Consider the following 56,433-nt stretch of genomic DNA (forward strand, 5'->3'; position numbering starts at 1 on the left):
CCACGCCTGGCACACCGACCGCACGCCCGTGCTGACCATCGCCGGGTGGTTCGCCCGCACCGCGCTGGCCGCGGGCAAGATGGGTGAGGACCTCGTTCTCGCCACCCAGTCCGGCCTATCCGAGGTCCGCCTCGGCGGTGCCGGGGCCTCATCCACCATGCCGCAGAAACAGAACCCGGTTGCGCCCTCCGCCATGGTTGCGCTGGCCCGCCACGTGCAGGGCCTGTCCGCCACTCTGGACGGCGCGGCCCTGCACCGGCAGCAGCGCGACGGCGCCACGTGGTTCACCGAATGGCTGACCCTGCCGCAGCTGGTGCTGGCAGCGTCCGCCGCGTTGACACTTATGCAAGACTTGTCAGAGACACTCTCTCCCGACACGAGCGCCATGCAGACGACGCTCGACGCCACCGGCGGCCTCCTGATCGCCGAGGCACTCTCCTTCGCCCTGACCGACCGGATGCCCCGGCCACAGGCGCAGGCCGCCGTCAAGGACCTCATCAAATCGGCCCAAACCTCCGGCACGCCGCTGACCGACGCGGCCCGTGCGGAATGGCCCGACCTGCCGGCGGACCTCTTCGACGCGACCCGCCAGCTCGGGACCGCCCCGGACGAGGCCCGCGCCTTCGCCGCTGCCGTGACAAAGGCGATCTGACCCTTGCGCCTGCCCGTCCTCTTCCTCCTCATCACCGTGGCCATCGACGCCATGGGCATCGGCCTGATCCTCCCGGTCATGCCGGACCTGATCGAGGAAGTCTCCGGCCGCGGCCTCTCCGGCGCGGCGCTCTGGGGCGGGGTCCTGGGCACGGTCTTCGCGGCGATGCAGTTCCTGTTTGCGCCGCTTCTGGGCGCGCTGTCTGACACCTACGGGCGCAAACCCATCCTGCTGGGCACGCTGGCGCTGATGGTCGTGGACTACGCGGTGATGGGCATGACCCACAGCCTCGTGGTGCTGCTGATCGCCCGGATCATCGGCGGCTTCGCCTCCGCCACGCATTCCACCGCCTTCGCCGCCATGGCCGACCTCTCCCCGCCGGAGAAACGCTCCGCCGCCTTCGGGCTGATCGGCGCGGCCTTCGGACTGGGCTTCGTCCTCGGCCCCACCATCGGCGGCCTTCTGGGAGAGTTCGGGACCCGCGCGCCCTTCTGGGCCGCCGCCGTGCTGGCCGCGCTTAACACGATCCTCGGCCTGCTCGCCTTCCCCGAGACCATCAAGCCCGAGAACCGCCGCCGCTTCCGCCTGCGTGAAGCCAACCCGTTCAGCGCCTTCCTCATCATGACGCGCGTGCCGGGCATCCGCCGCGGGCTGGCGATCATGTTCCTCTACCACGTGGCCTTCGCGGTCTATCCTTCCGTCTGGGCGTTCTTCGGCCATGCGCAGTTCGGCTGGTCCAGCGCGATCATCGGCACCACCCTCGGCGCCTTCGGCCTGTCCTTCGCCTTCGTGCAGGCGGGGGTGATCCGGCTCCTGCTCAGGCGGTTCGGAGAATCGGGGACGGTGGTCTTCGGCCTCCTGTGCGCCGCCATCGCCTACGCGCTGATCCCCTTCCTCGACAACACCCGCACGGTGCTGGCGCTGATCCCGCTCGCGGCACTCGGCGGCACCTTCGGCCCGGCGATGCAGGGCATGATGAGCCAGAGCCTCGGCGACGACCGGCAGGGGGCGCTGCAGGGCCTGCTGACCTCAACCGCCGCGCTGGCCGCCGCCGTCTCGCCGATCATGATGACCTCCGTCTTCGCCGCCTTCACGGCGCCGGAACGGGCCGATCCCTTCCCCGGTGCGCCGTTCCTCGTGTCGCTCGGGCTGATCGTCGTGGCGCTGACGCTGTTCCTCACCCGCGCGCCCAGACACGCGGTCGCCTGAAAACCCCGGCCTCATTCGCCCTTCTGCCGCCCCCATGTCGTTTTCCGGCTTGAACCCCGGGACGAGGCGGTGAACCCTCCGGGAAAACAGGGAGACTGGGATGACACGCATCCGCGCGGCGGTCTGCACCGCCTTCAACGCGCCTCTGACGATCGAGGACCTCGATCTGCGCGCCCCCGGAACCGGCGAGATCGAGGTCACGCTGGAGGCGGTCGCCATCTGCCATTCCGACATCTCCTACGCCGACGGCGCATGGGGCGGCGACCTTCCGGCCGTCTACGGCCACGAGGCCTCCGGCCGCATCACCGCGCTCGGCGATGGCGTGAAGGGCCTCTCCGAAGGCGACCGGGTCGTGGTCACGTTGATCCGTTCCTGCGGGGCCTGCGTGAACTGCAACTCGGGCAAGCCGACGATCTGCGAAAACCAGGGCGGACGCCCCTCGCCCCTGTCCCGCCCCGACGGCACCCCGGTCGTGCAGGCGATGAACTGCGGCGCCTTCGCCGAGCGCGTCGTCGTGGATCAGAGCCAGGTCGTGCCGCTCCCCGAAACCCTGCCCGCCGAGGGCGTCTGCCTCCTGGCCTGCGGCGTCATCACCGGCATCGGCGCGGTGGTCAACGCCGGCCGCCTGCGCGCCGGAGAGGACGTGGTGGTGATCGGCGCCGGCGGCGTCGGCCTGAACGCCATCCAGGGCGCCCGCATCGCCGGCGCCCGCCGCATCGTCGCCGTCGACATGTCGGAGGCCAAGCTGGAGATCGCCCGCGAATTCGGCGCCACCGATGCCGTGCTGGGCACGTCGAAGGCCCCGTGGAAAGCCGCGTTGAAGGCCCTCGGAAAGGGCGCCGACGTGGTCGCCGTGACCGTCGGCGCCATCCCGGCCTACGAACAGGCGATGCGCTACCTCGGCTGGGGCGGACGCTTGGTCATGGTCGGCATGCCCCATACCGGCGCCATGGCTCAGTACGAACCCGTCGTCCCCGCCTACACCGGCCAGCAGATGATCGGCTCCAAGATGGGCGACGTGGTGATCCGCCGCGACATCCCCTGGATGGCCGACCTCTACCGCCAGGGCCGCCTCAAGCTCGACGAACTGGTCTCCGGGCGCTGGTCCCTCGACCAGATCAACGAGGCCATCGCCGACACCAAGACCGGCGGCGCCCGCCGCAACGTCATCCTCTTCGACACCTGACCCCACACAGGTCACGCCGCCCCGCCCCTTCATCTTGGCAGAAATACCTCGGAGGGGGTCCGGGGGAGGCAGCGCCTCTCCCGGCCGGTCGGGTCGCGGAACGCGGCCCGAAACCATGCAGGAGCACAGCCCATGATCCTCAAGGACCTCGACATCATCGTCACCGCCCCGCCGCACCCCGGCTGGGGGGGCCGCTACTGGATCCTCGTCAAGCTCACCACCGGCGACGGCATCACCGGATGGGGCGAATGCTACGCCGCCTCGGTGGGTCCCAAGGCCATGACCGCGGTGATCGAGGATGTCTTCAAGCGCTACGTCGAGGGCGAGTCCGCCGAGAACATCGAACGCATGTTCCGCCGCGCCTATTCCTCGGGCTTCACCCAGCGCCCCGACCTCACCGTCATGGGCGCCTTCTCGGGGCTCGAGATCGCCTGCTGGGACATCCTCGGCAAGGCGCGCGGGCGCCCGGTCTGGGCGCTGATGGGCGGGCTGATGAACGAACGCATCCGCGCCTACACCTACCTCTACCCGCTGGCGCAGCATAACCTCGCCGACTTCTGGACCGCGCCCGACCAGGCCGCCGAGGCCGCCGCCGACTGCGTCGCGCGCGGGTTTACCGCGGTGAAGTTCGACCCCGCCGGCCCCTACACCATGCGCGGCGGTCACCAGCCCGCGATGTCCGACATCACCCGTTCCGTGGCCTTCTGCAGCCACGTGCGCGAGGCGGTGGGCGACCGGGCGGACCTGCTCTTCGGCACGCACGGGCAGTTCACCACGGCGGGCGCCATCCGGCTCGGGCAGGCGATCGAGCCTTACAATCCCCTGTGGTACGAGGAACCGATCCCGCCCGACAACCTGCTCGAGTTCGCCCAGGTCGCAAGCCAGGTCCGCATCCCCATCGCCACCGGCGAGCGCATGACCACCCGGTCGGAATTCGCCACCCTCCTGCGCACCGGCGGGGCAAAGATCCTGCAACCGGCGCTTGGCCGCGTCGGCGGTCTCTGGGAGGCGCGCAAGCTGGCCGCGCTGGCGGAGTCGTTCAATGCCGAGATGGCCCCCCACCTCTATGCCGGTCCGGTCGAATGGGCCGCCAACATCCAGCTCGCCGCCTGCATCCCCAACCTGCTGATCGCCGAAACCATCGAGACCGATTTCCACCACCGGCTGATCAAGGGATCGATCCGGGAGGAAAACGGCTTTGTCGCAGCGCCCACCGCCCCCGGGCTCGGCATCGAGGTGGACGAGGACCTTGCCCGCGCCCATCCCTACACCGGCAACGATCTGCATCTCCAGATGCAGGATGAGCCCTGCAACTATGCGGAAGGCAACCGATTCCAGGGTGGCGCGCCCGCCCATGACGAGTAATCTCGCATTTTCCGAATCACCCGGCTATACAGTCCCGAGACCGGACCCAGGACCTGACCATGGACCAGAAAGCCCCCCCGGCGCCGCCGGAAGAAATGGAAGCCAACGCCCGCAACGCCTCTGCGTTCCTCAAGACGCTGGCGCATGAAGGCCGCCTGATGATCCTCTGCCATCTGGGCGGGGGCGAGAAATCCGTCGGCGAGCTGGAAGAACTCCTGGGCATCCGTCAGGCCGCGGTCAGCCAGATGCTCGCCCGCCTGCGCGAAGAGGGGCTGGTGGTCACCCGGCGCGAGGGCAAGACGATCTACTACAGCCTCGCGAACGAGAACACCTCGCGCGTGATCGCTCTGCTCTACGAGATGTTCTGCGCAGCGCCCGATGCCGACTGCTGAGACGGCGGGCTTCACCGGACCCGACCTCTGCCGCCTGACGGCGCGCGACGTGGTGGCCCTGCTGAAATCGGGTCAGGTCTCCACCGCCGAACTGATCGACGCCAGCCTGAACCGCATCGCGCAGACCTCTCCCGCGATCAACGCCATGGTCACCACCTGCGGCGACCGCGCCCGTGACGCACAGCCTGACCGCGACAGCCTGCTGGCGGGCCTGCCCGTCGGCATCAAGGACCTGACCGATGTCGCGGGCGTGCGCACCACCTACGGCACCCCGGCGCTCGCCGACAACGTGCCAAAGGCCTCCGATCCGATGGTCCTGCGCATGGAGGCGCGCGGCGCGGTGGTGATCGGCAAGACCAACACCCCGGAAATGGGCGCAGGCGCCAACACCTTCAACGCCGTCTTCGGCGCCACCCGCAACCCGTGGGACACGCGCATGAACCCCGGCGGATCGTCGGGCGGGGCTGCGGCGGGCCTTGCCACCGGCGAAGTCTGGCTGAGCCAGGGCTCCGACCTCGGCGGCTCGCTCCGCACCCCGGCCAGCTATTGCGGTGTCGTGGGGCTGAGGCCATCGCCGGGACTGGTCGCCTCGGCTGCCGGGGCGGACGCTTTCGACGCCTTCGGTGTCGACGGTCCCATGGCCCGGAACGTGGCGGACGTGGCGCTCTTCCTCGACGCGATGACGGGCTTCGACCCGGTTTCCCCCCTTTCGCATCCGCCCTCGACGGACAGCTACCTGGGCGCCTGCCTCGCAGCGCCGGGCCATGTCCGTATCGCCTTCTCGCCGGACCTCGGCGGGCTCGCCCCCGTCACGTCCGACATGGCGCAGATCCTCGCCCGGGCCGTCGCGCGGGTTCAGGCCCCCGATGTCGCGGTGGAGGAGCATCAGCCGGACACCCGCGGTCTCGACCACGCCTTCCGCACCTTCCGCGCGCTCGGCATGTGGACGTCGCATCAGGTCCGGCCAAAGCGCATCTCGCAGCACTTCAAACCGACGCTGGCCGAGAACATCCGCACCGGCGGCACGTTGACCGTCGACGACATCGCCAGGGCAAACGTGACCCGGTCGCGGCTTTACGCGCAGATGCGCGGGCTGTTCGGCAGGTTCGACGTGCTGGCCTGTCCCGTCACCGGGCTGGCCCCGCTGCCGTCAGAGGTCGAGTATCCCACCGAAGTCGCCGGTCAGCCCTGCCGCGATTACCTCGACTGGCTCAGCTTCGCCTTCCTCGCGTCCACATGCGGCCTGCCCGCGCTGTCGCTGCCGGTGGGGTCGACCTCCGGCGGCCTGCCGGTCGGGCTGCAACTGATCGGCCCGCCGCGCGGCGAGGCGCGGCTGCTTCAGGTTGCCCGCCGCCTGGAAGAGGCGCTGGCCCTGCCGCTGGCGCCCATCGACCCCATCGTGCGCCACGACGACACCCAAGCGGCGTGACAGACCCTTGCTGGGTCCGTCATCTGCACGCAGAGGAACCGCAGGAAGCGGCGCGCCTCACTCCGCCGCCACGTCCTCCTCGACCCATTCCCACGGACGGGTGAAGCCGCCCAGCACCGCGCCGACCTCGGCCTCGGTGTTGCCGTTCGGCGCCACCTGCGCCACCAGCCCGCGCGACTTGTCGTCGACGACCTTCTCGACCCGCGCAGCAACACCGGCCTTTTCCAGCGCGCCGTTGTAGACGCGCGTGATCGCCAGCTTGCGCAGGTCGGGCTTGAAGACCTTGCCGACCGCCGTCTTGGGCAGTTCGTCGAGGATGGTCATGTGCTTGGGATGCGCGGCGCGTTCGTGGACGTGCACCTTCGCATGTTCCAGCAGCTCTTCCTCGGTCACGGTTGCACCGGCGACCAGTTCCACGAAGGCGCAGGGCAGTTCGCCCGAATGCGCGTCCGGCTGGCCGATGGCCCCGGCAAAGGCCACCGCCGGGTGCGCCAGCAGCGCCTCCTCGATCTCGGCGGGGTCGATGTTGTGGCCGCCCCGGATGATCAGGTCCTTCGCCCGCCCGGTGATCCACAGGTAGCCGTCCGCGTCCAGCCGCCCCAGGTCGCCGGTGCGCAGGTGCGTGCCCCAGTGGAACAGGTCGACGTTCTTGGGCTCTTCCGTGTAGGTCTTCCCGGCGTAGACGCCCGGGTTCGACACGCAGATCTCGCCGATCTCGTCCGTGCCGCAGATCACCGGCTGGCCGTCGCGCACCTTCGTTATCTTCACGTCGGTGTAGGGGAAGGGAATGCCGACGGAGCCGACCTTCTTCTCGCCCTCGGGCGGGTTGACCGACACGAGGCAGGTCGCCTCCGTCAGCCCGTAGCCTTCGCAGATCGTCACGCCGCAGGCGCTCTCGAACCGCTTGAACAGCTCCAGCGGCATCGGGGCAGAGCCGGAGAACGCCGTCTTGATCGACGAGATGTCCGCATCCACCTTGCGCTGCATCAGCGCCGAGACGGCGGTCGGGACGGTGATCACGAACGTGGTCTTCCAGCGCTCGCAGAGCTTCCAGAAGTTGTCCATCACACCTTCGCCGCGATAGCCGGCGGGCGTCGGGAACACGACATGCGCCCCCGAGCAGACCATCGCCATCAGGATGACGTGGCACGCGAAGACGTGGAACAGCGGCAGAGGGCACATCACGCTGTCTTCCTCGGTGAACAGCAGAGTGTCGCCAAGCCAGCCGTTGTAGATCATCCCCGAATAGAGGTGCTGCGCCACCTTCGGCATGCCCGTGGTGCCGCCGGTGTGGAAGTAGGCCGCCACCCGGTCCTTGCCGCCGTCCTCGAGTGTCAGCGTCTTGGGCTGCTTCTTCATCTCCGCGCGGAAGCACTTGTAGTCCGCGTGCCGCGTGCCCGGCATCTTCGGACGGATCAGCGGCACGATCCACTTCTTCGGCGGCGTCAGGTAGCGGTTGAGGTCGACCTCCAGCACCGTGTGCACGTTGGGCGCATGGCGCACGGCCTCCTGCACCTTCTGCGGCACGTCGGTCTTCGGGAAGGGCTTCAGCGTCACCACCACCTTGGCGCCGGTCTCGCGCAGGATGGCGCCGATCTGCTCCGGCTCCAGAAGCGGGTTCACCGGGTTCACGATGCCCGCCACCATGCCACCCAGCAGGGTCGAAACCGCCTCGTTGCAGTTCGGCAGGACGTAGGCGATCACGTCCGTCTCCTCGATGCCGAGGCTGCGGAACAGGTTCGCGGCCTGTGCGGTGCGGTCCCGCACCTCGGCCCAGGTCATCGTCTCGGCCTTGTCCTTCGGTCCCGACAAAAGCTGGTAGCTGACCGCCGGGCGCTGCGGGAACTTGTCCGCCGTCCGGCAAAGCTGGGCCCAGACCGTCTTCGGCAGCCCCAGATCGTGCCAGGCGCCCTGCGATTCGATGGCGTTGCGGTCGTCCATGGTGGCGTAGCCCATGAGCGCATTCTCCTCCCCTAGTCCTCACCTCCAGTCTTGGCCTTCCCTGGTGCATCGCGCAAGAGCAGTGGACGTCGGGGAAAACACCCGGTGACGCTGCGTTCCAGAGATCTGGGCAACGCGCAGGTCACGGTTTATGTTGGGATCATGGACCATCCCCTGATCGACCTCATCTCTGCAAAGATCCGCGCGGCCGAGGCGGAAGGCGCGTTCGACAACCTGCCGGGCGCGGGCAAACCCCTGCCGCCCTGCGACGATCCGGAGAACGCCGTCCTCAACCGGATCATGAAGGAAAACGGCGCCGTGCCTGAGGCGGTCTCCGTCTCGAAGGAACTGGCCCGCCTCCGCGAGGAACTGCGCGAGACCGGCGACCGGACCGAACGGCAACGGATCATGCGCGACATGGCCCTGCTGGAAACCCGGCTGGAGATCGCCAGGCGCCGCTAGGGCTGGCCATCGCGGGCGCGATCGGGCAGGACACTGCGGCAGTCGGAGGGCAAGGCATGGTCACGGTCAAGGAACAGTACGAGGTCTATCCCTACCCCGCCCGAGACCCGGAGGACGAGCGCACGCGCCTGATCACCGGCTCCCCCTCAAGGCCCACCGAAATCGACCACCACCTGTTCGGCGGCGCGCGCGACTGGTCGCAGCCGCTGCGCGTGCTGGTGGCCGGCGGCGGCACGGGCGACGCGCTGATCCAGCTGGCCACGCTGATGACAAAGGCCGGTGCACCCTACGAGATCACCTACCTCGACCTCTCCACCGCCTCGCGCGGGATCGCCGAGGCACGGGCCAAGGTGCGCGGCCTCACGGGCATCACCTTCCACACCGGCAGCCTGCTCGACGCCGGGGACTTCGGGCCCTTCGACTACATCGACTGCTGCGGCGTGCTGCACCACCTGCCCCGCCCGGAGGACGGCTTTGCCGCGCTGCGGGGCGCGCTGGCACCGGGGGGCGGCATGGGTTTCATGGTCTATGCGCCCTACGGCCGATCCGGGGTCTATCCCCTGCAGGAGGCGTTCGGCGCACTGCTGGACGGTCTGCCGCCAGAGCAGCGCCTCGCCCGCGCGAAGGAGATCGTCGCCGCGCTGCCGAAGGGCCACCCCTTCGCGTCGAACCCGCTGCTGATGGACCACGAACAAAGCGACGCGGGCTTCTACGACCTGCTCCTGCACAGCACCGATACGCCCTTCGACGTGGCGCGCCTGCTGGACACCTGCGCCACGACCGGCTGGCGCCTGCAGGGCTTCGTCACGCCCGCCCTCTACGACCTGTCGCGCATTGCGGAGGTCCCGGCGGGGATGGACTCGGACACCGCCATGGCCGTGGCAGAGAAGCTGCGCGGCACGATCCGCAAGCATGTGGGCTACCTTGTGCCCGCCGACGAGGACCGCCCTCTTCCAAAACCCGGCCGCGCTTCACTGGTGCCGCGCCTGCAACTGCCGCACCGGCAACTGGCGCAGGCCGTGGCACGCGGTCAGACCCCGCCGGTGGAGGTCGATGGCGTCAAGGACAAGCTCGCCCTCCCGCCCGAGGCCGCACCGCTGATCGCCGCCGCAGACGGGCGCACGCCGCTGTCGCGCATTGCCGCCGGCGCCGGGCTGGACCCGCTGCGCTTCGGCGCTCTCTGGGGCAAGGTGCACCGGGAGCTGACGGACTGGGGGCTGCTGCATTACAGCGGCTTCGGGCTCTGACGGTTTGATTTCCGGCGGCGCGCGATAGATCATCCGGCAAGGATCTGCCCCCGGAGGATACGCCATGTGCGGTCGTTTCGCCGTCACCCTGCCCCCCGACGCCATGGCGCAGCTTTTCGCGGCCGTGCCGTCGAACGACCTGCCCGATGTGCCGAACTTCAACGTCTGCCCGACGAACCAGGTGCATGTCGTCATGAGCGACGAGGGGCGCAGGCTGGTCGCCATGCGCTGGGGTTTCATCCCGCACTGGTACAAGAAGCCGAACGACGGGCCGCTGCTGATCAACGCGCGGGCCGAAACCATCGCGGAAAAGCCCGCCTTCCGCGCTGCCTGCCGCGAACGCCGCTGCCTTGTCCCCGCGACCGGCTTCTACGAATGGACGAAGGATGAGGAGGGCAACCGGCTGCCCTGGTACATCCATCCGGCGGACGACGGCCCGTTGGTCTTTGCCGGGGTCTGGCAGGACTGGGCGCGCGACGACCTGTCCTTCCGCACCGTCGCTATCGTCACCTGCGGCGCGAACGGGTCGATGTCGCGCATCCACCACCGGATGCCCGTGGTGCTGGCCCAGGACGACTGGGGCAAGTGGCTGGGCGAGGACGGACACGGCGCGGCCAGCCTCATGCAGCCCGCCCCCGAGGATGCGCTGGCCTTCCATCGGGTCGCGCGCGAAGTGAACTCCAACCGTGCCTCCGGACCGGAGCTGATCGAACCCATCGACGCTTGAACGCTAGCCCAGCAGGAACAGCAGCGGCAGCAGCCCGGCCAGCCAGAGGCCACCCATGTCGCTGCCGCCCTCACCTTCATCCTCTTCGTCACTGTCCGGGGATGCACCCCCGCCGTCGGACGGCGCATGCGCGCCGTCGGCGAGCGCATCCATCAGCCCCTGCCCGTCCCGGTCGCCGGAGGCGCCGTCATCCGCTTCGCCGTCCGGATCGTCGGTGTCGTCCGGGTCGTCGGTGTCGTCCGCGGGCACCGCGACAGCGTCGGAGGACACACGCGGGCTGCCCGTCTGGGCGAAGACGTCGGCGAAATCGTCGGTGGGCACCACGTCGGTCAGCCGCACCTGCATGATCTCTCCGGGCGCCAGCAGGGTCTCGATCAAGCCGTCGACATGAAGGTCGTCCGGGTCAGGATGCTCTACCGTGGCGCGGCTTTGCGTGTTGCCGGGACCGTCGCCCCGGGCGACACCCAGCACGGTGATTTCCATCTCGCCGAAGCCTTCCACCAGGTTCGAGATGTCGACCTCGCTGTCGACCAGACCCCGCTGCAGGTTCGAGGTAAAGTAGAACAGCATGTCCTGCCCGTCGGCAAAGGCGTGCACGTCCATCTCGGTGGTGTGCATCTCCGTGCCCCGCTCGTCCTGCGGGGCGAAATCCAGCATCCGCATCCCCGGCAGGTTCTCCGACAGCATGGAGAACATCTCTCCCGGCGGGGTGGTCTCGTCGAACTCCCGCCCCAGCGCCAGCGCGGTCGGTGTGTTCTGGATCAGCGGCCAGACCTGCGCCGAGGCCACGTCCATCCGCATGAATTCCTCGACCTGTTCCAGCATCTCCTGCGCCTGCCAGAGCCCGTAGTCGCGGGTGTCCTCGAAGGCGTTCGTGTTGGACTTCTGGTTCCACTCGGTGACATGGATCTCCAGTTCCGGGTCGATGGACTGCCAGTGCTCCTCGATCTGTTCAAGCTGGTACCAGCGCGAATGCTCGACCACCGGCGCGCGTGAATAGACGTGGGCGATCACCCCGTCTGTCGCGGCCATGGCGTCGTCGTCGAAATGCGACAGGAGGATCTCATTGTTGATCTCCGTCCAGTCGATGTCGCCGTTCGGGTAGATCACGCTCTCGTCCAGCGACAGGCCATAGGCGGCATTCACCTCTGCCACCACGTCCGCCGGGGCCATGCCCGCATAATCGTCGGACAGGTCGGAATGGCCGAAGTTGGTGCCCACCTGCACCAGCACGCCGACTTCCGCTGCATCCGGGTCGGTCTGCGCGAGGTCGTTCAGCGTGCGGTCGATGATCTGCGCCATGCCGGCGGCCAGCCGCCCGTATTCGGCGGCGTTCATCTCGCCCGAGCCCCAGTATTCGTTGCCGATCTCGAAGGCGGCGACGCGGGCATCGCCGTATTCCCCGCCGACCACGTCGCGCACGAAGCCGGTCAGCACGTCGCGGTCGATGGCGGGCATCCGGTCGCCGTTGATGTCCAGCGCCGTGTCCGACAACTGGTCGCGCGTCGGGATCACGATGGTCAGGTCGCGTCCCGTCTGCTCGGCGTAGTCCATGATGCCGGAGAGCGGGATGAAATCCACTTCCCTCCCGAGGTCGGGCGAGAATACCCGGGCCGCGTCCGGATCGCGCAGGCTGAACATCTTTTCCGTCAGCGAACCGCCCGGGTATCGCAAGCCGGTGACACCCAGTTGTTCGATCGCCTCCGCGTAACTGCCCGGCCCCATCATGTGGGCGCGGGGGGCAAGGACATTGCCGCCGAAAAGGGCCGGGTGCGCGGCAGAGCCGGTCGCGGCGTCGGGTGTCGTCAATACAGGCATGATCGTCCCACTCGGTCGTGCGTTTGGCGGCACGTTGATGCAAAAGTGGAAACGATCTCTCTATACCGGGAGGAATGTCTCTAAATTACAAACTATTAACCACGTCCCACGCGGGCGAGAACGTAAGGCGTCAGGTACATCGGGATCTGGTAACATCCGATGAAAAGCATGACGGGGCCCATCGTCTCGGGCGGGAGGGCCAGAAGGTAGAGCGCGATGTTGCGGTTGCCCGCCACGACCGACAGGGACATGCGCTCTCCCATCGGCCACCGGCGCAGCACCAGCGCCGCCGCCCCCTGAAGCCCGAAGTTCACCGCCACGGCGACCCCCAGCCACAGGGCAAAGCGGCCGGGCGCATGGCGCAACGCGTCGGCGGCGGGCGACATCAGGCCCAGTACCATCAGCGTCATCACCAGCGCCGACAGCCCGTCCATGATCGAGATGGCACGCGGCGTGCCGGGCACCACGCGATGCGCCAGAAGGGCGAGGCCCCCGGCGCCGAGGATCAGCACCAGCAGCCGGGCCACCGCCATGGTCACCGCCCAGGGGTCGCCGCCGATCTTCAGGACGGAGAGGACGATCCACGCCGTCAGCGGCAGGAGCGCCGTGCCCAGCACCAGCATGCGCAGGGCGGGGGCCGGGTCTCCCCCGCCGAGGGCGGCAAGGTTCGGGCTGCCGGTGACCGAGGGCGCCGCCGTCACCAGCAGCAGCGCCAGCACCGCCGGATGCCCGATGATACCCAGCACAGCCGCGATCCCGGCCAGCGCCAGTGGCAGCGCCACCTGGTAGACCGCAATCAGGCCAAGCGTCTCACGGACCCGCAGTCCGGCCACGCCGACGCGGCCCGTCGCCCCCACACGGAGGGCGCCGAAAAACAGCATCACGGCGATCAGGTGTGGCAGCCACGGGGCAAAGATTGCGCCCGCGCCGGGAAACGCCAGCCCGGCGACCAGCCCCGCCACCAGCATCAGGCGTCCCTGCCGGCCAAGCCATTCGAGGAATGCCACCTAGCCTCCGGGCCGCGACCGGATGTTGTCCGGCAGCCATGTCGCCAGTTCCGGCACGGCGATCAGGACAAAGACCATCAGCACCATGATCAGGAACATCGGGAACGCCGCCTTGGCGATGAACCCCATCTCGTGCTGCGTCATCCCCTGCAGGACAAACAGGTTGAAGCCGATGGGCGGGGTGATCTGCGCCATCTCGACGACCACGACGATGAAGATGCCGAACCAGATCAGGTCGATGCCCGCCTGCCGCACCATCGGCTCCACCACCGCCATGGTCAGCACCACCGAAGAGATCCCGTCGAGGAACATGCCCAGCACGATGTAGAAGACCAGCAGCACCATCAGCAGCTCGAACCGGCTGAGCTCCCAGCCCGCGATCAGATCAGCCAGCCCGCGCGGTAGGCCGGTGAAGCCCATCGACAGCGACAGGAAGGCCGCGCCCGCGAGGATCAGCGCGATCATGGCAGAGGTGCGGGTGGCGCCCATCAGGCTTTCGGTGAAAGTCCTCCAAGTCAGCGACCCCTGCAGTGCCGCCAGTGCCAGGCTGCCGATCACGCCGAAGGCCGCCGCCTCCGTCGCGGTGGCAAAGCCCAGGTACATCGACCCGATCACCAGCACGATCAGGCAGATCACCGGCGCAAGGTAACGCGAGTTCCAGAGCCGTTCGCGGAAGGTCATCTCCGGCTCCGCGTCCGGGTTCCAGCCCCGCGAGAACCGGCTCATGACCGCGACATAGGCCATGAACATCAGCGCCAGCACCAGCCCCGGCAGGATGCCTGCAAAGAACAGCTTGGAGATCGATTCGTTGATCGTCACGCCGTAGACGATCAGGGTCAGCGAGGGCGGGATCATCAGGCCCAGCGTCGCGGCCCCCGCCAGCGTGCCGATCACCATCTTCTCCGGATAGTTGCGCTTGCGCAGTTCCGGGATCGACATCTTGCCGACCGTGGTCAAAGTCGCCGCCGAGGAACCGGAGACCGCCGCGAAGACCGTGCAGCCGACGATGTTGGTGTGCACCAGCCCGCCCGGCAGCCCCTTCATCCAGGGCGACAGACCGCGGAACATGTCTTCCGACAATCGTGTACGATAGAGGATCTCGCCCATCCAGATGAACAGCGGCAGGGCGGTGAGGGTCCATGACGAGGACGCGGCCCAGATCGTCGTCATCATGGTGTCGCCCACAGGGCGGGTGGTGAACAGCTCCATCCCCACCCAGGCCACGCCCATCAGCGCAAGGCCGACCCAGACGCCCGATCCGAGGAGGGTGAACAGCACGAAGAGGAACAGCAGGATGATCGAGATGTTCTCCATGTCACTCTCCGAAGCTCTGATCCATGCGATCCTGCACGATCCGGGACTTGCCGCCGAAGATCAGCGACAGAAGGTTGTCGGTCAGGGCGACGGCAAAGATCACCGCCCCTACCAGCACGACGCTTTGCGGGATCCACAGCGCGGTGCGGTCCTGGCCCTGGCTGACCTCGTTGAACTTCCACGACCAGTAGACGAAGCGGTAGCCGTAGTAGACCACGTACCACGCCACCGCCGTGCCGATGGCAAAGCACCAGATGTCGAGCCAGCGCCGCGCGCCCTCCGGCAGCGCGTTCAGGACCAGCGACACGCGGATGTGGCTGCCCTGGTTCAGTGCATTGCCGAAGGCGAGGAAGGAGGCCGCGGCCATGAAATACCCGGCGTATTGCGGCACGCCGGGAAAGACTTCGCCGGTCCAGCGCGCCAGCATCTGCAGCACGATCAGGACAAGGATCGTCACGAGGCACAGCGCCGCGGCCACCCCGGACAGGCGGTAAATGAGGTCGAGCAGGCGGCGGAGCGCAGCCACGGGCGGTCTCCTTCAAGGATGAGGGGAACGGTCGGCAATGGGCGCGGCCCGGAGAGTGTCCGGACCGCGCGGGGTCTGCTTACTGCATGGCCTTGAAGGCGTCGACGATGGCCGCGCCCTGATCGCCGGCCTCTTCCAGCCAGTCGGAGGTCATGGTCGCGCCGATTTCCTGCAGCTCGGCCTTCAGCGTGTCGGAGGCCGGCGCCACGGTCATGCCGCCCTCGCGCAGGCCGTCCATGGTGAACTGCGTGTAGCCCTTGGACTTCTCGAGCCCCTCCGCCTCTGCCGTGGCAGCACAGTCCTGGATTACCTTCTTGTTCGCATCAGAGACGCCCGACCAGGTGTCGGCGTTGACGATCACGTAGTTGCGCGGCAGCCAGGCGTCGACCTCGTAGAAATAGTTGAGCGACTCCCACACCTTGCGGTCGTAGCCGGTGGCCCCGGACGACACCATGCTGTCCGCCACGCCGGTCGCGAAGGCCTGCGAGATTTCTGCCGCCTCGATCTGCACCGGCAGCATGCCGGTCAGTTCCGCCAGCCGCGCGGTGGCGCTGTTGTAGGAGCGGAACTTCACGCCCTCCATGTCGGCGACGGAATTGACCTCGTCACGGAAATAGAGCCCCTGCGGCGGCCACGGGACGGAGTACAGCAGGACCAGGTTCTGCTCTGCGAGCACCTCCTCCAGCGGACCCTTGGCGGCTTCCCACAGCTTCTCGGACGCATCGAAGGAGGTGGCGAGGAAGGGCACGGAATCGAAGCCGAAGATCGGATCCTCGTTCTGGTGGCTCGACAGCAGGCGCTCGCCGATGGGCACCTGGCCGGTCTGCACCGCGCGCTTGATCTGGTCGCCTGGGAAGAGCGAGCCGGACGGATGGGTCACGATCTCGATCTCGCCGCCCGTGCCATCGGTCACGCATTGGCCGAACTCGGCGGCGTTCTCGGAATGGAAATTGGTGGCGGCATAGGCCAGCGGCATGTCCCATGTTTCGGCAATGGCCCCGGTCGAGGCAACGGCGCTGACGGCCGTGGCAGCCAGGATGGTGCGCATCTTGGTCATCGGTAGAACTCCCTGTCTTGTTTTATGAACTCATTGAAACCGCCCCGGCGAATAGGGTGCAAGGTCTATGTTGGGCATTCGGCCAGAGATCACCTGCGCAAGAAGCCGCCCGGTCTTCGGTCCGCCCGTCAAACCGACATGATCGTGACCGAACCCCGCATAGGCACCGGGCGCGTCCGGGAAGGCGCCGATCACCGGCAGGGAATCGGCCATCGAGGGGCGGTGCCCCATCCATTCGACCTTTTCCTTCCAGGTGATGCCGGGGATGGCGCGGCGAATATTGTCTTCGAGCAGGGCAAAGGGCGCGCGGGAGGGCTCGGCCTCCAGTCCGCCGAATTCGACGATCCCCGCCAGCCGCAGCCGCCCGTCCATCGGCGTCGCCACGAACTTGCCCGAGGCGACCATGACCGGCGCCTTGGGCATCACCGACGGCTCCCACAGCTCGAGGTGATATCCCCGTTCGCTTTCCAGCGGGACCTTTGCGCCCAGCTTCGCTGCCAGCTTGGTCGACCACGCGCCCGCCGCCAGTACCACGGCGTCGCAGGTCAGGGTCTCGCCGCCCACGCGCAGACCGATGACGCGCGGGCCGTCGCGCACCACATCGCTGACCTCCGCTTTCAGGATCTGGCCGCCCTGGCGTTCGACGTGGGCGGCCAAAGCCTTCACATAGGCGCCGGGATCGCTGATCCGCCCGTGACCGCCCAGCCGGACGGCACAGCGCAGGTCCGGACCGAAGCAGGGGTCGTAGGCGGTGAAATCCTCGTCCTCCAGCACGTCCCAGTCCCAGCCCGCCTCGCGGCGCACCTGCCAGTAGGCGGCATCCGCCTCGAACTGGCGGCGGGTCGGGTAGACGTAGAGATAGTCGGAGGGCACGACGAACCGCTCCGCCCCGGTGCCTTCTGCCAAAGCGAGATGGTCGTTCAGGCTGTCCCCGATGATCGGCGCGATGGCACGCGCACGGCTGGCCACCCCTTCGACCGTGGCGTGACGCATGTAGCGCAGCAGCCAGGGCATGAGGCGCGGCAGGTAGCCCCACTTCAGGAACAGCGGCTGGCGTGGATCGAACAACATCCGGGGCGCCATCTTCCACAGACCGGGCACCGGCACCGGCACGACGGAGGCAGAGGCCAGCACCCCGCCGTTGCCGTGGCTGGTGCCCTCCCCCGGACCGCGCTGGTCGATCAGCACCACGCGGTGCCCTTCGCGCTGCAGCCAGACCGCCGTGGACACCCCGACGATGCCCGCCCCCACAATCGCTACCGTTTTCGTCATGCCACCCCCGTCCGTTTGCGCGGACCTTGCGAAGGGACCGACCGCGTGTCAACGAGATCGCATGCCGCCGGAGCCCGCCATGTCCGATACCACCACGCCCGACGCCGCGCCGATCGGCATCCTGATGCTCGATTCGCGCTTTCCCCGCATCCCGGGCGACGCGGGCAATCCGCTGTCGTGGCCCTTCCCGGTGGCGATCCGAGTGGTGCGCGGCGCCTCTCCGCAACGGATCGTGCGCGAGGGCGGGGGCGACAGCCTTGCCACCTTCATCGACGCCGCCCGCGCTCTGGTCGAGGAGGGCGCCGTGGGCATCACCACGACCTGCGGGTTCCTGTCGCTGTTCCAGCAGGCGCTGGCAGAGGCCGTGCCGGTGCCGGTGGTGACGTCCTCTCTGGCGCAGGTGGAGATGGTAAACCGCATGCTGCCCGCGGGCCGCGTCGCGGGCATCCAGACCATCGCGGCCTCGTCCCTGACTGCGCGACACCTCGCCGCCGCTAACGTGCCGGCGGGCACACCCATCGGCACCACGGAAGGCGGGCGGGAATTCACCCGCTCCATCCTGAACGACGAACCGACATTGGACGTGGCGCTGGCCCGGCAGGACAATGTGGAGGCAGCCCTCGCCCTCAAGGAGGCCAACCCGCATCTCGGCGCCATCGTCCTCGAATGCACCAACATGGTGCCCTATGCGCCGGACATCTCTGTGGCGACGGGGCTGCCGGTCTATTCGATCCACACGCTGGTGCGCTGGATGCACATGGGACTCTGCCCGCCGCGCTTCGCCGTCTAGGGGATCAACCCGGCCAGCAGGGCATCCGCCGCCGAGGGCGATAGCGCCAGCGGCGTGTCATGGTAAATCGCCAGCCGGGTCAGCGCCTGCAGGTCGGCATCCCCCACGTAGCCGGAGCCGGGATCGGCGAAGAACACCACCGCGTCCAACTCCCCCGTGGCGATCAGCGCGCCAAGCTGTTGGTCGCCGCCGAGCGCCCCACGTTGCAGCCGCTGCACGGTCAGGTCCGGGGCGGCCTCTGCCACCATCCGACCCGTGCCGCCTGTACAGATCAGCCGTTGCCCGGCCAGTGCCCTCGCATGCCGCAGAACCCACGCGCGCAGGTGTGCCTTGCGGTTGTCGTGCGCGACGAGGGCAATCCGGCGCGGCGCGCGCGAGAACCGTCGCGCCCGCGCCGTGATACCCAGGATGGCGCGGACCTGCGCCGCGAAGCCCTCTGTCTCCGCCGGGAACACCCCGTCGAGCGCCGCCGTACCCACGGTGAAACCCGCCGCCCCCGCCTCTGCCACCGCCTCGACCCGTGCCTCGCTGTCGATGGACCCGGCCATGATGACCGGCTTTTCGACCGCGCCGCAGACCTGCGCCATCAGCCCCGGCACGTCGCCGTCGAAGCGGTAGGCCAACAGGTCCAGCCCGTGCACGTATTCGAGGTCGCAGAGGCGGCGGGCGGAGTCGGCGATGGCTTCTGCCGGGCCTTCCAGCACGGACGGATGCCCGACGATGCGGCCCGGGAAGGGATAGTAGCGCAGGGGGTGGTGGCGGATGACCTCCGTCACCTCCGCCGCGCGGGTGCCGCCCAGCAGGCAGTCCACGTCCAGCGCCACGGCGGCGCGGGCCGAGGCCAGCTCGCTCTCGGCGTCGAGGCTTACGACCTCGAGGTAGGACCGGCCCCCGGCCGCGCGGATCGCCTGCGCCAGCCCCTTCAGGTCTTCGAACGGCAGCCCCACGTCCTTGAAGCCGATGTGCCGCACGCCGCCTTCCAGCGCCTCTTCCAGCCGCGCGCGGGCGTCCGGGATGGTACGGTCGTTCGACGTCAGCATCAGGATGAAATCAAAGGCCATGTGGTTCCCCCTCAAGCGGCGCGGCCCGGGTCCAGACCGCCGCCGCCTCCGTGATCCTCAGATGTGGCGCGCCGAGGCTTTCCGCGATCAGCGCCTGCAGATGGCCCAGTGCCTGTCCCGTCGCCACACCCGCCGCGATCAGCGCGGCCAGCACGTCGCCTGTCCCCTGCGGCACCCCGTCATGCCGGGGCACAACGTAGCGGACAGCGGCGGCCTGTGACAGGTCCAGCACGCCCAGCTCCATTGCTGTGACCCCGTGCGAGGTCACGATGACACGCGGCACGGATGACACGACCTCCCCGAGCCAGCCCTGTTCGAAGGCGTTCGGGGTCAGGATGTCGGCGCGGGGCACCAGCGTGTCCCTCATGCGCCCTGCCGCCTCGGCGTCGATATAGAGCCCCTTCGGCGCGTCCCCCATCACCGGATCGACGACGACCCGCGCCACGCCGATGCCGCGCATGCGGTCCACCAGCCGCGTCCCGAAATCCACATGCTCCGCCGTGGGCAGGTAGCCGGTGAGGACGGCATCGTGGCCTTCGAGGAACCCGTTCCGGTCCAGCGCGGCGACCATGTCCTCAAGCTGTCCGACCGGCACCTTCGCCCCCGCCACGGCGGCGAAACCCGGATGGTTCGACAGCATCACTGTGGGCAGGACGGTCGCGGTATGCCCCAGCGCCTGCAACGCCGGAATCGCCGCCGAAGCGCCCACATGCCCGCAGGCCACCATGCTGGACAGGATCAGAACCCGGGCCATGTTCCCCCGCACCGGACGGTCCCATAACCGTCTTGACCGTTTCGACGGGTTGGCCTAGGACGGGGCACCCGAGCGGGTATAGCTTAATGGTAAAGCCCCTGCCTTCCAAGCAGGTTATCTCGGTTCGATCCCGTGTACCCGCTCCATTCCCATCGCCGAACGCCTGACGCCGCGCACCCTATGCCCGTCTCCGACGATGGCTGAGCGCAGCGCCTGTTGCGCCATTGCCCCGCGTCCTCAAGTCGCTTGACCCGGACGCCTGCCGTGGCCACAACGCCACACGCGCGATGACGAAGGAGAGGACATGGCCCGTACCCCGGCAAACGCCCCCGGCGAGGAGCGCGAGAAGTCGAAGAACGTCGGCGCCCTGCGCGCGCTCTGGCCGTTCGTCCGTCCCTACCGGGCGCTGGTCATCGCCGCCATCGGCGCACTGATCCTGACCGCCTGCGTCTCGCTGGTGCTGCCCATGGCCGTGCGCCGGGTGGTCGACAACTTCAATGCCGAAGGCGCGCTGCTGGACAAGTACTTTGCCGCCGCACTGGGGATCGCCGCGCTGCTGGCGGTGGGCACGGCGATGCGCTACGCGCTGGTGACCCGGCTGGGCGAACGGGTCGTGGCCGACATCCGCAAGGCGGTCTTCGACAAGGTGATCGGCCTGTCGCCCTCGTTCTACGAGAAGGTCATGACCGGCGAGGTCCTGAGCCGCATCACCACCGACACGACGCTGATCCTGTCGGTGATCGGCTCCTCCACCTCCATCGCGCTGCGCAACGTGCTGCTGTTCTCGGGCGGGCTGGTGCTGATGCTCTTCACCTCGCCCAAGCTGACCGGCCTCGTGCTGCTGATCGTGCCGCTGGTGGTGGTGCCGATCCTCGTGCTGGGGCGCCGGATGCGGGTGCTGAGCCGCGAGAACCAGGACTGGATCGCCGCCTCCTCCGGCAACGCGTCGGAGGCGCTGAGCGCGGTGCAGACCGTGCAGGCCTACACGCATGAAACCCTGTCGCGCGCCGCCTTCTCCGACGTGACGGAGAAAAGCTTCGTCGCCGCCAAGAAGCGCATCTGGACCCGCGCAGCCCTGACGATGATCGTCATCTTCCTTGTGTTCACCGGGATCGTCGGCGTGCTCTGGATCGGCGCGTGGGACGTGCGTGCGGGCGACATGAGCGCCGGTGTGCTGATCCAGTTCGTCATCTACTCCGTCATGGTGGCGGGCGCCGTGGGCGCGCTGTCGGAAACCTTCTCCGAACTGCAGCGCGCCGCCGGTGCGACGGAGCGGCTGGTGGACCTGCTGCAGGCCGAGGACACGGTCAACGACCCCGCCCAACCGGTGGCGCTGGCCGCGCCCGTCCGCGGAGAGATCGTCTTCGACGACGTGCACTTTTCCTACCCCTCTCGGCCCGGCGTCTCGGCGCTGGACGGCGTTTCGCTGCACATCGCCCCGGGCGAGACCGTGGCGCTGGTCGGCCCCTCCGGTGCCGGCAAGACCACCATCGTGCAACTGATCCAGCGGTTCTACGATCCGGCCTTCGGACGGGTGACGCTGGACGGCGTGGCGCTGACCGAGATGTCGCGTGACGCCTTCCGCCAGCACATCGCGCTCGTGCCGCAGGACCCGGTGATCTTCGCCGCCTCTGCGCGCGACAACATCCGCTTCGGCCGCCCCGACGCATCGGATGCAGAGGTCGAGGCCGCAGCACGGGCCGCGGCCGCGCACGACTTCCTGACAGGGCTGCCGGACGGCTACGAGACCTGGCTGGGCGAGCGCGGCGTGATGCTGTCGGGTGGCCAGAAACAGCGCGTGGCCATCGCCCGCGCTATCCTGCGCGACGCGCCGGTGCTCCTGCTGGACGAGGCGACCTCGGCGCTCGATGCCGAAAGCGAACGGCTTGTGCAAAGCGCCGTCGACACGCTGGCCGAAGGGCGGACCACGGTGATCGTCGCGCACCGTCTGGCCACGGTGAAGAAGGCGGACCGCATCGTGGTCATGGACCAGGGCCGGATCGTGGCACAGGGCACACATGACGCCCTGGTGGCGGAAGGCGGCCTCTACGCCCGTCTGGCCCGCCTCCAGTTCACCGAGGGCATGGCCGCGGAGTGAACGAGCGAATTACGTGACCGTCCAGAGCGCAGGTCGCGCAGCCGTCCTGATCTCCCGCTGCCTGCCCTGAACATCTGACGTCACCCAACCGCCAGCCGCGCTCGATGCAACGTATCGCGCCGCCCGCGCGGGACCGCGCTGCAACCGTTTGACCGCCGGCACCTTCGAGCGTTGCGGCCCCCAAAAGACCGAGGCGCATAGCCCCGCCCTACATCCGGTCATTCGCGCTGCAGCGTCACCAAGCTGAACATCCCCTTTCTCTGATCGTCGGCAAGGGGGCTTTGCCCCCGGCTCTTCGAGCCTCCCCCAAGGTATTTCCATCCAGGTGAAGTCGCGGCCACGCTTCGCCGAGGCGTCTCCTTCATCTTCGTTCAAGCCCCCTCGGCGGCTGCCGCAGGCAGCGGGGCCGGAGCCTCCATCTCGCCTATGAGGCGCCACCAATGAAAAAGGGCGGCACCTTGCGGCACCGCCCCTCGTTCGGAGTTTGAGGTGTGATCTTACTCGGAGCCAAGGACCTTGATGCGGCCGTCGGTGTAGGGCGCGTAGGGGCCCTGCTCCGCGAGGTATTCTGCCGTCACGTCGGCGAGGTCGGGACCGAAGTCGTAGGCGTTCTCCGCGTCCACGAACATCTTGTAGCCGTCGCCGCCGTTACGGACGTAGTTGTTGGACACCACGCCGTAGGTCTTTTCCGGGTCGATGGGTTCCCCGCCGACCATGACCTCGGAGATCCGGCTGCCCGGTTCTGCGGAGGGATCGACGGTGAAGGAAATGCCCGCGACCTGCGGGAAGCGGCCGCCGCCGTCCTCCATCTGGCTCACGCCGTTCTCCAGCGCCTCGACCAGGGTCGCGCCGGTCACCTGGAAGGTCGACAGCGTGTTCTGGAACGGAAGAACGGTCAGCACTTCGCCCATGGTTACCTCGCCCGCGTCGATGGACGCGCGCAGGCCGCCGCCGTTGGCGATGGCGACCTCGATGCCCTGGTCCTTCACGCGGTCCAGCATGGCGTCGGCCACGAGGTTGCCCATCGGACATTCCACCGCGCGGCAGACCGACCGGTCGCCCTCGATGGCGTCGGAGGTTTCGGCCACGACCTCGTTGCGGATCTCGTCCAGCGGCGCTGCGGCCTCGGCGATGCGCGCCTTGGTGCCCTCTTCTTCGGCCACGCTGCCGTCCAGCAGGATCGGCTCGCCCTTGGCTTCGGTGATCACGCCCTCGTCGTCGAAGACCACGTTCAACTCACCGAGGAACTTGCCGTAGGCGTAGGCCTGCACGATGGCAGTGTCGCCGACCATGACCGGGTACGGTCCCTTCGCGCCTTCCTGCGTGTTGGACAGGAGCGAGTTGTCGTGGCCGCCGACGATCACGTCGACGCCGGTGGTGTTCTCGGCCACCTTCTTGTCGACGTTCAGACCGGAGTGAGACAGGACGATGATCTTGTTCACGCCCTCTTCGGTCAGCTTGTCGACCTCGGCCTGCACGGCCTCGGACGGGTCGGTGAAGATGATGTTCTTGCCGGGCGATGCCAGCTCATCGGTGTCCTGCGGGGTCAGACCGATCAGGCCGATCTTCTCGCCGCCCTTCTCGATCACCGTGGACTTCATGATCGAGTCCTTCAGCAGGTCCTCGCCGGAGATGTCGGCGTTCGACATCAGCACCGGGAATTCCACCGCATCAACGAAGCCGCGCAGAACCTCGGGGCCGTCGTCGAATTCGTGGTTGCCCACGGTCATCGCGTCGTAACCCATCTGGTTCATCATCTCGGCGGCAAGCTTGCCCTTGTAGTAGGTGTAGAACAGCGTGCCCTGGAACTGGTCGCCGCCGTCCACGAGGATGTAGTTGTTGGTCCGGGTCTTGGCCTCGTTGATCGCGGTCTGCAGGCGTGCGGAACCGCCGAAGCATTCACCGGCGTCGTTGTCCTCTGCCGAGCAGCCGGAATCGTAGGCCGAGATCGGCTCGAACCGGGCGTGGAAGTCGTTGGTGTGCAGGATGGTCAGCGAATAATCGGCGCTCGCGGCACCCGCGATCAGGGCGAATGCGGCGGCGCTGGTCATCAGGCGGTACATGAAAGACCTCTCTGTCAGAACTGTTTTATCTCGTCAGCAGACCCCGGTTGGACCAAAGAGTCAAAGCCTGAAACCGCATATCGCAACGTCAGGCGACGATTCGATGACGGCGGTGCACGAATGCGGGTCACGGGGCCTTGAGCCCCACGACAAGGCCGCCGCGGGCAGGCCGGGGATTGACCGGCGGCACGATCCCCGGCAACAGGATGACATGCTGATTTACAAGATCCTGAGAGCCGACGAGTGGTCGGACCTGCGCGCCCGGGGCGCAACCGAGGGCGCGCCGGTGGATATCGCCGACGGCTTCATCCATTTCTCCACCGCCGAACAGGCGCGGGAAACCGCGGCAAAGCACTTTGCCGGAGAGGACGGGCTGATGCTGGCGGAGCTGGAGACCGACCGCATGGGCGATGCGCTCAAATGGGAGAAATCCCGCGGCGGCGCGCTCTTCCCGCATTTCTACGGGCCGCTGACCCTGGCGCATGTGACTTGGTGCCAGCCCCTGCCCATCAGAGACGGCGCCCACCAGTTCCCTGAGAGCTTCGCGTGAGCCATGTCGATCCCACGCGGGCGCAGTTCGACGCCTTCAAGGGGCTCGACCGAGACGAGCCTTGCGAGATGCTGAACCTCGTGCGCCTGCGTGACCGGGCCGCCTACCCGGAGGATCACCCGCTCAGCGGCGCGGGCCTGACCGGGGCGGAGGCCTACGCCCGCTACGGGGCCGAAAGCGGTCCGGTCCTGGCGAAGGTCGGCGGCCACATCCTCTGGCGCGGCGGGTTCCGCACCACGCTGATCGGGCCGGAGGGCGAGGGCTGGGATCACGTCTTCATCGCGCGCTACCCGTCCGCCCATGCCTTCATGGCGATGGTCAAGGACCCGGACTATGCCCGCGCGGTGATCCACCGGCAGGCGGCGGTGGCCGACTCGCGGCTGGTCCGCTGTGCCCCTGCCGAGACCGGGGAGGTGTTCGGATGAACGCGCTTGAACGCATCGGGCTGGGGGTCTTGCACCGGCTGGACCCGGAGGACGCGCACACCTGGGCGCTGCGTGCGCTGAAGGCCGGGGTCGCGCCGCTGCCCGGGCTCGTGACCTCGGAACGCCTCAGGACAGAGGTGGCGGGGCTTCATCTGACCAATCCGATCGGGCTGGCCGCCGGGTTCGACAAGAATGCAGAGGCGCTGATGCCGCTGTCGCGCGCGGGCTTCGGGTTCGTCGAGGTCGGCGCCATCACCCCGCGTCCGCAGCCCGGCAACCCGCGCCCCCGGCTCTTCCGGCTGACGGAGGACGCGGCGGCGATCAACCGCTTCGGCTTCAACAACCAGGGCATGGAGGCGGCGGCCTCCCGGCTGGAGAACCGCCCGCGCGACATGGTGCTGGGTCTGAACCTCGGCGCGAACAAGGACAGCGACGACCGGGCCGCGGACTTCGCCAAGGTGCTGGGCCGCTGCGGCGCGCACCTCGACTTCGCGACGGTGAACGTGTCGTCGCCCAACACCGAAAAGCTGCGCGACCTGCAGGGGAAAGAGGCGCTGTCCGCCCTGCTGGCAGGGGTGATGGCGGCGCGCGACGCGCTTCCGAAACCGTTGCCCGTCTTCCTCAAGATCGCGCCGGACCTCGATGCCCAGGGGCTGGAGGACGTGGCCGATGTGGCGCTGTCTTCGGGCGTGGCGGGAGTGATCGCCACCAACACGACGCTGGCACGCGACGGCCTGCGGTCGGCGCACAGGGGCGAAACCGGCGGCCTGTCAGGGCAACCGCTGTTCGAGAGATCGACCCGCGTGCTGGCGCGCCTGTCGCAGCTAACCGAGGGGCGTCTGCCGCTGATCGGCGTGGGCGGGGTGTCGACGGCAGAGCAGGCCTATGCCAAGATCCGGGCGGGCGCCTCGGCAGTTCAGCTTTACACCGCGCTGGTCTACGGTGGCCTTGGGCTGGGCGCAGAGATCGCCCGCGGCCTTGATGCGCTTCTGGCGCGGGACAATTTCAGGACTGTCGCCGACGCTGTCGGCACGGATCGGGAGAAATGGCTATGATCCTCTGGCACAATCCGCGCTGCTCCAAGTCGCGCGAAGCGCTGAAGCTGCTTGAAGACAAGGGCTACGAGGTGGAGGTCTTCCGCTATCTCGACACGCCGCCGTCGTTCGAACAACTCGAGTCGCTGCACAAGGTTCTGGGCGTCCCCGCCATCGAGATGGTCCGCACCAAGGAGGCCGCCTTCCGCGAACACGGACTGTCGAAGGACGACCCGGACGAGGCGCTGCTGAACGCCATGGTGGCCGAGCCGAAGCTGATCGAACGCCCGATCCTCGTGCGCGGCGACCGGGCCGTGATCGGCCGCCCGCCGGAACGCGTGCTGGACCTCGCCGCCGAGTAAGGCGCGGCCAAGGGGTGGAGCTAAGCCAGCCCGCCCCAGCCCGCATCGGGCATGAAGCGTTCGCCGTGCCGTGCCGCCAGCGTACGCAGGCGGTCAGGCACCCCGCCCCGCACCTTCGCATAGTGCAGCGGCCCGCCGCGGAACGGCGCGAACCCCATCCCCAGCACTGCTGCGGCGTCGGCGGTGTCGGCGTCCGCCACGATCTTGCGTCGCAGCGAACTTGCAGCGGCATCGCAGATCGGCAGGACAAGCCGGTCAGAGATATCGGGTGAGGCAGGCTCCACCGGCAACAGGGGCGGCTTCTCTCCCTTTGCGTAGAGGTAAAGGCCGGTGCCCGTGGCGATCCCGGTGTGTCCGTCCTCGACCATTTCGGGCAACCAGCCGGGGATGGCGGCGACCGCGCAGTCGGATGTCTCGGTCACCGTGTGGAACAGCGCGAGGCAGCGATCCAGACCCAGCTTGTCCGCCAGCGTGACCGGGCCCATGGGCATGCCGAACCCCAGCGCCGCGCAGTCCAGATCGCGCTTGTCGTGGCCTTCGTCGATCATCACCATTGCCTCCATCAGGTAGGCGGCGATCAGGCGTTCCACCAGGCCGACGGGCGCGTCCATCACGGCCAGCGGCAACTGGCCCAGGCAGGTGATGAAGGCCGCCAGGCGGGCGCGTGTCTTCGGATCGGTCTGGCGGTGCGCCGTGACCTCCACCAGTCCGGGCACGTCCTCGGAGAACCGCAGCCCGGCAAGGCGCGACGGGCTGCGGACAAGACCTGCCAGTTCGGCAAGCCGCAGGTGCGGCGTGGCGCTGACCAGAAGGGCCCCGCGTGCCATCACGTCCGCCAGCGCCCTGTGCAGCTCGTGACGGTCGGCAATTTCTTCGTCGCCGGTGGCGATCACAAGGTCAGCCCGCGACCGGCCATGCCCCTTGGGATCGGGGATCAGGCGGTCGAGCGCGGCCTGCCGGTCCGCTGCCGGGCGCCCCGTCTCGTCGCACAGCCGCGCGGTCCGGTGAACCGCCTGCCCCAGCTGGTCGAGCGACGGATCCTCCAGTGTCACGCGCAGGCCACCGGCTGCGATGCAGGCGGCGATTTCGGTCCCGCGCTTGCCGGCGCCGATCACGTGCACCGTGCGGATCGGCTCATCGTTCCGGGCCTCCAGCGCGGCGCGCAGACGGGAGACGCGGGTCAGGTTGCGCGACGCGGCGGACTCCGCCAGGCGGGAGAACGAGGCGGTCTCGGCCTGCTGCATGGCCTTGGGGTCGAACCCGTGTTCCTCCCACAGGGCGATCAGCGCGAAGGGCGCCGGGTAGAAGGCATAGGGCGTGACATGCTCCGATTCCGACCGCAGGCGGCTGGCGGACATGCGGCGGGCGGGCCCCAGACGCATGGCCGCGGTGCGCAGGCTTTCCGTCCGGTCCAGCCGCCGCTCCACCGCCGCGCGCACGGCTTCGCTGACGTGGCACTCCGGCACAAGCGCATCGACGAGACCGAGGGCCTTGGCCCGCACGCCGGTCAGCGGAGCGCCGGTCAGCATCATCTGCATCGCCTCCAACGGATCCATCATCCGGGTCAGGCGGACCGTGCCGCCCATGAACGGATGCAGCCCGAGGCAGATCTCCGGGAAGGCACAGGTCATCCCTTCGATCCCGATGCGGTGGTCGCAGGCCAGCGCAAGCGACAGGCCGGTGCCCGACGTGCGGCCATGCATCACCGCAACGGTGGCGCAGGGCAGCCCTGCCAGCCTGTCGAGCACGCTGGCCCCCGCCTCTGCCAGGTCCTGCGCCGCTGCGCTCTCGAGGTCGGTCAGGTCTTCCGGCGGCAGCCCGTCGGCCAGACCTTCGGGCCTGCGGGCACGCAGGATCACGGCATCCGGCATGTCGGCAGCGATGGCGTCGAGCAGCCGGTTCAGTTCGTCGAGAACCTGCCGGGTGACTCGGTTGGGACCGGCCCGGGCGCACTCCAGCCACAAGGTGACCTGACCGCCCTTCCGCTCGGGGCGCCAGTTCTCCGTCTCCGGGAACGCATTATCCGGGACCAACGCGGTCATGCCGGCTCCATGAGCAGGGCCGCACCTTGGCCGCCCCCTATCGACGCCATCGCAACGCCCTTGTTGACGCCCCGGTTCTGCATGGCATGGGCAAGATGCAGCACCATCCGGCAACAGTCGGCGCCCACCGGCAGCCCGAGCGCAATGGCCCCGCCGTCGACGTTGAGCCTGTCGGGATCGATGGCGCCAACCGCCCCATCAAGGCCAAGCGTATCCCGGCAGAAGGCGTCATCCTGGGCCGCCGCGGCACAGGCAAGAACCTGGGCCGCCGTCGATTCCTTGATCTCCCACAGACCCACGTCCTGTGCGGTCCATCCGTTTCGCGCCATCGCCGGCAGGGCCGCCATGATGGGCGCGATACCGGCATCCGCTTCCTGCGCGCCCGCAATGGCATTGTCGCTCACCCGGGCAATAGGGGTCAGTCCGAAATCGTTCACGGCTGTCTCGGAGGCAACCATCAGCCAGCAGGCCCCTTCCCCGGGCACCGCCGCATTGCCGGTCGTCAGGCTGCCGAAGGGTGCATCCGTCAGGGGGCTGAGCCGTGCCAGACGCTCGGCAGAGACATGCGCCAGCGCGCGGTCCGACGCGGTGACCTTGCCGTCCGCATGGAACGCGGGCACCACTTCGGCCTCGACCCGGCCGGCAGCAATCGCATCGGACAGACGCGCATGGCTTTGCGCGGCGTAGGCGTCGGTGCTGGCCCGGTCGATCCCGAAGCGGTAGGCGGCAGTCTCGGCGGCGCGGATAAGGGCCGGGTTGCTGGCGGGTCCATCGGGTTTGCGCCCGGGCGCGCGCACCGGCAGAAGGTACTCGGGGTGGCCGTCCGCCAGCGCCCGGACCCGGGACAGCGGCGCGCGGCGGCTGGCCACTTCGCCGAACCACGAGGACGCCTCTGACCGATAGACCATCGGCGCCCGGCTGGGCACGTCCGCCCCGCCCACGAGCACGATGTCCTTGTGCCCCTCGCTCACCATGCAGAGCGCAAGGCTCAAAGCCTGCATCCCGGCGCCGCAATTGTCCCGCAGCGTCAGTGTCTGGCAGGAGGGAGGCAGTTCCAGCCGCTGCACCGCATCGCGCGCCAGATCGCCCTCCGTCTCGGTCGGGGCGGTGGCGACGATGGCCATGCCGATGGCATCGCCGGGCACGGGCTGGCGCAGGAGAAGCTGCTGCCCGCACTGCACCGCGAGATCGGCCGCGGAAAACGCGGATTCCGTTCCGAGTGTGGGCTGAAATGGCGTCCGGGCGCCGTCGACGATGAACACGGGACGAGTCATGCGCGGCTCTGACCCACGCTGTTTCTGCCGGCTCCGGCACGCTGGCGCACCGGTGTCATCGTGTCATTCATCATGCCCGTACGCCTCCAACACGTACAACGCGTGCAAGGGTGCAATGTTCCGGAACCCAAGGAAAATCCGGAGGTCGGAGAGCGAACAACGCGCCCATGCCGACGGACCGCCGCCGCGCTGCAGCGGGGTGGGATCAGAGCCGCGGCACGGCCTCCGCGCCCTGCGCGGCACGGACAAACGCCGCGATCCTGGCCGGATCCTTGACCCCGGGCGCGGATTCCACACCGCTCGAGACATCCACCTGCGCGGCGCCCGTCATGGCCACAGCGCTGTCCACGTTCTCCGGAGTCAGCCCGCCGGCCAGCATCCACGGTTTCGGCCAGCGGCGCCCGGCGATCAGGCGCCAGTCGAAGGCCAGCCCGTTGCCGCCCGGCAGCGTGGCGTCCTTCGGCGGCTTCGCGTCGATCAGCAATTGGTCGGCGACCTGCGCATAAAGCCCGAGCTTCGGCAGGTCTTCCTCCGACGCCACACCCACCGCCTTCATCACCGGCAGGCCAAAGCGGGCACGGATCTCCGTCACCCGTTCCGGCGTCTCGTGGCCGTGAAGCTGCAGCATGTCGAGCGGCACGTCTGCCACGATCCGCTCCAGCAGGTCGTCGTCCGGATCGACCACCAGCGCGACCTTGGCCAGCCCCGGCGGCGCCGTCACGGCAAGGTCGCGGGCGGTCTGGATCGCGATGTTGCGCGGGCTTTTCGGGAAGAAGACGAAACCGCAATAGGCCGCGCCGGCGGCCACCGCTGCCTTCACGTCGCCCGGGGTCTTCAATCCGCATATCTTGACGCGCACGTCGGCCATGGTTGCCTCCGTTCAGGGCCGGGCCGCGGCGTCTCGTGGGAACGCCGTGCATCCGGGACAGGCTGGTAGCCCGTCAATGGGACTGGTCGAGGATCGCCAGGACTTCGTCCTTGTCCTTGTCGCGCTCATCCTGGGTCCGCTTGAGCTTGCGCTCCAGCGTCTTGACCTCGGCCTTCTTGCGCGACGCTTCGGCGCGGTACTTGTACTCGCGCAGCCATTCGAACAGCTCGCCGATGGCAAAGCCCAGAAGCAGCCCGCCCAGCACGACGATGAACAGCGGCACCTCGACGGACAGGGCCAGCCAGCCCATGCCCGGGATCGCCGCCAGGCCGTCGGGCAGCGTGCTCAGCGTCACGGTTCCGCGGTTGGCGAGACAGACGACGACCAGCACGATGGCCAGCACCGCGTAGATGGCGTAGCGAATGTAACGCATTGATTATTTCCCGTTCAGGCGGTCCCGCAGAAGCTTCCCGGTCTTGAAGAAGGGGACGTGTTTCTCTTCGACCTCAACGGAATCTCCCGTACGGGGGTTCCGACCGATCCGTGCGTCCCGCTTCTTGACCGAAAACGCCCCGAAGCCCCGCAGCTCGACCCGATCGCCCCGGGCCATGGCGTTGGTGATCTCTTCGAAGATCGTGTTCACGATCCGCTCTACGTCACGCTGATACAGATGCGGGTTCTCGTCCGCAATCTTCTGGATCAGTTCAGATCTGATCATCTCACTTCCCCCTCGTCGTGCCTTCGGTTTTCGAGACACGTTAGGTGGGACTATACGCATCTGTTTTCGATACGGGAACAGGGGAAACCGTGGGAAAACCGTGATTTTGCAGCGGTTTGCGAGATTTTCGCGTCAAAAGTGTGTGGATATCGCAACGATCAGGCACGTCCCTGCCCGGCCCGCCCGCGGCGCCCCGCCCGGCTGCCGCGACGATTCGCGCCGCTTGACCGGGTGGCTGGGTGCGTCATCACTGGCAGACGGCGGCGAACTCCGTCCGGCCTTTCGCGTCCCTGCCGCCCGGCTTGAAGTAGATCAGCCGCATGCCGCCCTCCGCGCAGGTCTGGGCGGCGCGGCTCTTCACCTCCCCCTCGGACCAGGCCGCACCGTAACGGCCGCGCAGCTGGTTCTGGCCCTGCACGGTGACGGGTTTCATCACGAGGTCGGTGCCGGTCTGCGGGGCGTTCTGGCGGATGCCGGGATCCTCGGCCGGCAGAACGATGTCCTGAGCCGCTGCCGCCGTGCACACGCACAGCCCGACGATCACGATGGCCATCCGCATGGCGCCCTCCCCCGGTTTCCGTCGCGTCCGACGATAGGAAATCGTCCGGCAGGATGCGAGCGCTTTCGTTGCCGCACTTGCCGCAGGATCCGGAGCGGCAAGCCGCAGGAACCGGATCGCCGAAATCCCGTGCCCCGACCATCCTGAAGGCATCCGAAACCATGGAGAACCCTCATGTTCCGACGCCTGTTCCGCCGACGCCCTGAACGCCAGCCCCTTGTGAACGGCCCCCACCTCGACGCCCGAATCCGCCGCGACCTGAACCTGCCGCCCCGCGCACCGGGTGACCGCTGGTCGCCGCCGGACTGGTGGATGCGATAGCCGCCGCTGCACTACGGCACAGCGACCCTGTCAAAGCCGATCCTTTGGCGCGTACAGGTCTGGTGGATCCCGCACGACCAAAAGAAAAGGCCCCCGCCGAAGCGAGGGCCTTTCCCGAATTCAAAAGGTGAGACGATTACTCGTCGCCGCCCTTCAGGGCCGCGCCGAGGATGTCGCCCAGCGATGCGCCGGAGTCGGAGGAACCGTACTGTTCAACGGCCTCTTTCTCTTCGGCGATCTCGCGTGCCTTGATCGACAGGCCCAGACGGCGGGTCTTCATGTCGATGTTGGTGACGCGGACGTCCACCTTGTCACCGACCGAGAAACGCTCGGGGCGCTGTTCGGAGCGGTCGCGGGACAGGTCGGAGCGGCGGATGAAGGACTTCATGCCTTCGTATTCCACCTCGATGCCGCCGTCCTCGATGGCCGTCACTTCGACGGTCACGATGGAGCCGCGCTTCACGCCGCCGGTTGCCTCGGCGAACTTGTCACCACCCAGCGCCTTGATGGAGAGCGAGATGCGCTCCTTCTCGACGTCGACTTCGGACACCACGGCCTGGACGATGTCGCCCTTGCGGTATTCCTGGATGGCTTCCTCGCCGCGCTGGTCCCAGCTGAGGTCGGAGAGGTGCACCATGCCGTCGATCTCGCCCGGCAGGCCGATGAACAGACCGAATTCGGTGATGTTCTTGACCTCGCCCTCGACCTGCGTGCCCTCGGGGTGCGTTTCGGAGAACACTTCCCACGGGTTGCGCATGGTCTGCTTGAGACCAAGCGACACGCGACGCTTGGTCGGGTCGATTTCCAGCACCATGACGTCCACTTCCTGCGAGGTGGAGACGATCTTGCCGGGGTGCACGTTCTTCTTGGTCCAGGACATCTCGGAGACGTGGACCAGGCCCTCGACACCGGCTTCCAGCTCCACGAAGGCGCCGTAATCGGTGATGTTGGTGACGCGACCCTTGTGGACGGAGCCCAGCGGGTACTTCACACCGACCAGATCCCACGGATCTTCCTGCAGCTGCTTCATGCCGAGGGAGATACGATGGGTTTCCTTGTTGATCTTGATGACCTGCACTTTGACAGTCTCACCGATCGACAGGATCTCGGACGGGTGGTTCACGCGGCGCCATGCCATGTCGGTCACGTGCAGCAGGCCGTCAACGCCGCCGAGGTCGACGAATGCGCCGTACTCGGTGATGTTCTTGACCACGCCGTCAACCGAATCGCCTTCCTGCAGCTTGCCGATGACTTCGGCGCGCTGTTCGGCGCGGGACTCTTCGAGGATCGCACGGCGCGACACCACGATGTTGCCGCGGCGACGGTCCATCTTGAGGATCTGGAACGGCTGCTTGAGACCCATGAGCGGGCCTGCGTCGCGCACGGGGCGCACATCGACCTGGGAACCGGGCAGGAAGGCCACGGCACCGCCGAGGTCGACGGTGAAGCCGCCCTTGACGCGGCCGAAGATCGCACCTTCGACGCGTGCGTCGTCTGCGTAGGCCTTCTCGAGACGGTCCCATGCTTCTTCGCGGCGGGCCATCTCGCGGGAGATGACGGCTTCGCCACGGGCGTTTTCGGCGGCGCGGAGGAAGACCTCCACTTCGTCGCCGACCTGAACGTTCGGCTGCTCGCCGGGTTCAGCGAATTCCTTCAGCTCGACGCGGCCTTCCATCTTGTAGCCTACGTCGATGATGGCCTGGCCCGCTTCGATTGCGATGACCTTGCCTTTGACAACCGAACCTTCGTCCGGGGTGTCCATTTCGAGGCTCTCGTTAAGGAGGGCTTCGAATTCTTCCATGGATGCGTTTTGAGCCATGTGGCGTGTGTTTCCTTTACATCGGTCTATTCTGGCCGAGCGGTTGTCTCCGCCGGTCTTGGGTGGGTTGGTCATTTCAGGCATGCCGCAAAACAAAGAGGGCCGGTGGTTCCGGCCCTGCTCGTCCTTGCCGCGGCAATTCCTGCCTTGTCGACGCTCGCGCGTATAGCTGGCGGTGGGCGGCGGGTCAAGGCAAAGGCGCGCGCAGGCGGCCCTGTTCACGACCGGCACGCCACTGTGATCTGAGACGACCGGCTCGTCCAGCAGCGGCGCACAACGATCGCCGGAACCACTTCGTCCCCCACGGCATTCACCCGTCATGACCGTGTTCCTCGTCGTCCTGATCGTCTCTTTCGCCCTTCTCGCCGGGGCCTTATGGGGCGCGTACCTGCATCTTGGCGACCGGACCGAGGGCTTCATCGTCGCCATGGCGGGCGGCGCGCTGATCGTCTCGGTCATGGACGAACTGATCCGTCCGTCGACGGAAAGCGCGCCGCTCTGGATCGTCGTCGGGGCGGTGGCGGCGGGCGCGGTGGTGTTCACCGGCCTCGACGTCTGGGTGAAGCGGGCCGTGTCCGGTGCGGGAGGATTCGGCCTCCTCTTGGCGGTGACGCTGGACGGCATCCCCGAAAACCTCGCGCTCGGGACCGCGCTGATCGGCGCGGGGCCTCTGGAGGTCGCGGCGCTTGCCGGGTCGATCTTCCTGTCGAACCTCCCCGAAGCGGCGGGCGGCGCGCGGACCATGACCTCTGACGGGATGCCGAAGGCCAAGGCCGTGGCTCTATGGGCGGCGACCGCGACGCTGCTTTCGGCGGCGGCACTCGGGGGCTATTTCGGACTGGAGAGCGCCTCCGACGAATGGATCGCCGCCATCCGCTGCTTTGCCGCGGGCGCGGTGACGGCAAGCCTCGCGACCGAGGTCTTTCCGCAGGCGTTCCGTGAAGACCGCTACTGGACCGGCATCGCTGTCACGGCGGGCCTTCTGATGGCGCTGCTGTTGGGGCAACTGGGCGGCTGACTCGACGGGCGATGCGCCATCATGCGCAGGGCAGCGCCGTTCGCTCACATGCCCGTCATAGCCACCTTTTCCAGCGGAAGAACAGGAAACTCCCGAGTGCAGACCCCGCCATCAGGCCCGTCGCGATCAGCCAGCCCCACGGCTGGTCCATGCCCGGCACGTAAGGAAAGTTCATACCGTAGATCGAGGCGACCAGAGTCGGCGGCAGGAACAGCACGGCGACCACCGACAGCGTGCGGTTGGCGTCCGACTGCTGCAGGCTGACCATACCCAGAATCACATCCGTCACATGCGCCACGCGCCCGGTCAGGAAATCGGCATGGACCACGAGCGAGCGGATGTCGCGTGTGTGGGCCTTCAGCACCTGCTTCAGCCCCTGCCCGGCCTTCGGCGGCAGGTTCAGCGAAAAGGTGGTGAGCGCCCGCTCCAGCGACAGCAGTGACAGCCGGTAGTTGGCCAGTTCCTCGCCCCGGCGGCCCACGATGCGGATCATTTCCTCAAGCAGGTCCTCCGGCTCGTCGCCCTCGAACAGGTCCCGGGCTGCCTTGTCCAGTTCCCGCCCCGTGCCTTCGATGAGGTCGGCAATGCGGGCGACGATCTCCTCGATCAGGCCGAGGAACAGATGCAGATGCGTGGCACACCCGGCGCTGGAGGTGACGGCGTGATCCGGGAAGGTCTCGAACGAGCGCGGCGTGTGGTAGCGGACGGTGATCATCCGCTGCGGCGACAGCATGAAGGCCACCGGACCGAAGCCGCGCTTGCCGTCGGCGCCGGTGCCGGGCAGCGCGACGGTCAGCACCTCCACCTCGCCGGTGCGGTAGAGCCGGTTGGACACCTCGATCTCTTCCATGTCGGCAAGGCTCGGCACCTCGAAGCCAAGCGCACCGACCCGGGCCGCCTCCTCCGTGGTGGGTGAGGCAAGGTCGATCCACCGGGCCCCGTCGAGCGGGACATCCGCCTGCGCTGGAGTGAGGGCAGCGTTGTCGATGAAGAAAGCACGTAACATCGCGCGCAGATTGGCGCAAAGCGGGCGGCGGGTACAGATGGGTCAAGGCGACAGTCCGGTGACGCCACGCAGGTGTGCGGGACCGGGCACATCGGTGTCGCGATTTGAGAAAGGGGTTTCGATGGTGGGCGATGCGGGCGTGGGGCTGTTCATTGCCACGTGTTGGTGCTTCGCGGGATGAGCCGGCCCACTGCGTTCGCGAAAAGGCACATCCGCCGCGGAACGTCGCGAGACATGGACAGTCCGCGGTCATCGACCGGAGGCGCGGGCGGCGTTGCCCTGGCGGACCTGGCGCTTGGCGAAACGCAGGAGTCGGATCACATATCTCATGGCGGCCGGGGTGGCGGCGACGAAGACTGCTCCCCTGATTCGCCGCAAGACTGCCGCCCCCGCCCGCAGCCCCGATACGCACAGGCCGCCAGCGACCCAAACCGTTGAGCGCGCGGCGAAAGGCGGCGCTTCTCCACATGCCGTCCGCACAGGGCCCATGTCACCCCGTTGATACATTGCCGCGCTATACGCGCAGGACCCCGACCGTATCGAGCAGGACCCATGACCACCCCGCCCTCCAGCCTGCGCCTGACAGGTGCCACGGTGCTCCGTGACGGCGCTCTTCAGCAGCGCTCCGTGGCGTTCGAGGATGGCCGGATTTCCAAGGGTCCCCTGCCGGAGGTCGACCTGAGCGGCTACCTCGTGCTGCCGGGTATCGTCGACCTGCACGGCAGCGCCTTCGAACGCCACCTTGCACCGCGTCCCGGCGATGCGATCCCTCTGGACACCGCCCTCCGCGCCACCGACCTCGATGCCGCGGCCAATGGCGTGACCACCGGGTGGATATCGCAGGCCTGGAGCTGGGAAGGCGGCAACCGCGCCCCGGACCGGGCCGAGGCGCTGCTGCGCGCGCTCGATGCCTACAGCCGCCGCGCGCTGACCGACCTGCGGGTGCAGATCCGCTGCGAGACGCACACCGCCGACACGCAGGACCGGCTGCTGGCCGCCGTCCGGCGGCACCGGGTTGACCTCGTGCTCTTCGCCAACACGCTGGACGAGGCGGGCCTTCTGGCCGAGGTCGATCCCGTGCGGCTGGCGCAATGGGCATCGCAGGCCGGTCGCACGCCCGAGGACCACCACGCCGCCGTCCGTGCCGCACGCGCCATGCGCCGGGACGTCCCGCGCTTCCTCTGCCGGCTGGCGGAGGCATTCGACACCCTGGGCGTCAGCTACGGCAGCCTGCGCGATGCGGACGGCGAGACGCGGGAATACCACTCGCAGATCGGCGCGAAGCTGTGCGTGTTCCCTGCGCGCCGCGCCGCTGCCGCGCTGGCCCGGGCGGTGGGCGATCCGGTGGTCCTTGGCGCGCCGGACCTGCTGCGCGGCGGTGTGCGGCCGGGATGTCCGGGCGGTCTGGACCTTGTCCGGCAACGGCTTTGCGATGCGCTGGTCTCGGATCATCACTACCCGTCGCTGCTGCAGGCCGCGTTCCGGCTGGTGGACGAGAACATCCTCGACCTGCCGCACGCCTGGGCGCTGATCTCGGCCGGCCCGGCAGAGATCCTGCGGCTGCCGGACCGGGGCGTGATCGACTATGGCCGCCGGGCCGACCTTGTGGTGGTGAACCCGCGTACCCGCGCGGTGGAGGCGACGGTCTGCGAAGGCCGGATCACCCACCTGGCGGGCGAGGCCGCGGGCCGTTTCCTCGGGTCCCGCGCCTCCTTCCGGCTTGCGGCGGAGTAGACCGGCCGGCTTTTTTCACACGGCTGTCACCTGGGGTCACACGGATGTCATGCAGCGCCTCTAGGAGGGGCGCGCGAGTGTGACCGCAGACCCCAGGGGCCCGGATTTCGAACCCCGGGATCGCTTTTTCAAAGGTGTTTCGACCAGACGTTTCCATCACCTGCGGGCGGCCTTCGGGCCGCCCTTTTGCTTTCCGCGCGCCACGCCCGCGTCAAACCGATTCACATCGCTGCCCTTCCCGCCTAAAGTGCCGCCCGAAGCGCCCCTGTTCAGAGGGCGCGGGCGTACCGAGGGCGAGCATATGAAGATCCTGTTGATCCACCAGAATTTCCCGGGCCAGTACAAGCACCTGGCACCCGCTCTGGTGCGGCAGGGGCATCAGGTCGTCGCGCTGACCTGCAAGGTAAAGGAACCGCAGGTCTGGCAGGGCGTCCAGGTGGTGCCCTACGCGATCAATGGGCAGAGCACGCCGAAGATCCATCCGTGGCTCGCCGACTTCGAAACCAAGCTGGTGCGCGCCACCTCCTGCTACCGCGGCGCCAAGGGGCTGAAGGCGCAGGGGTTCGAGCCGGACGTGATCTGCGCGCACCACGGCTGGGGCGAATCCATGTTCCTCAAGGACGTGTGGCCCGACGCGCGCCTCGGCCTCTACTGCGAGCTTTACCACCTGACCGAACAGCCCTTCCTGCACTTCGACCCGGAATTCCCCTCGAAGAGCCCGGAGGCCGACGTGCTGCGCATCCGGATGAAGAACCTCAACAACCGCCTGCACGAGGAGGTCATGGATGCCGGGATCTCGCCCACCGGGTTCCAGGCCTCGACCTTCCCCGAGCACTGGCAGGAGCGGATCACCGTCGCCCATGACGGCATCGACACGCAGACCGTCCGTCCTGACCCGGGCGCGCGGCTGGCGGTGTCCGACGACCTGACACTGACGCGGGACGACGAGGTCATCACCTTCATCAACCGCAACCTTGAGCCCTACCGCGGCTACCACATCTTCATGCGCGCCCTGCCCGACATCCTGAAGCGGCGCCCGAACGCGCATGTGGTGATCCTGGGCGGCGACGAGGTTTCCTACGGGTCGAAGCCCCCCAAGGGCCAGACGTGGAAGCAGATCTTCATCGACGAGGTCCGCGAGCGCATCGCCACGCCGGACTGGAACCGGGTGCACTTCCTCGGGCGGGTGCCTTACGACCGCTTCCTCGCGATGCTGCAGGTGAGCCGGGCGCATGTCTACCTGACCTACCCCTTCGTGCTGTCGTGGTCGCTGCTGGAGGCGATGAGCGCCGGAGCGGCCATCGTCGCTTCGGGCACCGAACCGGTCCGCGAGGTGATGACCGAAGGCGAGAACGGGCTGATGGTGGACTTCTTCGACCGCGACGCGCTGGTGGAGCGGTTGTGCGCCCTGCTCGACGACGCCGATCTGCGCGCCCGGCTGGGCGCCAACGGGCGCGCCTTCGTGCAGGAGCACTACGACCTCGCCTCCGTCTGCCTGCCGCAGCACCTCGACTGGGTGGCCCGGCTGGCCGAGCTGGAACCGCGCCCCGTGCGGGACTGAACCGCTTTCCTGCCAACACAGACGCCGCCCGCTGTCGTGGCGACTTTGCAGGCTGCACCGTTCTTCGGTATTTTTGCCAAGATGAAGGTCGGGGTCCGCGCCCAAGATAAGCCGCAGGCGAGGCCGGCCGGACATGCAAAAGGCCCGGACAGAGCCGGGCCTTGTCACTCCTGCCGCTTCAGCGCGGGATCAGAGCCGGGCGTCGCGGGCGCGAAGCTGGCGGGCGCGGGTGAGGATCGCGTCCTCGATCGCGCGGACGGTGGAGGCCGAGGCCGGGCCGCCGCGGGTGGCCAGCGTTACGTTCAGCGACCGCGCGTCGAGCGCCGGGTCGTTGATCAGGATCGTCGCACGGTAGGGCTGGCTGCCGCCCGGAGGGGTGCCGTAGCCGGTGGTGATGACGCCGGTGAAGGGATCGACCGTCTCGATGGGCAGGAAGTTCAGCACTTCGAGCGAGGCGTTCCACAGGTACTTGTTGACCGAACCGATCTGCCCCTGGTCGCCGCGCGGCTTGAAGATGTCAAAGATCGAGGAGTCCGACCGCCCCTTCGCGCCTTCGCGTTCCTGGATCTCGGCGAGGATCTCGTCGTTGGTCGGCGTGTTCACCGCCGCCTGACGCGCACGCGGGCCGCCAAGCCCGCATCCCGCTTCAAGCAGAACGATTCCGACAAGGCCCGCCCCAAGCAGGATCCGCGAGGGTACTCTGCGCTTGCTCATAAGGTGTATCTCCCTGTCGTGACCGTTCCAAACTGCCTCCTGCATCTCATTACAAGCGCAAAGGGCAACCGGCAACCCGTCAACGATCGGCAGCTTTTCGCGCAACAAATGTCACAAACGCCCGGCCATCCAGTGCTTTGTGGCAATTGCGCATCACTGATCCGCTTTGGACGGACGAGCCTTTTGAGCGGGTTGCACAGAAGGACCCTCGGGGCGCATAGAAAGCACATCAAGGCCGGGGCACCGGCTTGGTACGTGCCTTTGAACACATGAGGGAAACAATGAAAAAGATCCTGTTCGCGTCCACCGCTCTGGTCGCATTCGCAGGCGCAGCCGCGGCAGAAGTGACTGTCACCGGTGCTGCCGAAATGGGTATCGTTGGCGGTAACCGCTACGCCACCGCGTCCAACACCGACGGTGTGACCCAGTTCTGGACCGACGTCGACGTCACCTTCACCATGTCCGGTGAAGCAGACAACGGCCTGACCTTCGGTACCAAGGTGAAGTTCGAGGAAGCTCAGAACGGCATCGCAACCCAGGAAGAAGACGACTTCGCAGTCTGGGTCGCATACGGCAACGCTCGTCTCGACATGGGCGACACCGACGGTGCGTTCGACTGGGCCATGCAGGAAATGAACCTGGCAGCCGGCTCCATCGACGACTCCGAGACCGAGCACCCGGGCTTCAACGCCAACTCCGGCTTCGACGGCCACGAAGATGGTCAGATCGCGCGCTTCACCTACACCTTCGGTGACTTCGCAGCCGCTCTGTCCGCCGAAATCGACGACGACCCGAACGCTCAGGCGATCGCACCGTCCATCGACCCCGACTCCGACGACGACGTTGTCTGGGGCCTCGGCTTCAAATACTCCGGCGACCTCGCAGGCACCAAAGTCAACGTTGGCCTGGGTTACCAGGACCAGAACGACTTCGGTTCGCTGATCGGTCTGTCGGTCGACACCACCCTGGCATCCGGCTTCAAGATCGGTGCGTCCTACTCCGAAATGGACCCGGAATCCAACATCGCGTCTGACAACGTGACCCACGCCGCAATCGGCTTCGGTTACGAGATGAACGCTCTGTCGATCGGCCTGAACTACGGTAAGTTCGAGAACTACGACAAGATGTCCGGCACCTACGGTTCGTCGGCTGAATCCGACGGCTACGGCCTGGCAGTCGCATACGATCTGGGCGGCGGTCTCGCAGTTCAGTTCGGCTACGGCGTCGGCGACTCCACCACCGCAGCCGGTGTTGAGAGCGACTGGGACTCCTACTCGCTGGGTCTGGCAATGTCCTTCTAAGGACACCAGCCATTCGGCTTAGGGAAGAGCGGGCGCTTGCGTCCGCTCTTTTCTTTTGTGGCGGTTTTTGATTGAACCGGCCCTGTCCATGACAACGGCAGGACCCGCATGACCCCGCAGCAGATCAAGGCGCAGTTCGCGCAGGCCCAGGCGTTGATCCGGGCCGACCGCCCCGAAGAGGCGCTGGCGCTGCTGAAGACCCTGCTGATGCCCTCCGGCGGCGCGCCGGAAATCCGTTTCCAGATGGCCCGCGCGCTGGACCTGATCGGCGATACCGCCGCGTCGGCCGCCGCACTGGACGAGGTACTGAAAGCCCTGCCCGGCGAGGCGTCTGTGCGCGAGGCGGCGATCCGCGCGCACACGCGGCTGGGCAACGAGGACCGCGTGCGCGCGCTTTATGACGAGGCCATCAAGGCGGACCCGAAGGTAATCAAGCCGCGGGCCGACAAGGCGCAATACCTCCAGCAGATCGGCGATTTCGACGGGGCGGAGACGATTCTGCGCCGCCTGTTGAAACAGTCCCCGCAGGAGACGGAGCTTTACCGGATGCTGGTGGCCGGGCTGAAGCTGAAACCCGGCGATCCTCTGGTTCGTGCGATGCGGAAACTCTGGACCGACCCGCGCCTGAACGACCAGGGGCGGATGCAGCTTGGCTTTGCGCTGGCCAAGGCGGCGGAGGATGCGGGCGAAACGGACCGCGTCTTCGGCTATCTCGACGCCGCCAACGCCGCGCAGGCAAGGCTGGCACCCTTCGACGCCTCAGCGCGCGATGCGGAATGGGCAGCCTATGCCCGCGCGCAGGACAATCTGGCTCCACCCGCCGGCACGGCGCCCCTGCCCCTCCGCCCGGTCTTCGTGACCGGCATGCCTCGGTCCGGCACGACCCTTGTGGAACAGATCATCGGCGCGCATTCGCAGGCCGTCGCGGGCGGCGAGATGGGACATGCCCTGCGCGAAGCGGTGCGCCTGTTCGGCCCCGCCGAGAAAATGAAGCCCCTGTCGAAGATGGGCGCGGCCGACCTCGACCGCTGGGCCATGGCCTACCGGCGCGGCGTACGGCGCGACACGGGCGCCGTCAGCGGCGTGGTGACCGACAAGTCGATCCGGTCGCAACTGATCTTCGGGCTGATCGCCAAGGGTCTGCCGGGCGCACGCATCATCGTCGTGCACCGCGATCCGCGTGACATCGCGCTGTCGATCTACAAGAACCACTTCCGACTGGGCACGCACCGCTACGCCAACGACCTCGGCACCATCGCCGCCGAGATCCGGGCGTTCCGCGCGCAGGTCGACCATTGGCGCGACCGCCTGCCCGGCCAGATCCACGAGATCCGCTACGAGGACCTCGTCGCCGATGCAGAGGCGGAATCGCGCAGGCTGATTGCCGCGGCGGGACTGGACTGGGAGGACACCTGCCTCACGTTCCACAAGCAGGCGGGCAAGGTGAAGACGCTGAGCCTTGCACAGGTGCGCCAGCCGATCCACGCCGGACGGCGCGAGGCATGGCGGAAATACGAGACGGAACTGGCGCCATTCCTGGACGCCTGGGGAGACGAACCATGGGACTGAACGACATCCGCACCCGCGTCGAGGCCGCCTGCAAGGCCGCCGACCGCGACCCTTCCGAGGTAAGGCTGATCGCGGTCAGCAAGGTGCAGCCGCTCGAACGGGTGGAGGCCGTGCTGGAAGAGGGTCACCGCCTCTTCGGCGAAAACCGCGTGCAGGAGGCGGCGGGCAAGTGGCCCGACTTCCGCGAACGCTTTGACGGGGTCGAGGTTCACCTGATCGGCCCGCTCCAGTCCAACAAGGCCCGGCAGGCGATGGAGCTGTTCGAGGCGATCCACTCCGTCGACCGTCCGAAACTCGCCAGCGCGCTGGCCCGCCTGGCACAGGAGATGGGCCATTGCCCGGACCTCTTCGTGCAGGTCAACACCGGCGAGGAAGACCAGAAGGCCGGCGTGCTGCCGAAGGAGGCCGACGCCTTCGTCGCCGAATGCCGCAAGCTGGACCTGCCGGTCGCGGGCCTGATGTGCATCCCGCCGGTGGAGGAGACGCCCTCCCTGCACTTCGCGCTGCTGAAGAAGATCGCCGAGCGCAACGGGCTGACCGGCCTGTCGATGGGCATGAGTGCCGACTTCGAAGAGGCCATCGCCCTTGGCGCCACCCATGTCCGCGTGGGGTCGGCCATCTTCGGCGAGCGCGAAAAGACCTGAACGCCGATCAGACCAGATTGCGCGCCTGATAAGTCCAGTCTAGCGTCGCCCCATGGCAATCCCGGTCGAGACCTTCCACCTCGCCCCTCGGGCGCAGGGCACCCTTCAGGCGCGCATCCAGCAACTGGTGGCAGAGGGCATTCTCTCCGGCCGCTTCCGGCGCGGAGAGAAACTGCCCTCCACCCGCGCCCTCGCCCGGCATCTCGGCATCAGCCGGATCACCGTGACGCTGGCCTACACGGAACTGCTGGCCAACGACTACCTGACGGCGCGCGGGCGGTCGGGCTATTACGTCAGCGATAACGCGCCCGAGCCGCCGGACTTCCGCCCCGTCGCCGCCCGCACCGACCGGGTGAACTGGGACGCCGCCCTGCCGCGCCGCTACGCCGGTGGACCCGCCTTCGACATGGAGCGCCCGCCCGACTGGGCGCGCTACCGCTACCCGTTCATCTACGGCCAGACCGATCCCACGCTTTTCGACCATGCCAACTGGCGGCTCTGCGCGATGCAGGCGCTGGGGGCCAAGAACTTCGACGCCCTCACCCAGGACCAGTTCGACGCCGACGACCTGGAGCTGGTGCGCTTCATCGCCCACCACACGTTGCCCCGCCGCGGTATCCACGCCCGCCCCGAGGAGATCCTGATCACGCTGGGCGCGCAGAACGCACTCTGGCTCGCGACGCACCTTTTGGCCGTGCGCCAGCGCGTAGCGGTGGAGACGCCGGGCTATCCCGCGCTGCAACAACTGCTGGCCCAGGCCGACAGCGAGGTGCACGCCGTCCCGGTCGACGACGAGGGCCTGCCGCCGGACCTCGTCCCTGATGGCACGCGGGTGATCTTCACCACGCCCAGCCACCAGTGCCCCACCTCCGCCACCCTACCCCGCGCCCGGCGCGAGGCGCTCCTGACCCGCGCCGCCGAGCTCGACGCCGTCATCGTGGAGGACGATTACGAGTTCGAGATGGCCTATCTCGACGCGCCCTCTCCCGCCCTGAAAAGCCTCGACGAAGACGGTCGGGTGATCTACGTCGGCAGCTTCTCCAAATCTCTCTTCCCCGGCCTGCGGCTCGGCTATCTCGTGGGAGCCGCCCCCTTCATCCGCGAGGCCCGCGCGCTCCGCGCCTCGGTCCTGCGTCATCCGCCCGGCCACATCCAGCGCACCGCCGCGCAGTTCCTCCGCCTCGGCCACTACGACGCCCTCGTCCGCCGCATCGGACGCGCGCTGGCCGCACGGCGCGAGGTGATGGAACGCGCCGTTGCCGACCACGGGCTCCTCGTGGCCGGCAAGGGCGCACACGGTGGCTCCAGCCTCTGGATGCGCGCCCCCGACGGCATCGACACCCGCGATCTGGGCCTGGCCCTCCGCCGCGAAAGCGTGCTCATCGAACCCGGCGCCCCGTTCTTCACCGGCCCGGACGTGCCGCACCACTTCTACCGCCTTGGCTACAGCTCCATCCCCTCTGACCGCATCGACGAGGGCATTGCCCGCATCGCCGCGGCCATCGCACAGGCCCATCCCGCCTGAGACCCACAGACGCCTTCATCCTGCCCAAAATGCCTCTGAGGGTGACCGTGTGTGGCCGTGCCTCCCCCGCGGGTCACGCCAGACGGGCACGATGCCAAAACCGGTTTCACCTTCCGCCGGAAATGCTCTAAGCCGCAGGCATGCGGATCGTCAGAGACTACCAGTACACGAGGCCCGGGGACCGGGGCGCAAGCGTCGCCATCGGCAACTTCGACGGCGTTCACCTCGGCCATCAGGCGGTGATCGGCCTCGCCCTGCAGGCGGTGCCCACGGCCCCCCTCGGCGTGCTCACCTTCGAGCCGCACCCGAGGGAGTTCTTCGCGCCCGACGCGCCCAGCTTCCGGCTGATGAGCGCCGAGGCCCGCACCGCCCGACTGGAAAAGCTGGGCGTCGACGTGCTCTACCAGCTGAACTTCAACACGGCGATGGCCTCGCTCTCGCCGCGCGAATTCGCCGAGCGGGTGATCTGCAAGGGTCTCGGCCTCGTCAACGTGGTGGTGGGTGCCGACTTCTGCTTTGGCAAGGGCCGTGCGGGCACCGTGGCGGACCTCAAGGCCTTCGGCGAAGAGATGGGCTTCGGCGTGACGGTCGCCGAACTGATGGAGACCGACGGGCTGGTCGTCTCTTCCTCCGCGATCCGCGACGCGCTGTCCGAGGGGCGCCCCCGCGACGCGGCGAAGCTCCTTGGTCACTGGCACCGGATCGAGGGCGAGGTGATCGGCGGCGAACAGCGCGGCCGGGAACTGGGTTACCCCACCGCCAACATGTCGATCGAAGGGCTGCATCCGCCGAAGTTCGGCGTCTACGCGGTGCTGGTCGACGTGCGCGACGGGCCGCACCGGGGCAGCTATCACGGCGCGGCCTCCGTGGGCGTGCGCCCGATGTTCGACGGCGAGGTGCCCAACATCGAGACCTTCCTCTTCGACTTCACCGGCGATCTCTACGGCGCCACGCTGTCGGTCGCGCTGGTCGAATACCTCCGCCCGGAATTGAAGTTCGACGGGCCCGACGCGCTCATCACCCAGATGGACGCCGATTGCGTGACGGCACGCGGCATACTGGAGGCGCTGTGACAGAGCCCATCGCCCGTCCAGGCCTGGCCCCGCGTTTCTGGGAGAAGAAGCGCCTCAAGGACATGTCCAAGGACGAGTGGGAGGCGCTCTGCGACGGCTGCGGCAAGTGCTGCATGAACAAGCTGGAGGACGAGGACACCGGCGAGGTCGCCCTGACCCGCGTCGCCTGCCGCTTGTTCGACGATTCGACCTGCCGCTGTTCGCAATACCCCATCCGCCACCAGTTCGTGCCGGAGTGCATCGTCCTGTCGCCGGCCAACCTGCATCACAATCTCTACTGGATGCCGGAGACCTGCGCCTACAAGCTGCTCAACAACGGCAACTCCCTGCCCGACTGGCACCCCCTGCTGACCGGATCGCCCGACAGCGTGCACAAGGCGGGCGTCAGCATGCAGGGCGCGACAGTGCCGGAGTTCGAGGTCGGCGAGGACGACTGGGAAGACCACATCATCGAGGAGCCCACATGACCGGAGAGGGCACATGAATTTTGCATCCGACAACGCAGGTCCCGTCCATCCGAAGGTGATGGAGGCGCTGGCGCGCGTGAACACCGGCTACCAGCACGGCTACGGCAACGATCCGGAGACGGAGGCCGCCAAGGCCGCCCTGCGCGACTTGTTCGAGGCCCCGGACGCCGAGGTCTTCCTGATGCCCGGCGGCACGGCGGCGAACGCGCTGGTGCTGGGCACGCTGGTCCAGCCCTGGCAGGCCGTCTATTGCTCCGGCCTCGCCCATATCCACGTCGACGAATGCAACGCGCCGGAGTTCTATACCGGCGGGGCAAAGCTGGTCGCCGCGGTGCCGGGCGACCGCCTGACGCCGGACGCGCTGAAAAAGGCATGGGCCTTCTGGGACACCGGCGACGTGCACCAGCCCTTCGGCGGCGCACTCTCGGTGACCAACACCACCGAGCGCGGCAACACCTACACGCTGGACGAACTGAAGGCGCTCTTCGACCTCGCGAAAGGGCGCGGACTGGCGGTGCACCTCGACGGTGCCCGCTTTGCCAATGCCGTGGCCAGGCTGGGCTGCACCCCGGCCGAGATGAGCTGGAAGATCGGCGCCGACGCCGTTGTCTTCGGCGGCACGAAGAACGGCTGCATGGCGGTCGAGGCGGTGATCTTCTTCGACCCGGAAAAGGCGCGCGGCCTGCCCTTCCGGCGGATGCGCTCCGGCCACCTGCTGTCGAAGCACCGCTACCTCGCCGCGCAGATGAACGCCTACGTGGCCGACGGGCTGTGGCTCGACCTCGCGAAGAAAGCCAACGCCACCTGCGCCAGACTGGTGGAGGGGCTGAGCGCGCTGGGGGTGGAGATCACCACCGAGACGCCGGCCAACATGATCTACTTCCGCCTGCCGCTGCGGCAGCACGAGGCGCTATTGGCGAAGGGCGCGGTCTACTACCACATGCCCGAGCCCGACGACGGCCCGGACGCGTCCGTGCGCGGCCGGCTGGTCTGCGACTGGAACCTGTCCGAAGAGGCCGTCGACCGTTTCCTCGACCTCGTGAAGTCGGAGATATGAGCAAAGGAAAAGGCGGCCTCATCGGGCCGCCTTTTCCTTTCACCGCATAAGCGCGCCGGTCAGTTCAGCGCAAAGTGCAGCTCGTAGCTGCCATCGGTGAACGCCCCGAACAGGTCCGGGATGTCTGGATGATCCACCGGCTCGCCCGAGTAATCGGCGACCAGGTTCTGTTCGGACACGTAGGCCACGTAGAAGCTCTGATCGTTTTCCGCCAGCAGATGATAGAACGGCTGCTTCTTCGCAGGCCTGCTCTCTTCCGGGATCGATTCGTACCATTCCTCGGTGTTGTTGAACTCCGGGTCGACATCGAAGACCACACCGCGGAACGGGTGTTTCCTGTGCCGGACGACTTGTCCCAGGTGATATTTCGCGCGCTGTCTCAGCATGTGCTCCACCTTGCTTTCCCCCACTCTTACCGTTCCGGGGCGGGATTTGTCCAACAATTGCCATGAATCCGCCGGAAACACTCTGTGGAGACGCATCCAACAGTGTCCAATGCGGCGAGCGCCTGCGGATTGATCATGCAACCCCCGCGACTCACCCAAAAGGAAATGTGATTTCAAAGCGGGCCGCAATGGGTTAAAATCCCTACAACAAAAATAACGAACGACGCGAGAGGCAGATGAGCAGAACCCTTCGCGCGCTGGTAATCATTCTGTTGGCGGCTTCCTGTGGAGGCGGCGGCGGAAGCGGCACGTCCCCGAACCAATTGGACGATGCCTGTGCGATTCTCCAGCAGCGCCCGACTTATTACCGCGCCTTCCGGGCCACCGAACGCCGCTGGGGCGTGCCGGTGCACGTCCAGATGGCTGTCATCCACCAGGAGAGCAAGTTCGACTCCGACGCGCGCACGCCGCTGCGGTTCACGCTGGGCGTGATTCCCATGGGGCGGCAGAGCTCGGCGTTCGGCTATTCGCAGGCGCTGGACGGCACCTGGGACGAATACCTGGCCGACGGCGCACGCCGCAACGCGCGGCGCGACGACATCCGCGACGCCACGGACTTCATGGGCTGGTACATGAAGCAGACCGAGGAACAGCTTGGCATCCCGCTCTGGGACGCACGCCGGCAGTACCTCGCCTACCACGAGGGCCGCTCCGGCTATCGCCGCGGGTCTTACAACAGCAAGGCGTGGCTGATGCGCGTCTCGTCCTCGGTGGGCGACCGGGCCATCATGTACCAAGGCCAGCTGCGCGGCTGCCGCCACGCACGCTAGTCCGTCAGGTCGTGATCGGGGGCACGTCCCACGTGTCCCCCGGCGCCTGCGCGCGGAAGCGGTCGGGCGCCACCGCATGACGCTCCAGCGCCTCCTGCAAGGCGGTCAGCGGGGCCGTGCGTGCCTCGTCGGTCAGCTGGATCGTGCCCCAGTGGTGGCCGATGGCATAGGCCGCCCCTGACAGCAGCAGCCCCTGCACCGCCTCGTCCGGGTTCTGGTGCTGGTCGCGCATGAACCAGCGCGGCTCGTAGGCACCGATCGGCAGGATCGCCAGCCTGAGCGGCCCGAAGCGGTCGAGCCCGCGATAGGGCCGCCCACCGTCGAAACCCGTGTCCCCGATGTGCAGGATCGTGCCCGCCGGCCCGGTGACGACGAACCCACCCCAAAGCGCCATGGACCGATCCCCCACGCCCCGCGCCGACCAGTGGTGACAGGGCGTGCAATGGACCGTCAGCGGACCCGCCTCCACCGAATGCCCCCAGTCCACCGTCTGACAGCGCAGGCCGGTCGGCGCCACCAGCGCGTCGTTGCCAAGCGGCGTGATGACAAGCGGATCGTGCGCGGCCTTCAGGCGGCGCAGGGTGGCGATGTCGAGGTGGTCGTAGTGGTTGTGCGACAACAGCACCACGTCGATGGGCGGCAGGTCGGCAAAGGCGACGCCGGGGGCCACAACACGCTTCGGCCCGGCGAAGGTCATGGGCGAGGCGCGCCCGGACCAGAATGGATCGGTCAGGATGTTGAGCCCGGCAGTCTGGATCAGCAGCGTCGCGTGGCCGACCATGGTCACGGTCATGTCCTGCACCCGTTCGGCAGGCCTCGTGCTGCCCGACAGCGCCACCTCGTCCGGCCATTCCGCGGGCTTCGGCCCGAAGCGCCAGCGCATCAGGTCGCGGAACCCCTTCGGCACCTGCCCTTCGGGGTTGAAGAAACGGACCCCGTCAAAGTGATCGCTGACGGGGCCGTCGTAATAGCGGTTGCGTCCGTTGCGCGCCGCCACCGTCCCGCCTGCCGCAGACACGCCCAGAAGCGCCGCGGCAGAACGGAAGAGGGTGCGCCGGTTCACGCGACCGGCCCGGTCAACGGTTCAGCTCGGAATCGATGAGGAACGCGCTTGTGGGGATGGAGGTCTTCTGCAGACCGCCCAGCACGACTGTCGTCTTGACCCCGTCGCCATCGGTGATGATCCACTGCCGGAGCTCCGTCGGGTTGGCGGTGAACTTCAGCTGGATGTTGCCGTACTCCGGGCGGCGCGGGTCCTGCGCCGTCACTACAGTGGCCGTCCCGTCGAAGCTGTGGCCGGTCACCATGCCCGCCTGTCCGAGGTTCACGTTGCGGGCGAGGATGATTGACAGCGGCGTCTGCTCGAGCGGGTAGGTCTCGGGCATGCCACCCAGCTTGCGGTCAAGGATGTAGACCGACCCGGACGACACCAGCACCAGCCCGCGCTCCGGCGGGTTGTAGTCGAAGCGGGCCTTGCCCGGCCGCTTGATCGAGATCGTCCCGGTGGAGATCGTGCCGTCCGAGTTGATCTGGGTGAACGGGCTCTTGACGGTCTGAAGCGTGTTCAGATAGCGCGAAATCTCGTTCAGCGACAGTTGCTGCGCCTGTGCCGAGGCTGCCAGGAATACGGCGGCCACTGCGGCCAGTAGGGTGCGGATCATGCGGAGTCTCCTGCTCTTGTCGCCTTCCATGTGTCGGTTCGTCGCCTGATATGCGATAGCCGCGCAGGTGAAACCACATATCATCGGCGAAGTTCCACCGATCAAGGCATCGTGGCGATGAGAAGTATCCCGCCCCGGCGCCGAATCCCGGCAAACTTCGTCGAAAAAACGTCTTAGCAGAGGGCATGCGGCACGGTACCATAGGCGTGGGTAAGCACTCGACCGAATACGACCTCTGGATACGCAGGATATCGCTCGCACAGGTGAACCTTGGATAACGCCGCCCCGTATCTGACCCGGATGAGCCCGGCCTTGCGTCGTGCCCTTCTGGTTTGGTCCTCCTGGCGGCATGATGTGTCCCACCCGCCGCGCTTCGACGAGATGCAGATCGTCGATATCGCCACCCCGGAGCTGGCGGCCAGCGTGGCAGAGGTCGTCGGCGACGGGGACGACACGGCGCCGGTGGACTTCCGGCTGATCTACGTCTGCCCCAACCTGCGCCAGCTGGCCCTCGACAAGGAAGAAGGCGCCCTCTTCTCGGAACGTCGGCACAGCCGGCCCGGCAGCCCCACATTCAATGCGGCGCACGACGCCGCGACCCTTGGAAAGGCGCAGTTCTTCGATGCCTCGGGGTCGAAGGGCGTGCTCGGCTTCCGCAAGCTGGAGGGCCTCTCCCTGCCGCTCTGGGGGGACACCGACCACGTGGACTACGTCATGACCGTGGTGTGCTTCGAGCGCTAGAAAAGCCGCCTGTCCGCCGCGCCACGACCGATCCCGATCATTCGCGGTTCCGTTTCCGCCGATCCAACGAACCCGGGCACGGAAAAGGCGGGAAAGCCACGCTTCCCCGCCCCTCGAAAATTCAACAATGGCTGCCGCTCAGGCCTGTTCGGGCACGAGGATCTCCCGCTTGCCGACATGGTTGGCGGCGGACACGACGCCCTCGTCCTCCATCTGCTCCACGAGGCGCGCCGCCTTGTTGTAGCCGATGCCCAGCTTGCGCTGGATGTAGGAGGTCGAACACTTGCGGTCCTTGATGACAATCGCCACCGCCTGGTCGTACAGCGCATCCTCGCCGCCGGTGTTGCCACCCGTGTTCAGGCCCAGCACCGCGTCGATATTGTCGGCCTTCTCCTCGTCCGGGCCTTCCACCACGCCGCCCACGTATTCCGGCGGGCCATAGGCCTTGAGGTGGTTGACGATCTCCTCGACCTCTTCGTCGCTGACGAACGGCCCGTGGCAGCGGGTGATCTTCGCCCCGCCCGCCATGTAAAGCATGTCGCCCATACCGAGGAGCTGCTCGGCCCCCATCTCGCCCAGGATGGTGCGGCTGTCGATCTTCGACGTCACCTGGAAGGAGATCCGGGTCGGGAAGTTCGCCTTGATCGTGCCGGTGATGACGTCGACCGACGGACGCTGCGTCGCCATGATCAGGTGGATGCCCGAGGCCCGCGCCATCTGCGCAAGGCGCTGGATGCAGGCTTCGATCTCCTTGCCCGCGACCATCATCAGGTCGGCCATCTCGTCGACGATGACGACGATGTAGGGCATCTTCTTCGGCTCGAACTCGTCGGTCTCGAACACCGGTTCGCCCGTCTCGTCGTCGAATCCGGTCTGCACCGTGCGCGAGAACATCTCGCCCTTCGACAGGGCATCCGCCACGCGCGAGTTGTAGCCGTCGATGTTCCGCACGCCCATCTTGGACATCTTGCGGTAACGGTCTTCCATCTCGCCCACGACCCACTTCAGCGCCACCACGGCCTTCTTCGGATCGGTCACCACCGGCGACAGCAGGTGCGGGATGCCGTCGTAGACGCTGAGTTCCAGCATCTTCGGGTCGATCATCACCAGCCGCAGGTCCTCCGGCGTCAGCTTGTAAAGCAGCGACAGGATCATGGTGTTGATCGCCACCGACTTGCCCGAACCCGTCGTACCCGCGATCAGCAGGTGGGGCATCTTGGCGAGGTTCGCGACCATCGGGTCGCCGCCGATGTCCTTGCCCAGTGCCAGCGGCAGCTTGTGGTTGCCGTCGCCGTATTCGCGGCCGGCGAGGATCTCGCGGAAGCAGACCATCTCGCGCTTGTCGTTCGGCAGTTCGATACCGATGACCGAGCGGCCCGGCACGGTGGAGACACGCGCCGAGAGGGCGGACATGCTGCGCGCGATGTCGTCAGCCAGGCCGATCACGCGGCTGGCCTTCAGGCCCGGCGCCGGTTCCAGCTCGTACATGGTGACCACGGGGCCGGGACGGACCGAGACGATCTCCCCCTTCACGCCGTAGTCGTCCAGCACGGATTCCAGCATCCGGGCGTTCTCTTCAAGCGCTTCGTCCGACAGGTGATGCCGTTCGATCCGCTCGGGCGACATCAGGAGCGACAGCGGCGGCAGCTCGAACTCGGGCGCATTGTCCTCGAACTTAAGGCTCGGCTGGGCTTCCAGCTTGGCGCGGGTCGACAGTTGCACCGGCTTGCGGACCGGCTGCTGCACCACCTTCTTCGTGTCCTGCATCGGCGCGGCGCGATGGACCGGCGGCGCGGGCATCGGCGGCGCGGGCGGCAGCGTGCGGTGGTCGTCGTCGTCCTCGTCGAAGCGGCTCACCACATCGTCGTCATCGTAACCGTCGTCATAGCCGTCGTCGTATCTGTCGCCGTAGTCGTCGAAGTCCGACAGCTCGGTGTAGGCGTCGGCGGGCGGCGTGCGGTGCGGCTCGGCCACGCGCGGCGTGGCCGCCATGGCGGGCTGCGGCGGCAGCGTCGCATCCTCTGCCACGGGCGCGCTCATCGGGCGCGACGCACCGGGCGCCTGCGGCACGCTTCCGCGCGGCGTGGCATGCAGCGGCGGCAGGCCGGCGGCCCCGGCCATCGCCCCGGCGCTCACGGTGCGCGACGCGGTCAGCGGCGGTTCCGGCGGCAGCGCGGCTTGACCGGCGGTCATCGGCGGCTCCGGCGGCAGACCCGCGGCTTGCGTGCGCTGCGAAATCAGAAGCGGCTGCGGCCCGTGACCCCGCCCCTTCGTCAGCGGCTTCGTCGGGTCCGGCCGCTTGGCGCTGAGCGTCGGCAGGACGGGACGGCGGGCATTCACGGCCGAGGCGATCTTGGCCCGGATGCGGTCCTCGCCGGGGGCGTCCACGTCGTGATCCATCAGGTTCTCCACCAGTTCCGGCTGCGGCATCGGCGCCGGGTCACGCCGGATCAGCGAGGGCATGCGCTTCAGGAACCCGGTCTTCTCCGGCGGCGGCGCAAAGGCCGGATCGTCGAAGTCGACGTCGTCCTCGGTCACCTCGAGCGTGTTGACCGGCGGCACGGCGCGCTTCACGCGCGGCGCGGTGGGGATGCCTTCGTGAGAGATCGCCTCGGCCTCTGCAGCGGCAGCCCGGGAGGCACGGCGTTCGGCGTTGCGCTCCTGCATGACACGGGCGGCGCCCACGGCCTGCTGCGCGCCACGGCCCGTCAGCCGGACGAGGAAGGCGTAGGTCATCACCACGCCGATCATCATGAAGCGGCCGATGCGCACCAGCTCCTCGCGGGTGAAGCCCAGAACGAAGGCGCCGAGCCCGATGATCCCGAGGCCCAGCACCAGCATGGTCAGCTTCAGCCCCAGCGCGGGCGACAGCGGCAGACCGGTCAGTATCGAGCCCATGACCATGTCGCCGAACAGACCGCCATGACCAAAGTGATGCGTCCAGTCGCCGCCCTGCGGCAGCCCCGAGGCATAGACCGAGCACAGCATCATCCAGACCGGTGCGAGGATCACGCAGAGGAACGACCGCCCCTCGGCCTTGTGCGCCACCATGCGCACGCCCCAGACGGCAAAGGCGAAGGACAGCGCCCATGTGCCCAGCCCGAGGATCATGAACAGGGGCGCGGCGATGTAGGCGCCCAGCCGGCCCAGCCAGTTCTGCACCGGCGCGTCCGTGGCCGACAGCCAGGACGGATCGTCCGGCGAGTAGGAGGCGATCATCAGCGCGACGGCAAAGCCCACGATCACCATAACCACGCCCACCAGTTCGCGCCCGCGCTTTTCCAGCACCAGAGCGGTGTTGGAATCCAGCAGCGGATCGCGGCGGCGGCCTGAGTTGTGAGCCTGGTAAGATGCCATGTCGTGTTCGCCTCTTTTCTTGTCCTTGCGCCCTCTTCCGGGACCTTCGGCGCCGTCGCGCGCCGGTGCCCCGGCGGATGCGCCGGTCTTTTCTTATCCGTAAAGCGTGTCCCTGATGAGGGTCAGCCCTTCTTCCGTTTCGTCCCGCGGTGCCACGATGGCCACGCGGATATATGCCATGCCCGGATTGCCCGCGGCGGTGTCCTTCGACAGGTACGCGCCCGGCAGCACCCGCACGCCGGTCTTCTGCCACAGCTCCAGCGTCGCGGCCTCGCCGTCCTCGACCGGCAGCCACAGGAACATGCCGGCGACCGGGCTCATGTAGCCGGGCACATGGCCCAGCAGGCGGTCCGCCAGTTCGTACTTCTCGACGTAGAGCGCGCGGTTCTCGGTTACGTGGGTCTCCTCGGACCAGAGCTTTTCGGACACGCGCTGGATCGGCAGCGGCAACGGCGCGCCGGAATAGGCGCGCAACTGCTTCATCCGCGCGATGCTGTCCGGCCCGCCCGCGACAAAGCCCGACCGCAGCCCCGGCAGGTTCGACCGCTTCGACAGCGAATGGAAGGAAACCACGCGCTCCGGGTCGGCGCCCATCTTCTTCGCCACCTCCAGCGCGCCCTTCGGCGGCGTGTCGCGGTAGATCTCGGCATAGCATTCGTCGGCGAGGATGACGAAGTCGTGCTTCTCCGCCAGTCCGATCAGATCGCGCCAGTACCCCTCGTCCGCCATCACCCCCTGCGGGTTGGCGGGCGAACAGATGTAGACGGCCGCCGTGCGGTCCAGCACATCCGCCCCGACAGAGGCGAAGTCCGGCAGGTGACCCGTCTCTGCCGTAGCGGGCACGAAACGCGGCTCCGCCCCGACCGAAATCGCCGAGATCATGTAGACTTGGTAGAACGGGTTGGGCATCAGCACGACCGGCCGCTTTCCGTTCTTCTGTTCGGGGATCAGCGACATGCCCGCGTTGTAGAGCCCCTCGCGCGACCCGTTCAGCGCCATGATCTGCGTGTCGGGATCCATCATCACGTCGTAGCGGCGATAGAGCCAGTCGCGGATCGCGCCGCGCAGCTCGGGCGTGCCCTCGTTCGGCGGATACTTGGCGAATTCATGGGCATGCGCGACAAGCGTGTCCGAGATCCACAGCGGATAGGGATGCTTCGGCTCACCGATGGACATATGGCGCACCGGTCCGCCCGGCTCTGTCGAGTCGAGAAGTGCCCGCAGACGCGGGAACGCATAGGCCGGTAGGTTCGAGAACCGCTCGGGGAACATCTGGTCTGCTCTGTACTGCCTCGGTATGCCCATTCGGGCGTCGGGGTCGTTTTCCGCCCCGCGTTGCACGAAGGATACGTTTATTGCCCCCGGTCTGTCCAGAATCTTGGGGCACCTCCGGGGCGATGTGGCGCGAAAGTCGCAATGGTGCTCAATGACTTCGCCCGCGCGGTCA

Annotated in this window: 52 protein-coding genes and 1 tRNA gene (1 of these 53 cut by a window edge); 29 read left to right on the top strand and 24 right to left on the bottom strand. The window is 67.7% G+C overall.

Features of this window, described 5'->3' with window-relative positions; genetic code table 11:
• The 6 genes from CDO87_RS06005 to CDO87_RS06030 form a co-directional block, all read left to right on the top strand.
• Positions 1-652, top strand: the final stretch of a protein-coding gene (locus tag CDO87_RS06005) for an adenylosuccinate lyase family protein (RefSeq protein WP_100927938.1). Its footprint begins 674 nt before the window's first position; 652 of the gene's 1,326 nt are visible here — the last part of the coding sequence; its start codon lies beyond the left edge, outside the window; it ends in the stop codon at positions 650-652.
• Positions 653-655: 3 nt separating this feature from the next.
• On the top strand, positions 656-1,861 hold the full coding sequence (locus tag CDO87_RS06010) for a TCR/Tet family MFS transporter (RefSeq protein WP_100927939.1): 1,206 nt from the start codon (positions 656-658) through the stop codon (positions 1,859-1,861).
• Between the two features lie 100 nt (positions 1,862-1,961).
• Positions 1,962-3,047: a Zn-dependent alcohol dehydrogenase gene (locus CDO87_RS06015; RefSeq protein WP_100927940.1), complete on the top strand. Its 1,086-nt coding sequence runs from the start codon at positions 1,962-1,964 to the stop codon at positions 3,045-3,047.
• Positions 3,048-3,179: 132 nt separating this feature from the next.
• Positions 3,180-4,412 (top strand): mandelate racemase/muconate lactonizing enzyme family protein, encoded by a 1,233-nt coding sequence (locus CDO87_RS06020; protein ID WP_100927941.1) that lies wholly within the window; start codon positions 3,180-3,182, stop codon positions 4,410-4,412.
• 59 nt (positions 4,413-4,471) lie between these two features.
• The gene (locus CDO87_RS06025; protein ID WP_100927942.1) at positions 4,472-4,804 is read left to right on the top strand and encodes a helix-turn-helix transcriptional regulator; all 333 of its coding nucleotides are present in this window, start codon (positions 4,472-4,474) and stop codon (positions 4,802-4,804) included.
• Entirely contained in the window at positions 4,791-6,233 is a 1,443-nt protein-coding gene (locus CDO87_RS06030) for an amidase (protein WP_100927943.1), read from the top strand. The genes CDO87_RS06025 and CDO87_RS06030 overlap by 14 nt, the downstream gene beginning before the upstream one ends.
• A 57-nt stretch (positions 6,234-6,290) precedes the next feature.
• On the opposite strand, the gene CDO87_RS06035 is transcribed toward CDO87_RS06030, so the two are convergent.
• Positions 6,291-8,189 carry an acyl-CoA synthetase gene (locus CDO87_RS06035; RefSeq protein WP_100927944.1) on the bottom strand — a complete coding sequence of 633 codons (1,899 nt, stop codon included), beginning with the start codon at positions 8,187-8,189 and terminating at the stop codon, positions 6,291-6,293.
• 147 nt (positions 8,190-8,336) lie between these two features.
• On the opposite strand from CDO87_RS06035, the gene CDO87_RS06040 reads away from it, so the two are divergent.
• From CDO87_RS06040 to CDO87_RS06050, 3 genes are all read left to right on the top strand, one after another.
• Entirely contained in the window at positions 8,337-8,636 is a 300-nt protein-coding gene (locus tag CDO87_RS06040; protein WP_100930853.1) for a DUF1992 domain-containing protein, read from the top strand.
• A 56-nt stretch (positions 8,637-8,692) separates the two neighbouring features.
• The gene (locus CDO87_RS06045; protein ID WP_100927945.1) at positions 8,693-9,883 is read left to right on the top strand and encodes a bifunctional 2-polyprenyl-6-hydroxyphenol methylase/3-demethylubiquinol 3-O-methyltransferase UbiG; all 1,191 of its coding nucleotides are present in this window, start codon (positions 8,693-8,695) and stop codon (positions 9,881-9,883) included.
• 64 nt (positions 9,884-9,947) lie between these two features.
• Complete coding sequence (locus CDO87_RS06050; RefSeq protein WP_100927946.1) at positions 9,948-10,610, top strand: SOS response-associated peptidase; 663 nt, start codon at positions 9,948-9,950, stop codon at positions 10,608-10,610.
• Between the two features lie 3 nt (positions 10,611-10,613).
• Here CDO87_RS06050 and CDO87_RS06055 read toward each other — a convergent pair whose 3' ends face one another.
• The 6 genes from CDO87_RS06055 to CDO87_RS06080 form a co-directional block, all read right to left on the bottom strand.
• Positions 10,614-12,428: a hypothetical protein gene (locus tag CDO87_RS06055; RefSeq protein WP_157814931.1), complete on the bottom strand. Its 1,815-nt coding sequence runs from the start codon at positions 12,426-12,428 to the stop codon at positions 10,614-10,616.
• A gap of 95 nt (positions 12,429-12,523) precedes the next feature.
• On the bottom strand, positions 12,524-13,435 hold the full coding sequence (locus CDO87_RS06060; RefSeq protein ID WP_254698354.1) for a hypothetical protein: 912 nt from the start codon (positions 13,433-13,435) through the stop codon (positions 12,524-12,526).
• Positions 13,436-14,749: a TRAP transporter large permease gene (locus CDO87_RS06065; RefSeq protein WP_100927948.1), complete on the bottom strand. Its 1,314-nt coding sequence runs from the start codon at positions 14,747-14,749 to the stop codon at positions 13,436-13,438.
• 1 nt (position 14,750) lies between these two features.
• Complete coding sequence (locus CDO87_RS06070) at positions 14,751-15,275, bottom strand: TRAP transporter small permease (RefSeq protein ID WP_100927949.1); 525 nt, start codon at positions 15,273-15,275, stop codon at positions 14,751-14,753.
• 79 nt (positions 15,276-15,354) lie between these two features.
• Positions 15,355-16,332: a TRAP transporter substrate-binding protein gene (locus tag CDO87_RS06075; protein ID WP_100927950.1), complete on the bottom strand. Its 978-nt coding sequence runs from the start codon at positions 16,330-16,332 to the stop codon at positions 15,355-15,357.
• A gap of 30 nt (positions 16,333-16,362) precedes the next feature.
• Entirely contained in the window at positions 16,363-17,604 is a 1,242-nt protein-coding gene (locus tag CDO87_RS06080; protein WP_100927951.1) for an FAD-binding oxidoreductase, read from the bottom strand.
• A 79-nt stretch (positions 17,605-17,683) separates the two neighbouring features.
• Between CDO87_RS06080 and CDO87_RS06085 the strand changes: the two genes are divergently transcribed.
• Positions 17,684-18,394, top strand: coding sequence for an aspartate/glutamate racemase family protein (locus tag CDO87_RS06085; RefSeq protein WP_100927952.1), 711 nt, complete (start codon positions 17,684-17,686; stop codon positions 18,392-18,394).
• Here the strand turns inward: CDO87_RS06085 and CDO87_RS06090 are convergent.
• Both CDO87_RS06090 and CDO87_RS06095 read right to left on the bottom strand, forming a co-directional pair.
• On the bottom strand, positions 18,391-19,455 hold the full coding sequence (locus CDO87_RS06090; protein ID WP_100927953.1) for a methylglyoxal synthase: 1,065 nt from the start codon (positions 19,453-19,455) through the stop codon (positions 18,391-18,393). The two genes, CDO87_RS06085 and CDO87_RS06090, sit on opposite strands and share 4 nt — an antisense overlap.
• Positions 19,445-20,209: a bifunctional hydroxymethylpyrimidine kinase/phosphomethylpyrimidine kinase gene (locus tag CDO87_RS06095; RefSeq protein WP_100927954.1), complete on the bottom strand. Its 765-nt coding sequence runs from the start codon at positions 20,207-20,209 to the stop codon at positions 19,445-19,447. Before CDO87_RS06095 ends, CDO87_RS06090 begins: the two co-directional genes overlap by 11 nt.
• A gap of 72 nt (positions 20,210-20,281) precedes the next feature.
• Here CDO87_RS06095 and CDO87_RS06100 point away from each other — a divergent pair.
• Positions 20,282-20,355: transfer RNA gene (locus CDO87_RS06100), tRNA-Gly, on the top strand.
• A 158-nt stretch (positions 20,356-20,513) separates the two neighbouring features.
• Positions 20,514-22,307 carry an ABC transporter transmembrane domain-containing protein gene (locus CDO87_RS06105; RefSeq protein WP_100927955.1) on the top strand — a complete coding sequence of 598 codons (1,794 nt, stop codon included), beginning with the start codon at positions 20,514-20,516 and terminating at the stop codon, positions 22,305-22,307.
• A gap of 497 nt (positions 22,308-22,804) precedes the next feature.
• Here CDO87_RS06105 and CDO87_RS06110 read toward each other — a convergent pair whose 3' ends face one another.
• Positions 22,805-24,370, bottom strand: coding sequence for a bifunctional UDP-sugar hydrolase/5'-nucleotidase (locus CDO87_RS06110; protein WP_100927956.1), 1,566 nt, complete (start codon positions 24,368-24,370; stop codon positions 22,805-22,807).
• Between the two features lie 211 nt (positions 24,371-24,581).
• Between CDO87_RS06110 and CDO87_RS06115 the strand changes: the two genes are divergently transcribed.
• From CDO87_RS06115 to arsC, 4 genes are read left to right on the top strand one after another with little or no spacing between them, the layout of a single operon-like run.
• Positions 24,582-24,920: a DUF952 domain-containing protein gene (locus CDO87_RS06115; protein ID WP_100927957.1), complete on the top strand. Its 339-nt coding sequence runs from the start codon at positions 24,582-24,584 to the stop codon at positions 24,918-24,920.
• Entirely contained in the window at positions 24,917-25,345 is a 429-nt protein-coding gene (locus CDO87_RS06120) for a DUF1330 domain-containing protein (RefSeq protein ID WP_100927958.1), read from the top strand. The genes CDO87_RS06115 and CDO87_RS06120 overlap by 4 nt, the downstream gene beginning before the upstream one ends.
• Entirely contained in the window at positions 25,342-26,400 is a 1,059-nt protein-coding gene (locus tag CDO87_RS06125) for a quinone-dependent dihydroorotate dehydrogenase (protein ID WP_100927959.1), read from the top strand. The genes CDO87_RS06120 and CDO87_RS06125 overlap by 4 nt, the downstream gene beginning before the upstream one ends.
• Positions 26,391-26,741, top strand: coding sequence for an arsenate reductase (glutaredoxin) (gene arsC, locus CDO87_RS06130; protein ID WP_308213922.1), 351 nt, complete (start codon positions 26,391-26,393; stop codon positions 26,739-26,741). Before CDO87_RS06125 ends, arsC begins: the two co-directional genes overlap by 10 nt.
• Positions 26,742-26,761: 20 nt before the next feature.
• On the opposite strand, the gene CDO87_RS06135 is transcribed toward arsC, so the two are convergent.
• From CDO87_RS06135 to CDO87_RS06160, 6 genes are all read right to left on the bottom strand, one after another.
• Positions 26,762-28,783: an enoyl-CoA hydratase-related protein gene (locus CDO87_RS06135; protein ID WP_100927961.1), complete on the bottom strand. Its 2,022-nt coding sequence runs from the start codon at positions 28,781-28,783 to the stop codon at positions 26,762-26,764.
• Positions 28,780-30,057 carry an acetyl-CoA C-acyltransferase gene (locus CDO87_RS06140; protein ID WP_100927962.1) on the bottom strand — a complete coding sequence of 426 codons (1,278 nt, stop codon included), beginning with the start codon at positions 30,055-30,057 and terminating at the stop codon, positions 28,780-28,782. The genes CDO87_RS06135 and CDO87_RS06140 overlap by 4 nt, the downstream gene beginning before the upstream one ends.
• 205 nt (positions 30,058-30,262) lie before the next feature.
• Positions 30,263-30,925 carry a phosphoribosylanthranilate isomerase gene (locus tag CDO87_RS06145; RefSeq protein ID WP_100927963.1) on the bottom strand — a complete coding sequence of 221 codons (663 nt, stop codon included), beginning with the start codon at positions 30,923-30,925 and terminating at the stop codon, positions 30,263-30,265.
• A 73-nt stretch (positions 30,926-30,998) separates the two neighbouring features.
• Positions 30,999-31,358 carry a LapA family protein gene (locus CDO87_RS06150; RefSeq protein WP_100927964.1) on the bottom strand — a complete coding sequence of 120 codons (360 nt, stop codon included), beginning with the start codon at positions 31,356-31,358 and terminating at the stop codon, positions 30,999-31,001.
• A 3-nt stretch (positions 31,359-31,361) separates the two neighbouring features.
• Positions 31,362-31,643, bottom strand: coding sequence for an integration host factor subunit beta (gene ihfB / locus CDO87_RS06155; RefSeq protein WP_005860332.1), 282 nt, complete (start codon positions 31,641-31,643; stop codon positions 31,362-31,364).
• 247 nt (positions 31,644-31,890) lie between these two features.
• The gene (locus tag CDO87_RS06160; protein ID WP_100927965.1) at positions 31,891-32,202 is read right to left on the bottom strand and encodes a hypothetical protein; all 312 of its coding nucleotides are present in this window, start codon (positions 32,200-32,202) and stop codon (positions 31,891-31,893) included.
• A 174-nt stretch (positions 32,203-32,376) separates the two neighbouring features.
• Between CDO87_RS06160 and CDO87_RS26675 the strand changes: the two genes are divergently transcribed.
• Positions 32,377-32,523, top strand: a complete 147-nt coding sequence (locus tag CDO87_RS26675) for a hypothetical protein (RefSeq protein ID WP_157814932.1) — start codon at positions 32,377-32,379, stop codon at positions 32,521-32,523.
• Positions 32,524-32,659: 136 nt separating this feature from the next.
• Here CDO87_RS26675 and rpsA read toward each other — a convergent pair whose 3' ends face one another.
• A complete protein-coding gene (rpsA, locus tag CDO87_RS06165; RefSeq protein WP_040604734.1) occupies positions 32,660-34,342 on the bottom strand; it encodes a 30S ribosomal protein S1 in 1,683 nt (560 codons plus the stop codon).
• A 319-nt stretch (positions 34,343-34,661) separates the two neighbouring features.
• Between rpsA and CDO87_RS06170 the strand changes: the two genes are divergently transcribed.
• Complete coding sequence (locus tag CDO87_RS06170) at positions 34,662-35,360, top strand: ZIP family metal transporter (protein ID WP_100927966.1); 699 nt, start codon at positions 34,662-34,664, stop codon at positions 35,358-35,360.
• 55 nt (positions 35,361-35,415) lie between these two features.
• Here the strand turns inward: CDO87_RS06170 and CDO87_RS06175 are convergent, their stop codons facing one another.
• Positions 35,416-36,366, bottom strand: a complete 951-nt coding sequence (locus CDO87_RS06175) for a CorA family divalent cation transporter (RefSeq protein ID WP_100927967.1) — start codon at positions 36,364-36,366, stop codon at positions 35,416-35,418.
• A gap of 552 nt (positions 36,367-36,918) precedes the next feature.
• Here CDO87_RS06175 and CDO87_RS06180 point away from each other — a divergent pair.
• Together CDO87_RS06180 and CDO87_RS06185 are read left to right on the top strand one after the other, a co-directional pair.
• Positions 36,919-38,100: an alpha-D-ribose 1-methylphosphonate 5-triphosphate diphosphatase gene (locus tag CDO87_RS06180; protein WP_100927968.1), complete on the top strand. Its 1,182-nt coding sequence runs from the start codon at positions 36,919-36,921 to the stop codon at positions 38,098-38,100.
• 301 nt (positions 38,101-38,401) lie between these two features.
• Complete coding sequence (locus CDO87_RS06185; RefSeq protein WP_100927969.1) at positions 38,402-39,661, top strand: glycosyltransferase; 1,260 nt, start codon at positions 38,402-38,404, stop codon at positions 39,659-39,661.
• A gap of 189 nt (positions 39,662-39,850) precedes the next feature.
• On the opposite strand, the gene CDO87_RS06190 is transcribed toward CDO87_RS06185, so the two are convergent.
• Positions 39,851-40,375, bottom strand: a complete 525-nt coding sequence (locus tag CDO87_RS06190; RefSeq protein ID WP_198521828.1) for a DUF3576 domain-containing protein — start codon at positions 40,373-40,375, stop codon at positions 39,851-39,853.
• Positions 40,376-40,656: 281 nt separating this feature from the next.
• Here CDO87_RS06190 and CDO87_RS06195 point away from each other — a divergent pair, with 281 nt between their 5' ends.
• The 7 genes from CDO87_RS06195 to CDO87_RS06225 all read left to right on the top strand — a co-directional run bounded on the left by CDO87_RS06195 (position 40,657) and on the right by CDO87_RS06225 (position 48,011).
• Entirely contained in the window at positions 40,657-41,676 is a 1,020-nt protein-coding gene (locus CDO87_RS06195) for a porin (protein ID WP_100927970.1), read from the top strand.
• 108 nt (positions 41,677-41,784) lie between these two features.
• Complete coding sequence (locus CDO87_RS06200) at positions 41,785-43,245, top strand: sulfotransferase (RefSeq protein ID WP_100927971.1); 1,461 nt, start codon at positions 41,785-41,787, stop codon at positions 43,243-43,245.
• A complete protein-coding gene (locus tag CDO87_RS06205) occupies positions 43,236-43,889 on the top strand; it encodes a YggS family pyridoxal phosphate-dependent enzyme (RefSeq protein ID WP_100927972.1) in 654 nt (217 codons plus the stop codon). The genes CDO87_RS06200 and CDO87_RS06205 overlap by 10 nt, the downstream gene beginning before the upstream one ends.
• Before the next feature lie 52 nt (positions 43,890-43,941).
• Positions 43,942-45,414: a PLP-dependent aminotransferase family protein gene (locus tag CDO87_RS06210; RefSeq protein ID WP_100927973.1), complete on the top strand. Its 1,473-nt coding sequence runs from the start codon at positions 43,942-43,944 to the stop codon at positions 45,412-45,414.
• A gap of 140 nt (positions 45,415-45,554) precedes the next feature.
• Positions 45,555-46,487 carry a bifunctional riboflavin kinase/FAD synthetase gene (locus CDO87_RS06215; RefSeq protein ID WP_100927974.1) on the top strand — a complete coding sequence of 311 codons (933 nt, stop codon included), beginning with the start codon at positions 45,555-45,557 and terminating at the stop codon, positions 46,485-46,487.
• The gene (locus CDO87_RS06220; RefSeq protein WP_100927975.1) at positions 46,484-46,954 is read left to right on the top strand and encodes a YcgN family cysteine cluster protein; all 471 of its coding nucleotides are present in this window, start codon (positions 46,484-46,486) and stop codon (positions 46,952-46,954) included. The genes CDO87_RS06215 and CDO87_RS06220 overlap by 4 nt, the downstream gene beginning before the upstream one ends.
• 13 nt (positions 46,955-46,967) lie before the next feature.
• Complete coding sequence (locus tag CDO87_RS06225) at positions 46,968-48,011, top strand: low specificity L-threonine aldolase (protein ID WP_100927976.1); 1,044 nt, start codon at positions 46,968-46,970, stop codon at positions 48,009-48,011.
• Positions 48,012-48,070: 59 nt separating this feature from the next.
• Here the strand turns inward: CDO87_RS06225 and hspQ are convergent, their stop codons facing one another.
• A complete protein-coding gene (hspQ, locus tag CDO87_RS06230; protein WP_100930856.1) occupies positions 48,071-48,397 on the bottom strand; it encodes a heat shock protein HspQ in 327 nt (108 codons plus the stop codon).
• Between the two features lie 236 nt (positions 48,398-48,633).
• On the opposite strand from hspQ, the gene CDO87_RS06235 reads away from it, so the two are divergent.
• Positions 48,634-49,227 carry a transglycosylase SLT domain-containing protein gene (locus tag CDO87_RS06235; protein WP_100927977.1) on the top strand — a complete coding sequence of 198 codons (594 nt, stop codon included), beginning with the start codon at positions 48,634-48,636 and terminating at the stop codon, positions 49,225-49,227.
• Positions 49,228-49,231: 4 nt separating this feature from the next.
• Here the strand turns inward: CDO87_RS06235 and CDO87_RS06240 are convergent, their stop codons facing one another.
• Both CDO87_RS06240 and CDO87_RS06245 read right to left on the bottom strand, forming a co-directional pair.
• Positions 49,232-50,290: an MBL fold metallo-hydrolase gene (locus CDO87_RS06240; RefSeq protein ID WP_100927978.1), complete on the bottom strand. Its 1,059-nt coding sequence runs from the start codon at positions 50,288-50,290 to the stop codon at positions 49,232-49,234.
• A 13-nt stretch (positions 50,291-50,303) separates the two neighbouring features.
• Positions 50,304-50,888, bottom strand: a complete 585-nt coding sequence (locus tag CDO87_RS06245) for an outer membrane lipoprotein carrier protein LolA (protein WP_198521829.1) — start codon at positions 50,886-50,888, stop codon at positions 50,304-50,306.
• A 354-nt stretch (positions 50,889-51,242) separates the two neighbouring features.
• On the opposite strand from CDO87_RS06245, the gene CDO87_RS06250 reads away from it, so the two are divergent.
• Positions 51,243-51,629: a hypothetical protein gene (locus CDO87_RS06250; protein WP_100927980.1), complete on the top strand. Its 387-nt coding sequence runs from the start codon at positions 51,243-51,245 to the stop codon at positions 51,627-51,629.
• 138 nt (positions 51,630-51,767) lie between these two features.
• Here the strand turns inward: CDO87_RS06250 and CDO87_RS06255 are convergent, their stop codons facing one another.
• A complete protein-coding gene (locus tag CDO87_RS06255) occupies positions 51,768-54,986 on the bottom strand; it encodes a DNA translocase FtsK (RefSeq protein ID WP_100927981.1) in 3,219 nt (1,072 codons plus the stop codon).
• Between the two features lie 93 nt (positions 54,987-55,079).
• Complete coding sequence (locus tag CDO87_RS06260; protein ID WP_100927982.1) at positions 55,080-56,258, bottom strand: aminotransferase class I/II-fold pyridoxal phosphate-dependent enzyme; 1,179 nt, start codon at positions 56,256-56,258, stop codon at positions 55,080-55,082.
• Between the last annotated feature and the right edge of the window lie 175 nt (positions 56,259-56,433).

Source organism: Sagittula sp. P11 (assembly GCF_002814095.1).
Lineage (GTDB): Bacteria > Pseudomonadota > Alphaproteobacteria > Rhodobacterales > Rhodobacteraceae > Sagittula.

Bases quoted from the DNA above. Each gene is read 5' to 3' on its own strand.
- CDO87_RS06115 (WP_100927957.1), top strand. From the start codon at position 24,582: ATGCTGATTTACAAGATCCTGAGAGCCGACGAGTGGTCGGACCTGCGC.
- CDO87_RS06105 (WP_100927955.1), top strand. From the start codon at position 20,514: ATGGCCCGTACCCCGGCAAACGCCCCCGGCGAGGAGCGCGAGAAGTCG.
- CDO87_RS06050 (WP_100927946.1), top strand. From the start codon at position 9,948: ATGTGCGGTCGTTTCGCCGTCACCCTGCCCCCCGACGCCATGGCGCAG.
- CDO87_RS06205 (WP_100927972.1), top strand. From the start codon at position 43,236: ATGGGACTGAACGACATCCGCACCCGCGTCGAGGCCGCCTGCAAGGCC.
- CDO87_RS06260 (WP_100927982.1), bottom strand. From the start codon at position 56,258: ATGTTCCCCGAGCGGTTCTCGAACCTACCGGCCTATGCGTTCCCGCGT.
- CDO87_RS06125 (WP_100927959.1), top strand. From the start codon at position 25,342: ATGAACGCGCTTGAACGCATCGGGCTGGGGGTCTTGCACCGGCTGGAC.
- CDO87_RS06045 (WP_100927945.1), top strand. From the start codon at position 8,693: ATGGTCACGGTCAAGGAACAGTACGAGGTCTATCCCTACCCCGCCCGA.
- CDO87_RS06160 (WP_100927965.1), bottom strand. From the start codon at position 32,202: ATGCGGATGGCCATCGTGATCGTCGGGCTGTGCGTGTGCACGGCGGCA.
- CDO87_RS06110 (WP_100927956.1), bottom strand. From the start codon at position 24,370: ATGTACCGCCTGATGACCAGCGCCGCCGCATTCGCCCTGATCGCGGGT.
- CDO87_RS06080 (WP_100927951.1), bottom strand. From the start codon at position 17,604: ATGACGAAAACGGTAGCGATTGTGGGGGCGGGCATCGTCGGGGTGTCC.
- CDO87_RS06195 (WP_100927970.1), top strand. From the start codon at position 40,657: ATGAAAAAGATCCTGTTCGCGTCCACCGCTCTGGTCGCATTCGCAGGC.
- CDO87_RS06095 (WP_100927954.1), bottom strand. From the start codon at position 20,209: ATGGCCCGGGTTCTGATCCTGTCCAGCATGGTGGCCTGCGGGCATGTG.
- CDO87_RS06145 (WP_100927963.1), bottom strand. From the start codon at position 30,925: ATGGCCGACGTGCGCGTCAAGATATGCGGATTGAAGACCCCGGGCGAC.
- CDO87_RS06245 (WP_198521829.1), bottom strand. From the start codon at position 50,888: ATGATCCGCACCCTACTGGCCGCAGTGGCCGCCGTATTCCTGGCAGCC.
- CDO87_RS06185 (WP_100927969.1), top strand. From the start codon at position 38,402: ATGAAGATCCTGTTGATCCACCAGAATTTCCCGGGCCAGTACAAGCAC.
- CDO87_RS06215 (WP_100927974.1), top strand. From the start codon at position 45,555: ATGCGGATCGTCAGAGACTACCAGTACACGAGGCCCGGGGACCGGGGC.
- CDO87_RS06140 (WP_100927962.1), bottom strand. From the start codon at position 30,057: ATGACTCGTCCCGTGTTCATCGTCGACGGCGCCCGGACGCCATTTCAG.
- CDO87_RS06190 (WP_198521828.1), bottom strand. From the start codon at position 40,375: ATGAGCAAGCGCAGAGTACCCTCGCGGATCCTGCTTGGGGCGGGCCTT.
- CDO87_RS06075 (WP_100927950.1), bottom strand. From the start codon at position 16,332: ATGACCAAGATGCGCACCATCCTGGCTGCCACGGCCGTCAGCGCCGTT.
- rpsA (WP_040604734.1), bottom strand. From the start codon at position 34,342: ATGGCTCAAAACGCATCCATGGAAGAATTCGAAGCCCTCCTTAACGAG.
- CDO87_RS06085 (WP_100927952.1), top strand. From the start codon at position 17,684: ATGTCCGATACCACCACGCCCGACGCCGCGCCGATCGGCATCCTGATG.
- CDO87_RS06020 (WP_100927941.1), top strand. From the start codon at position 3,180: ATGATCCTCAAGGACCTCGACATCATCGTCACCGCCCCGCCGCACCCC.
- CDO87_RS06065 (WP_100927948.1), bottom strand. From the start codon at position 14,749: ATGGAGAACATCTCGATCATCCTGCTGTTCCTCTTCGTGCTGTTCACC.
- CDO87_RS06210 (WP_100927973.1), top strand. From the start codon at position 43,942: ATGGCAATCCCGGTCGAGACCTTCCACCTCGCCCCTCGGGCGCAGGGC.
- CDO87_RS26675 (WP_157814932.1), top strand. From the start codon at position 32,377: ATGTTCCGACGCCTGTTCCGCCGACGCCCTGAACGCCAGCCCCTTGTG.
- CDO87_RS06015 (WP_100927940.1), top strand. From the start codon at position 1,962: ATGACACGCATCCGCGCGGCGGTCTGCACCGCCTTCAACGCGCCTCTG.
- CDO87_RS06175 (WP_100927967.1), bottom strand. From the start codon at position 36,366: ATGTTACGTGCTTTCTTCATCGACAACGCTGCCCTCACTCCAGCGCAG.
- CDO87_RS06040 (WP_100930853.1), top strand. From the start codon at position 8,337: ATGGACCATCCCCTGATCGACCTCATCTCTGCAAAGATCCGCGCGGCC.
- CDO87_RS06170 (WP_100927966.1), top strand. From the start codon at position 34,662: ATGACCGTGTTCCTCGTCGTCCTGATCGTCTCTTTCGCCCTTCTCGCC.
- CDO87_RS06055 (WP_157814931.1), bottom strand. From the start codon at position 12,428: ATGCCTGTATTGACGACACCCGACGCCGCGACCGGCTCTGCCGCGCAC.
- CDO87_RS06200 (WP_100927971.1), top strand. From the start codon at position 41,785: ATGACCCCGCAGCAGATCAAGGCGCAGTTCGCGCAGGCCCAGGCGTTG.
- CDO87_RS06090 (WP_100927953.1), bottom strand. From the start codon at position 19,455: ATGGCCTTTGATTTCATCCTGATGCTGACGTCGAACGACCGTACCATC.
- CDO87_RS06150 (WP_100927964.1), bottom strand. From the start codon at position 31,358: ATGCGTTACATTCGCTACGCCATCTACGCGGTGCTGGCCATCGTGCTG.
- CDO87_RS06255 (WP_100927981.1), bottom strand. From the start codon at position 54,986: ATGGCATCTTACCAGGCTCACAACTCAGGCCGCCGCCGCGATCCGCTG.
- CDO87_RS06025 (WP_100927942.1), top strand. From the start codon at position 4,472: ATGGACCAGAAAGCCCCCCCGGCGCCGCCGGAAGAAATGGAAGCCAAC.
- hspQ (WP_100930856.1), bottom strand. From the start codon at position 48,397: ATGCTGAGACAGCGCGCGAAATATCACCTGGGACAAGTCGTCCGGCAC.
- CDO87_RS06030 (WP_100927943.1), top strand. From the start codon at position 4,791: ATGCCGACTGCTGAGACGGCGGGCTTCACCGGACCCGACCTCTGCCGC.
- arsC (WP_308213922.1), top strand. From the start codon at position 26,391: ATGGCTATGATCCTCTGGCACAATCCGCGCTGCTCCAAGTCGCGCGAA.
- ihfB (WP_005860332.1), bottom strand. From the start codon at position 31,643: ATGATCAGATCTGAACTGATCCAGAAGATTGCGGACGAGAACCCGCAT.
- CDO87_RS06135 (WP_100927961.1), bottom strand. From the start codon at position 28,783: ATGACCGCGTTGGTCCCGGATAATGCGTTCCCGGAGACGGAGAACTGG.
- CDO87_RS06035 (WP_100927944.1), bottom strand. From the start codon at position 8,189: ATGGGCTACGCCACCATGGACGACCGCAACGCCATCGAATCGCAGGGC.
- CDO87_RS06235 (WP_100927977.1), top strand. From the start codon at position 48,634: ATGAGCAGAACCCTTCGCGCGCTGGTAATCATTCTGTTGGCGGCTTCC.
- CDO87_RS06180 (WP_100927968.1), top strand. From the start codon at position 36,919: ATGACCACCCCGCCCTCCAGCCTGCGCCTGACAGGTGCCACGGTGCTC.
- CDO87_RS06225 (WP_100927976.1), top strand. From the start codon at position 46,968: ATGAATTTTGCATCCGACAACGCAGGTCCCGTCCATCCGAAGGTGATG.